Origin of the sequence: Pseudomonas sp. 3JA, from assembly GCF_036961705.1 — a bacterium.
GTDB classification, from domain to species: domain Bacteria; phylum Pseudomonadota; class Gammaproteobacteria; order Pseudomonadales; family Pseudomonadaceae; genus Aquipseudomonas; species Aquipseudomonas fluorescens_Q.
This window is the reverse complement of record NZ_JBAMDJ010000018.1, coordinates 1-56377: the sequence shown is the minus strand read 5'-3', so window position 1 is coordinate 56377 and position 56377 is coordinate 1. Positions and strand designations below refer to the sequence as shown.

General features: G+C 60.7%; 56 protein-coding genes (1 of these 56 cut by a window edge). 38 read left to right on the top strand and 18 right to left on the bottom strand.

Annotated elements, in window-relative coordinates; translation table 11 throughout:
* The 5 genes from pyk to V7773_RS15785 form a co-directional block, all read left to right on the top strand.
* Positions 1-1016, top strand: the 3' portion of a protein-coding gene (gene pyk, locus V7773_RS15805) for a pyruvate kinase (RefSeq protein ID WP_336074104.1). 400 nt of this gene lie to the left of the window's left edge; only the last 1016 of its 1416 coding nucleotides appear in the window; the start codon falls outside the window, past its left edge; its stop codon occupies positions 1014-1016.
* Between the two features lie 124 nt (positions 1017-1140).
* Complete coding sequence (locus tag V7773_RS15800; protein WP_336074103.1) at positions 1141-2055, top strand: urea transporter; 915 nt, start codon at positions 1141-1143, stop codon at positions 2053-2055.
* A 20-nt stretch (positions 2056-2075) separates the two neighbouring features.
* Positions 2076-2900: an ion transporter gene (locus V7773_RS15795; RefSeq protein WP_063324829.1), complete on the top strand. Its 825-nt coding sequence runs from the start codon at positions 2076-2078 to the stop codon at positions 2898-2900.
* Between the two features lie 93 nt (positions 2901-2993).
* Positions 2994-3992 carry a sulfate ABC transporter substrate-binding protein gene (locus tag V7773_RS15790; protein WP_092224672.1) on the top strand — a complete coding sequence of 333 codons (999 nt, stop codon included), beginning with the start codon at positions 2994-2996 and terminating at the stop codon, positions 3990-3992.
* 294 nt (positions 3993-4286) lie between these two features.
* Positions 4287-5489 carry an MFS transporter gene (locus V7773_RS15785; protein ID WP_063325244.1) on the top strand — a complete coding sequence of 401 codons (1203 nt, stop codon included), beginning with the start codon at positions 4287-4289 and terminating at the stop codon, positions 5487-5489.
* 60 nt (positions 5490-5549) lie between these two features.
* Here the strand turns inward: V7773_RS15785 and V7773_RS15780 are convergent, their stop codons facing one another.
* The 4 genes from V7773_RS15780 to V7773_RS15765 form a co-directional block, all read right to left on the bottom strand.
* Positions 5550-5741: a PLDc N-terminal domain-containing protein gene (locus V7773_RS15780; RefSeq protein WP_003204476.1), complete on the bottom strand. Its 192-nt coding sequence runs from the start codon at positions 5739-5741 to the stop codon at positions 5550-5552.
* Between the two features lie 71 nt (positions 5742-5812).
* A complete protein-coding gene (locus V7773_RS15775; protein ID WP_063324827.1) occupies positions 5813-6343 on the bottom strand; it encodes a hypothetical protein in 531 nt (176 codons plus the stop codon).
* Between the two features lie 230 nt (positions 6344-6573).
* Positions 6574-7092 (bottom strand): ankyrin repeat domain-containing protein, encoded by a 519-nt coding sequence (locus tag V7773_RS15770; protein WP_092147782.1) that lies wholly within the window; start codon positions 7090-7092, stop codon positions 6574-6576.
* Positions 7093-7186: 94 nt separating this feature from the next.
* On the bottom strand, positions 7187-9025 hold the full coding sequence (locus tag V7773_RS15765) for a long-chain-acyl-CoA synthetase (protein WP_336074101.1): 1839 nt from the start codon (positions 9023-9025) through the stop codon (positions 7187-7189).
* A 354-nt stretch (positions 9026-9379) separates the two neighbouring features.
* On the opposite strand from V7773_RS15765, the gene V7773_RS15760 reads away from it, so the two are divergent.
* Complete coding sequence (locus V7773_RS15760; protein ID WP_003204481.1) at positions 9380-9658, top strand: DUF3509 domain-containing protein; 279 nt, start codon at positions 9380-9382, stop codon at positions 9656-9658.
* A gap of 203 nt (positions 9659-9861) precedes the next feature.
* On the opposite strand, the gene V7773_RS15755 is transcribed toward V7773_RS15760, so the two are convergent.
* The 3 genes from V7773_RS15755 to aroC are packed head-to-tail and all read right to left on the bottom strand — an operon-like array spanning position 9862 to position 12701.
* Positions 9862-10395 (bottom strand): acireductone dioxygenase, encoded by a 534-nt coding sequence (locus V7773_RS15755; RefSeq protein ID WP_336074100.1) that lies wholly within the window; start codon positions 10393-10395, stop codon positions 9862-9864.
* Positions 10396-10429: 34 nt separating this feature from the next.
* Positions 10430-11575: an MFS transporter gene (locus tag V7773_RS15750; RefSeq protein WP_336074099.1), complete on the bottom strand. Its 1146-nt coding sequence runs from the start codon at positions 11573-11575 to the stop codon at positions 10430-10432.
* A gap of 34 nt (positions 11576-11609) precedes the next feature.
* Positions 11610-12701 (bottom strand): chorismate synthase, encoded by a 1092-nt coding sequence (aroC, locus tag V7773_RS15745; protein WP_336074098.1) that lies wholly within the window; start codon positions 12699-12701, stop codon positions 11610-11612.
* Between the two features lie 142 nt (positions 12702-12843).
* Here aroC and V7773_RS15740 point away from each other — a divergent pair, with 142 nt between their 5' ends.
* Positions 12844-13809, top strand: coding sequence for an alpha/beta hydrolase (locus V7773_RS15740; protein WP_336074132.1), 966 nt, complete (start codon positions 12844-12846; stop codon positions 13807-13809).
* A 107-nt stretch (positions 13810-13916) separates the two neighbouring features.
* Positions 13917-14705, top strand: coding sequence for a hypothetical protein (locus tag V7773_RS15735; protein WP_063324822.1), 789 nt, complete (start codon positions 13917-13919; stop codon positions 14703-14705).
* 183 nt (positions 14706-14888) lie between these two features.
* Here V7773_RS15735 and prmB read toward each other — a convergent pair whose 3' ends face one another.
* Complete coding sequence (prmB, locus tag V7773_RS15730) at positions 14889-15797, bottom strand: 50S ribosomal protein L3 N(5)-glutamine methyltransferase (RefSeq protein WP_003204491.1); 909 nt, start codon at positions 15795-15797, stop codon at positions 14889-14891.
* Between the two features lie 254 nt (positions 15798-16051).
* Here prmB and V7773_RS15725 point away from each other — a divergent pair, with 254 nt between their 5' ends.
* From V7773_RS15725 to V7773_RS15705, 5 genes are all read left to right on the top strand, one after another.
* A complete protein-coding gene (locus V7773_RS15725) occupies positions 16052-16642 on the top strand; it encodes a cysteine hydrolase family protein (RefSeq protein WP_003204493.1) in 591 nt (196 codons plus the stop codon).
* Between the two features lie 130 nt (positions 16643-16772).
* Positions 16773-17093, top strand: coding sequence for a hypothetical protein (locus V7773_RS15720; protein ID WP_063324821.1), 321 nt, complete (start codon positions 16773-16775; stop codon positions 17091-17093).
* 73 nt (positions 17094-17166) lie between these two features.
* Complete coding sequence (locus V7773_RS15715; protein WP_025214971.1) at positions 17167-17724, top strand: Smr/MutS family protein; 558 nt, start codon at positions 17167-17169, stop codon at positions 17722-17724.
* A gap of 77 nt (positions 17725-17801) precedes the next feature.
* Positions 17802-18347: a GTP cyclohydrolase I FolE gene (gene folE, locus V7773_RS15710; protein ID WP_003204506.1), complete on the top strand. Its 546-nt coding sequence runs from the start codon at positions 17802-17804 to the stop codon at positions 18345-18347.
* A 104-nt stretch (positions 18348-18451) separates the two neighbouring features.
* Positions 18452-18823 carry a glutathione S-transferase N-terminal domain-containing protein gene (locus tag V7773_RS15705; RefSeq protein ID WP_092147896.1) on the top strand — a complete coding sequence of 124 codons (372 nt, stop codon included), beginning with the start codon at positions 18452-18454 and terminating at the stop codon, positions 18821-18823.
* Between the two features lie 79 nt (positions 18824-18902).
* Here the strand turns inward: V7773_RS15705 and V7773_RS15700 are convergent, their stop codons facing one another.
* On the bottom strand, positions 18903-20069 hold the full coding sequence (locus V7773_RS15700; protein WP_336074097.1) for an aminotransferase-like domain-containing protein: 1167 nt from the start codon (positions 20067-20069) through the stop codon (positions 18903-18905).
* Between the two features lie 81 nt (positions 20070-20150).
* Between V7773_RS15700 and V7773_RS15695 the strand changes: the two genes are divergently transcribed.
* From V7773_RS15695 to V7773_RS15675, 5 genes are all read left to right on the top strand, one after another.
* A complete protein-coding gene (locus V7773_RS15695; RefSeq protein ID WP_336074096.1) occupies positions 20151-20588 on the top strand; it encodes a MarR family winged helix-turn-helix transcriptional regulator in 438 nt (145 codons plus the stop codon).
* 240 nt (positions 20589-20828) lie between these two features.
* Positions 20829-22178, top strand: a complete 1350-nt coding sequence (locus V7773_RS15690; RefSeq protein ID WP_336074095.1) for an NCS2 family permease — start codon at positions 20829-20831, stop codon at positions 22176-22178.
* Between the two features lie 63 nt (positions 22179-22241).
* Positions 22242-22868 carry a LysE family translocator gene (locus V7773_RS15685; protein ID WP_336074094.1) on the top strand — a complete coding sequence of 209 codons (627 nt, stop codon included), beginning with the start codon at positions 22242-22244 and terminating at the stop codon, positions 22866-22868.
* Positions 22869-22989: 121 nt separating this feature from the next.
* The gene (locus tag V7773_RS15680; protein WP_336074093.1) at positions 22990-26706 is read left to right on the top strand and encodes a calcium-binding protein; all 3717 of its coding nucleotides are present in this window, start codon (positions 22990-22992) and stop codon (positions 26704-26706) included.
* Between the two features lie 174 nt (positions 26707-26880).
* Positions 26881-28470 carry a hypothetical protein gene (locus V7773_RS15675; RefSeq protein WP_336074092.1) on the top strand — a complete coding sequence of 530 codons (1590 nt, stop codon included), beginning with the start codon at positions 26881-26883 and terminating at the stop codon, positions 28468-28470.
* Between the two features lie 96 nt (positions 28471-28566).
* Here the strand turns inward: V7773_RS15675 and uraH are convergent, their stop codons facing one another.
* Positions 28567-28920, bottom strand: coding sequence for a hydroxyisourate hydrolase (uraH, locus tag V7773_RS15670; RefSeq protein WP_063324814.1), 354 nt, complete (start codon positions 28918-28920; stop codon positions 28567-28569).
* A 412-nt stretch (positions 28921-29332) separates the two neighbouring features.
* On the opposite strand from uraH, the gene puuE reads away from it, so the two are divergent.
* From puuE to V7773_RS15640, 6 genes are all read left to right on the top strand, one after another.
* Positions 29333-30274 (top strand): allantoinase PuuE, encoded by a 942-nt coding sequence (gene puuE, locus V7773_RS15665; protein ID WP_063324813.1) that lies wholly within the window; start codon positions 29333-29335, stop codon positions 30272-30274.
* Positions 30271-30786 (top strand): 2-oxo-4-hydroxy-4-carboxy-5-ureidoimidazoline decarboxylase, encoded by a 516-nt coding sequence (gene uraD, locus V7773_RS15660; RefSeq protein ID WP_336074090.1) that lies wholly within the window; start codon positions 30271-30273, stop codon positions 30784-30786. The genes puuE and uraD overlap by 4 nt, the downstream gene beginning before the upstream one ends.
* A 54-nt stretch (positions 30787-30840) precedes the next feature.
* Entirely contained in the window at positions 30841-31836 is a 996-nt protein-coding gene (gene alc / locus V7773_RS15655; protein ID WP_336074089.1) for an allantoicase, read from the top strand.
* A gap of 147 nt (positions 31837-31983) precedes the next feature.
* Complete coding sequence (locus V7773_RS15650; RefSeq protein WP_063324810.1) at positions 31984-32487, top strand: ureidoglycolate lyase; 504 nt, start codon at positions 31984-31986, stop codon at positions 32485-32487.
* Between the two features lie 52 nt (positions 32488-32539).
* Positions 32540-33841, top strand: coding sequence for a urate hydroxylase PuuD (locus V7773_RS15645; RefSeq protein WP_092413238.1), 1302 nt, complete (start codon positions 32540-32542; stop codon positions 33839-33841).
* A 363-nt stretch (positions 33842-34204) separates the two neighbouring features.
* Positions 34205-34990 (top strand): outer membrane protein OmpK, encoded by a 786-nt coding sequence (locus V7773_RS15640; protein WP_092147742.1) that lies wholly within the window; start codon positions 34205-34207, stop codon positions 34988-34990.
* Positions 34991-35121: 131 nt separating this feature from the next.
* On the opposite strand, the gene V7773_RS15635 is transcribed toward V7773_RS15640, so the two are convergent.
* Both V7773_RS15635 and V7773_RS15630 read right to left on the bottom strand, forming a co-directional pair.
* A complete protein-coding gene (locus V7773_RS15635) occupies positions 35122-36276 on the bottom strand; it encodes a patatin-like phospholipase family protein (protein ID WP_336074088.1) in 1155 nt (384 codons plus the stop codon).
* A 43-nt stretch (positions 36277-36319) separates the two neighbouring features.
* Entirely contained in the window at positions 36320-37252 is a 933-nt protein-coding gene (locus tag V7773_RS15630; protein ID WP_336074087.1) for a lipid A biosynthesis lauroyl acyltransferase, read from the bottom strand.
* A gap of 118 nt (positions 37253-37370) precedes the next feature.
* Between V7773_RS15630 and minC the strand changes: the two genes are divergently transcribed.
* The 6 genes from minC (at position 37371) to V7773_RS15600 (ending at position 42071) form a co-directional block, all read left to right on the top strand.
* On the top strand, positions 37371-38108 hold the full coding sequence (gene minC, locus V7773_RS15625; RefSeq protein WP_063324805.1) for a septum site-determining protein MinC: 738 nt from the start codon (positions 37371-37373) through the stop codon (positions 38106-38108).
* 200 nt (positions 38109-38308) lie between these two features.
* Positions 38309-39121: a septum site-determining protein MinD gene (minD, locus tag V7773_RS15620; protein WP_058542331.1), complete on the top strand. Its 813-nt coding sequence runs from the start codon at positions 38309-38311 to the stop codon at positions 39119-39121.
* Positions 39121-39375, top strand: a complete 255-nt coding sequence (minE, locus tag V7773_RS15615; protein ID WP_003179111.1) for a cell division topological specificity factor MinE — start codon at positions 39121-39123, stop codon at positions 39373-39375. The genes minD and minE overlap by 1 nt, the downstream gene beginning before the upstream one ends.
* 102 nt (positions 39376-39477) lie before the next feature.
* Positions 39478-40113, top strand: a complete 636-nt coding sequence (locus V7773_RS15610; protein WP_003204542.1) for an RluA family pseudouridine synthase — start codon at positions 39478-39480, stop codon at positions 40111-40113.
* A 243-nt stretch (positions 40114-40356) separates the two neighbouring features.
* Positions 40357-41646: a M18 family aminopeptidase gene (locus V7773_RS15605; protein ID WP_336074086.1), complete on the top strand. Its 1290-nt coding sequence runs from the start codon at positions 40357-40359 to the stop codon at positions 41644-41646.
* Between the two features lie 242 nt (positions 41647-41888).
* Positions 41889-42071 carry a hypothetical protein gene (locus V7773_RS15600; protein ID WP_063324804.1) on the top strand — a complete coding sequence of 61 codons (183 nt, stop codon included), beginning with the start codon at positions 41889-41891 and terminating at the stop codon, positions 42069-42071.
* Between the two features lie 7 nt (positions 42072-42078).
* On the opposite strand, the gene V7773_RS15595 is transcribed toward V7773_RS15600, so the two are convergent.
* The gene (locus V7773_RS15595) at positions 42079-42825 is read right to left on the bottom strand and encodes a UTRA domain-containing protein (protein ID WP_063324803.1); all 747 of its coding nucleotides are present in this window, start codon (positions 42823-42825) and stop codon (positions 42079-42081) included.
* 349 nt (positions 42826-43174) lie between these two features.
* Here V7773_RS15595 and V7773_RS15590 point away from each other — a divergent pair, with 349 nt between their 5' ends.
* The 6 genes from V7773_RS15590 to V7773_RS15565 all read left to right on the top strand — a co-directional run bounded on the left by V7773_RS15590 (position 43175) and on the right by V7773_RS15565 (position 48485).
* On the top strand, positions 43175-44242 hold the full coding sequence (locus tag V7773_RS15590; protein WP_063324802.1) for an ABC transporter substrate-binding protein: 1068 nt from the start codon (positions 43175-43177) through the stop codon (positions 44240-44242).
* A gap of 121 nt (positions 44243-44363) precedes the next feature.
* The gene (locus tag V7773_RS15585) at positions 44364-45170 is read left to right on the top strand and encodes an alkaline phosphatase family protein (protein WP_063324801.1); all 807 of its coding nucleotides are present in this window, start codon (positions 44364-44366) and stop codon (positions 45168-45170) included.
* A gap of 5 nt (positions 45171-45175) precedes the next feature.
* A complete protein-coding gene (locus tag V7773_RS15580; RefSeq protein ID WP_161951765.1) occupies positions 45176-46012 on the top strand; it encodes an ABC transporter permease in 837 nt (278 codons plus the stop codon).
* Positions 45999-46799, top strand: coding sequence for an ABC transporter permease (locus tag V7773_RS15575; protein WP_092201692.1), 801 nt, complete (start codon positions 45999-46001; stop codon positions 46797-46799). Before V7773_RS15580 ends, V7773_RS15575 begins: the two co-directional genes overlap by 14 nt.
* Positions 46796-47785 carry an ABC transporter ATP-binding protein gene (locus V7773_RS15570; protein ID WP_092147727.1) on the top strand — a complete coding sequence of 330 codons (990 nt, stop codon included), beginning with the start codon at positions 46796-46798 and terminating at the stop codon, positions 47783-47785. The genes V7773_RS15575 and V7773_RS15570 overlap by 4 nt, the downstream gene beginning before the upstream one ends.
* 46 nt (positions 47786-47831) lie before the next feature.
* On the top strand, positions 47832-48485 hold the full coding sequence (locus V7773_RS15565; protein WP_063324797.1) for an HAD family hydrolase: 654 nt from the start codon (positions 47832-47834) through the stop codon (positions 48483-48485).
* Between the two features lie 225 nt (positions 48486-48710).
* On the opposite strand, the gene V7773_RS15560 is transcribed toward V7773_RS15565, so the two are convergent.
* The 5 genes from V7773_RS15560 to V7773_RS15545 form a co-directional block, all read right to left on the bottom strand.
* Positions 48711-49499 (bottom strand): DUF2182 domain-containing protein, encoded by a 789-nt coding sequence (locus V7773_RS15560; protein ID WP_336074084.1) that lies wholly within the window; start codon positions 49497-49499, stop codon positions 48711-48713.
* Positions 49499-50134 (bottom strand): DUF1326 domain-containing protein, encoded by a 636-nt coding sequence (locus V7773_RS15555; RefSeq protein ID WP_092147721.1) that lies wholly within the window; start codon positions 50132-50134, stop codon positions 49499-49501. Before V7773_RS15555 ends, V7773_RS15560 begins: the two co-directional genes overlap by 1 nt.
* A 226-nt stretch (positions 50135-50360) precedes the next feature.
* Positions 50361-50600 (bottom strand): hypothetical protein, encoded by a 240-nt coding sequence (locus tag V7773_RS30495; protein WP_086936740.1) that lies wholly within the window; start codon positions 50598-50600, stop codon positions 50361-50363.
* A gap of 9 nt (positions 50601-50609) precedes the next feature.
* A complete protein-coding gene (locus tag V7773_RS15550) occupies positions 50610-50831 on the bottom strand; it encodes a hypothetical protein (RefSeq protein WP_336074083.1) in 222 nt (73 codons plus the stop codon).
* Positions 50832-51086: 255 nt separating this feature from the next.
* Positions 51087-52049 (bottom strand): zinc-binding dehydrogenase, encoded by a 963-nt coding sequence (locus tag V7773_RS15545; protein WP_063324792.1) that lies wholly within the window; start codon positions 52047-52049, stop codon positions 51087-51089.
* A gap of 139 nt (positions 52050-52188) precedes the next feature.
* Here V7773_RS15545 and V7773_RS15540 point away from each other — a divergent pair, with 139 nt between their 5' ends.
* Both V7773_RS15540 and V7773_RS15535 read left to right on the top strand, forming a co-directional pair.
* Positions 52189-54267, top strand: a complete 2079-nt coding sequence (locus tag V7773_RS15540; protein WP_336074130.1) for a carboxy terminal-processing peptidase — start codon at positions 52189-52191, stop codon at positions 54265-54267.
* A 118-nt stretch (positions 54268-54385) separates the two neighbouring features.
* Complete coding sequence (locus V7773_RS15535) at positions 54386-56173, top strand: bifunctional diguanylate cyclase/phosphodiesterase (protein WP_336074082.1); 1788 nt, start codon at positions 54386-54388, stop codon at positions 56171-56173.
* Positions 56174-56377: the final 204 nt, after the last annotated feature.

The window sequence follows — 56377 nt, the reverse complement described above, 5'->3', positions numbered from 1 at the left end:
GCGTGACCGCCAGGCACAGCGATGCCATCGACACCGAGGTGCTCAATGGCGGCGAGCTGTCGGACCGCAAAGGCGTGAACGTGCCCCAGGCCGTGCTCGACCTGAGCCCGTTGACCGCCAAGGACCGGCGCGACTTGAGTTTCGGCCTGGAGCTGGGCGTGGACTGGGTGGCATTGTCGTTCGTCCAACGCCCCGAGGATATCCGCGAGGCCCGGGCGCTGATCGGCGACAAGGCGTTCCTGATGGCGAAGATCGAGAAGCCGTCGGCGGTGACCCAACTGCGGGAAATCGCCGAATTGAGCGACGCGATCATGGTCGCCCGCGGCGACCTGGGTGTCGAAGTCCCGGCCGAGAGCGTGCCGCAGATCCAGAAAAACATCATCGGCACCTGTCGCGCCCTCGGCAAACCGGTAGTGGTGGCGACCCAGATGCTCGAGTCGATGCGTTTCTCCCCGGCGCCCACCCGCGCCGAAGTCACCGACGTGGCCAACGCCGTAGCCGAGGGGGCCGACGCCGTGATGCTGTCGGCGGAAACCGCTTCAGGGGATTACCCCCTCGAAGCCGTGCAGATGATGAGCAAGATCATCCGCCAAGTGGAAAACGGCCCCGACTATCAGGCGCAATTGGACGTCAGCCGGCCGAAAGCCGAAGCCACGGTGTCGGATGCGATCAGTTGCGCGATCCGCCGTATCAGCAACGTGCTGCCGGTGGCGGTGCTGGTGAACTACAGCGAATCGGGCAGTTCCAGTCTGCGGGCGGCGCGGGAACGGCCGACGGTGCCGATCCTCAACCTCACGCCGAACCTGCAGGCCGCCCGCCGTCTGACGGTGGCCTGGGGCGTGCATTCGGTGGTCAACGATCGGTTGAAGCAAGTGGATGAAGTCTGTTCCACCGCCCTGGAAATCGCCCAGGCCCAAGGCATGGCCCAGCGTGGCGATACCCTGCTGATCACGGCGGGCGTGCCGTTCGGGCAGCCAGGGTCGACCAATTCGCTGCGCATCGAGACGTTGATCTAATTTTCTGTGGCGAGGGAGCTTGCTCCCGCTGGGCTGCGCAGCGGCCCCCTCTTTTTGACGGTTGCGACGCAACCGAGCGGGAGCAAGCTCCCTCGCCACAGTGCTCTCTTATCTGCGATCCATCATGCCCAACCATTTCTCCAACACCCACTGCCCCGACTGGGCCACCGCCCTGCTCAACGGCTTCAGCCAAGTCTTCCTCCAGCGCCATCCGTTGTGCGGCCTGCTGTGCCTGCTAGCGATCCTGCTCACTGCGCCGGCCCTGTTCGGCGGCGCGTTACTGGGCGGGGTGGCCGGATTGCTCACGGCCCAGCGACGCGGTTACGCCAAGGCCGACCGGCAAGCCGGGCTGTTCAGCTACAACGGCATCCTGCTGGGCTTGCTGCTGAGCCTCGCGTTGCCCTGGTCCGTCCTGTTGCCGCCGTTGATCATCGCCGCAGGCGGTCTCAGCGCAATGTTGACCCAGCAGTGGCTCAAGCGCAGCCGAGGCCCTCGATGCCTGCCCGCCTACACTGCGCCTTTTGTAGGGTTGGCTTGGCTGCTGATGAGTTTTACCCTGCCGCCGCCCTCAACCACCTCGATTGAAATGACAGTACCCAACCTGCTGGCCGCGCATTTGAGCGGGCTGGGCCAGGTCATGTTTCTCGGCCATCCAGCGGCCGGTGCGCTGATCGCCGCCGGTCTGCTGCTGGCCAACCGGCGCGCCGGCGCTTGGGCATTGTTCGGTTCCGCCGCCGGCCTGGCCTTCACCTTGTCGCAACATGAAAACGCAACCGCCCTTTGCGGGCTGGGTGGCTACAACCCGGTGTTGGTGGCGCTGGCCCTCAGCCAACAGCGCCGCCAAACCTGGCTGCCACTGGCGGGCATTCTCCTGGCGGTCATGCTTACCCCAGGTTTTATCGCCCTCGGCCTGCCTCCCCTGACGGCACCGTTCATCCTCGCGTGCTGGTTGATCCAGGCCACCGGCCGGGCGTGGCGCCAGGCCAGCCTCGACAGCACGCCTTGCGCTCTGCAGGGCAATCGCCCTAGGCTTCGCTGATTCCGGTTCAGGCGACGATTATGCAAAGCAGCAACAACTGGCGCGAACGCCTCTACGTGATCATTTTCCAGTCCGACACCGTCGCCGGTCGGCGCTTCGATAGCACCTTGCTGTTGATCATCCTCGCCAGCCTGGTGATCGTGATGCTCGACAGCATCGACAGCGTGCATAAAAACTACGCGGCCCTGCTGGCCGGTATCGAGTGGGGCTTCACCTTCGTATTCATCGTCGAGTACGGCCTGCGCCTGTACTGCTCGCCCAAGCCGCTACGCTATGCCTTCAGTTTCTACGGGCTGGTGGACCTGCTGGCGATCGTGCCGGGGATCCTGGCGCTGTACTACAGCGATGCCCAATACCTGTTGATCATTCGGATCATCCGCATGCTACGGATTTTCCGCGTGCTCAAGCTCAGTCCTTACCTCAAGCAAGCCAACTACCTGATGGCGGCGCTGCGCGGGAGCAAACAGAAAATCATCGTGTTCCTGGTCAGCGTCTCGACCCTGGTGACCGTCTTCGGCACGCTGATGTACGTCATCGAAGGCCCCGAGCATGGCTTTACCAGCATTCCCAAGGGCATCTATTGGGCTATCGTGACACTCACCACCGTGGGCTTCGGCGACATCGTGCCCAAGACGCCGCTGGGCCAGGTGGTGTCATCCCTGGTAATGATTACCGGCTATTCGATCATCGCTGTGCCGACGGGTATTTTCACGGCTGAACTGGCCACCGCCATGCGCGGGGACCAGCTCAAGCACGATTGCCCGGTGTGCAGCAAAAACAACCACGAACACGGCGCCGCTTTCTGCTCCCGTTGTGGCAATGCACTGTTTAAGAAATTGGAATAAGCAAAGCACTTTTTGATGCTTGAAGGTCTATAGGCTTGCAGCTAGTGTGCTGGCTAATTGCCCGGAACCCCCGTTGATAAAAAGGAATTCGCAGTGAAGAACTTCTTTGGCGCCTCCCTTCTCGCCGCCGGCCTGACTTTTGGCAGCCTGGCCCACGCCGCCCCGACCCTGCTCAACGTTTCCTACGACGTGATGCGCGATTTCTACAAGGACTACAACACCGCTTTCCAGAAGCACTGGCAGGCCGAGCACAACGAAAACATCACCGTGCAGATGTCGTTCGGTGGCTCCAGCAAGCAGGCGCGCTCGGTGATCGACGGGCTGCCAGCGGATGTCATCACCATGAACATGGCCACCGACATCAATGCGCTGGCGGACAACGGCAAACTGGTGCCCGAGAACTGGGCCACCCGCCTGCCGAACAACAGCGCGCCGTTCACCTCGGCCACGGTGTTCATCGTGCGCAAAGGCAACCCGAAAGCCTTGAAAGACTGGCCCGACCTGCTCAAGGACGGTGTGCAGGTGATCGTGCCCAACCCGAAAACCTCCGGCAACGGTCGCTACACCTACCTGTCGGCCTGGGGGTACGTGCTGAAAAATGGCGGTGACGAGAACAAGGCCAAGGCCTTCGTCGGCAAACTGTTCAAGCAGGCGCCGGTACTGGACACCGGCGGCCGCGCCGCGACGACCACTTTCATGACCAACCAAATCGGCGACGTGCTGGTGACCTTTGAAAACGAAGCGGAAATGATTGCCCGCGAATTCGGCCGCGACCAGTTCGAAGTGATCTACCCGAGCGTTTCCGCCGAGGCCGAGCCGCCGGTCAGCGTGGTCGACAAGGTTGTCGAGAAAAAAGGCTCCCGCGAAGCCGCCGAGGCCTACCTCAAGTACCTGTGGTCGCCCGAAGGCCAGGAAATCGCCGCCGCCAACTATCTGCGCCCACGGGACCCGGCGGTACTGGCCAAATACACCGACCGCTTCCCGAAAGTGGACTTCCTGTCGGTAGAAAAAACCTTCGGCGACTGGCGCACGGTGCAGAAGACTCACTTCAATGACGGTGGGATTTTCGACCAGGTCTACAGCGGGCAATAAAGCGCTGCAGATCCCCTGTGGCGAGGGAGCTTGCTCCCGCTGGGCTGCGAAGCAGACCCAATAAAGCAGAATGCGGTCGGCCTGAAACACCTCGATGGCCGGCCCAAGGGGCTGCTACGCAGCCCAGCGGGAGCAAGCTCCCTCGCCACAAAGGCCACCCTGCCTGCGCTCCAAACAAGGCGCTCGCTGCAACCATTAACGGCAAGCATGACCGCTATCAACCACAAAGCCTGTCGCAACATCCTGCAAGTCTTTAGCCTCACGCCATCCTTTCAATTGATCGACGAGATTGCCATGAGTGCTCATTCACCTACCTCGCCCGGCAGCCCCCTGACCCGCGGCATGGTCCTGCTCTTCGCCTTCTGCTGCGGCGCCATCGTCGCCAACATCTACTACGCCCAACCCATCATCGAACTGATCGCACCCGACGTCGGCTTGAGCAGCACCATGGCCAGCCTGATCGTCTCGCTGACCCAGATCGGTTATGCCTTGGGCCTGTTTTTCCTGGTGCCACTGGGGGACTTGCTGGAAAACCGTCGGCTGATGATCATCACTACCGTGGTGGCGATCGCCAGTTTGTTAGGGGCAGCGTTCACCGATCAACCGAACGTATTCCTGCTGGTTTCGCTGTTGGTGGGGTTCAGCTCGGTGTCGGTGCAAGTCCTGATTCCGCTGGCCGCACACCTGGCGCCGGAGCAGACCCGGGGTCGGGTCGTGGGTGGGATCATGGGTGGCCTGCTGCTGGGAATCCTGCTGGCGCGGCCGGTCTCCAGCATCGTGGCCGATCACTTCGGCTGGCGGGCCATGTTCATCATCGCCGCCGCGTTGATGGCCGCCATCAGCATCGTCCTGGCACTGACCGTGCCCAAGCGCCAGCCCGACCACAGCGCCTCTTATGGCCAACTGCTGGGTTCGCTCGGCACCCTGCTGCGTCAACAACCGCTGTTGCGGCAACGGGCGTTCTACCAGGCCTGCATGTTTGCCACGTTCAGTCTGTTCTGGACCGCCGTGCCGCTGGAACTGTCACGTAACCATGGCCTGTCCCAGACTGAAATCGCCTTGTTCGCCCTGGTCGGTGCCATTGGCGCCATTGCCGCGCCCATCGCCGGTCGCCTGGCGGATGCCGGCCATACTCGCATCGCCTCGCTGCTGGCGATGCTGTTCGCCAGCCTGAGTTTCCTGCCGACATTCATCCATCCGTTCTACAGCGTGATCGGCCTGGCGGTGACCGGCGTGGTCCTGGATTTCTGTGTGCAGATGAACCTGGTCCTGGGCCAGCGCACCATCTATGCCCTCGATGCCAAGAGTCGCAGCCGGCTGAATGCGCTGTACATGACCAGCATCTTCGTCGGTGGCGCCTTCGGCTCATCGATTGCCAGTGCGGTGTACGAACACGGCGGCTGGTTGTGGGTGGTGATCGTCGGCAGTGCCTTCCCGCTGTTGGCCTTGCTGCGCTTCTTGAGCACCTCGCGCAAGCGGTCCCTGGCTACGGCCTGAATACCCCATGCATGAAAAAGCCCGGTCGCCGTCAGCGCCCGGGCTTTTTGGTGGAGCGTGTCAAATCCGCACGTTGCCACGCGGCCCGGCAATCGCCCAGATGATCAGGCCCAGTACCGGCAACAGCAGGATCAGCAACACCCAGAGGATTTTCATCCCGGTTTCCGCGCCACTCTTGAGTACGTTGATAATCGCCCAGATATCGAGCGCCAGGATGATCAGGCCGACCAGGCCGTTGAAAGTGGAACCCATGGTGTCGCTCCCAAATGGTGATGTGCACACTTAGGATAGCGGGCCCCTGGCAAGGGTTCCGTTTTATTGCTTCAGACGTGGACCGCGACCTTGAGGGCTTCCAGGGAGGGCGCCGCGGCTATGCCGACTTCAGCGCACAGTTCCAGCACACGCGGTACATCGTTGCCGTACACCAACACCATTTGCAATTCATCGTCGAGCAATTGGCTGAAGTTCATCAGCACGTAGCCGCCGTTTTCCTTGTTCAGGCTGCTCATCTGGATCTGGATGCGGTTGAGCGCCGTCAGGGCTTCGGTTTTCGCCAGCTGCTTGGGCTTGAGGTTGAACGCCACGCCGGGGCCGAACGAGGCGACGATCTGTTCGAACAGGTCCACGTAGGTGTCGGCCTGGAACAGCACGGTGTCCGGCAGGCTGCCCACCACCACCCACTCACCCAACGGGATCGGAAACGTGTCGTCGTAGTTGATATCGGGGTTGGCCCCCAGGAAAGCCGTCGGATCGGCGTAGGCCTGGGCCGCTTCGTCAGCGATTTTCGCAATGTCCGCCTCGCCGAGGCAGCCGGAGCTGATTTTGCTGATGAGTTCGACGAGTGCGGCTTTCATGGGGTGGATCCTGTGGCGAAGGGTGTCTTGAGGGCGGGCAGGATAGCGCATCACATCGGTCGAGTCAGGCGTGGCGAGGGAGCTTGCTCCCGCTCGGCTGCGAAGCAGTCGTAAACCCGCCAAACAGCGGTAAACCTGACAGGTTGCGGTGGCTGGATTTTGGGCTGCTGCGCAGCCCAGCGGGAGCAAGCTCCCTCGCCACAAAAGCCGTCGGGATCTGCTCGGACCTTTCAGCCCAACATCTTTTCCAACTGCGCCGTGGTGTCCACCGCGCCCATGGTCTTGGCGGCATCCAGAGCCGAGACGCCGTTGGCATCCTTGGCTTTCGGGTCGGCGCCCTTGCCGATCAGGTAGTCGACGATTTCCACGCGGTTGAACATCGCCGCCATCATCAGCGCAGTACGACCATCGAAGGAGGCACCTTCCACTTGCGCGCCGCCATCCACCAACGCCGAAACCACTGCCAGGTCGCCCTTGAACGCCGCACCGGCAATCGGGCTCTGGCCGTTGTCGTTGCGGATTTCCGGATCGGCCTTGTGCTCCAGCAACACTTTCACCGTTTCCACATGCCCGTGGTAAGCGGCCAGCATCAACAAGGTGTCGCCCTTGTGGTTACGCAGATTGGGCGGCAGGCCCTTGCTCAGCAACGCAGCCATCATGGCCGCATCGCCCTGGCGTGCGACGTTGAACACTTGCTCGGCAAACTCCGCAGCCTCTTCCGGGGTCATCTGGCGGCTTGTATCGGACATGGGAAACTCCACTCGGCTCTTCGCAAAGCGGCTAGTTTCCCGAGGGACCCGGGCGCTGTCATCCCTTTTTTCACTGTGCCTGTCATAGCCAGAATCAATAACGCAATTGTCCGCCCTGAATCCGAACTGCCAGTTGCCGATCCACCCGCACGTAAGTATCGGTGCCCGGCAGCCAGGCGTAGACCGGCTCATCCCCGGTAACGCATGGATCGAATGCTTCGGCCTTGAGTCGAGTCTTCTGGTACTTGAAGGTGCCGGTGGTGTCCATTTTCACCTTGATGCGCAGGAACAGCGGCACGGCATAGGCAGGCAGCTTGCCTTGCAAAAACTGCAACAACTCGCTGAAGTCCAGGGTCGCCAGGGATTCGGACGGGGTGATTGCCGCCATGCCGGCACGGCCATTGGTGCCGTTGATCTCCACGCCATAAGCCACCGCCTCGGACACCTGCGGATGCTGCAGCAGCACATTTTCGACTTCCGTGGTGGAGACGTTTTCGCCTTTCCAGCGATAGGTGTCGCCGAGGCGATCAACGAACTGCCCATGCCCGAAACCAATGTTGCGCAACAGGTCTCCGGTATTGAAGTAACGGTCGCCCGGGGCAAAGACATCCCGGCAGATGGTTTTTTCGGTCAAGGCCTGATCGGTGTAGCCATCCAGCGGCGCCTTCTCGTCGATGCGCGCCAGCAACAGGCCCGGTTGGCCCCTGGGCACTTTTTGCATGCGACCTTGCAGGTTGCGCAACGGCAGGCCGCTGGCATGGTCGTACTGCACCAGCTCCCAGCCCATCAGGGAAAACCCGATGGTGTTGTCGAAATTCAGGATGTTGGTGAAACCGATATTGCCGTCGCTGGCGGCATACAGCTCACAGATATGGTCGATGCCAAACCGGGTCTTGAAGGTCGACCAGGCCCCGGGCCGCAGACCGTTGCCGATCATTTTCTTCACACCGTGGTGACGGTCATCGGCAGCGGCAGGCTGGTCGATCAGGTAGCGGCACAACTCACCGACATACCCCAGCGTGGTCGCCCGGTAGCGGCGCACGTCGCTCCAGAACTGACTGGCGCTGAACTTGCGCCGAATCGCGAACCCCGATGCCCCACAGATCGCCGCGCCCCAGCACACGCACAGGCCGGTGGCGTGGTACAGCGGCAACGTGCAATACACGACGTCGTCGGGCTGCATGTCCAAGGCGATCAGGCCGAAGCTGGTGGACGTGCGCATCCAGCGACCATGGCGAAACACCCCAGCCTTGGGCAGGCCGGTGGTACCCGAGGTGTAGAGATAAAAACACGGGTCGTTGCAGAAAACCTGTTGGCTGCATGCCGGGTTATCGCTTGGGTAATCCTCGCTGCCCGCCATCAGGTCGATGAAACCGGACGGTGCATGGGACGGGGTATCGGCGCAGTCCTGATCCGCCAGCCACCAGGTCCTGCTGCTCGACAGAGTGGTTCGCGCTCGTATGTCGTTGAAGGCCGCGCCCCGTTCATCCCCGACCACCACCGCGACCGGGTTGACCAAGGCCAGGCTGTGCACCAGCGCATCGCCGGTTTGCGAGGTGTTGAGCATGGCACTGACCGCGCCAACCTTGGCCATCGCCAGCACGCTGATCAGCAGCTGCGGCCGGTTCTCGATGAATATCGCCACGCAATCGCCCTTGCCGATGCCTTGGGCCAGCAGGTAATGGGCGATGCGATTGGCCTGCGCGTTGACCTGTGCATAACTCAACACCGTCTCGCCATACAGCAGTGCCGGGCCCTGGGGATTGCGTTGCGTGGCCTGTTCGAAGCACCAGCCCAGGCCGCAAGGCTGGGTCGGGTCCTGGACGTTGGCCTGCTTCATGCCTTTGACGATCCGGGGGACGGCTTTGGCAATGGCAGGCAGCTTGCGCAGCATCATGCCCCAGGTAATCGCGTCGCTGGGTGTACGACTCATGGTGATCTTCCCCGTTCGACCTCGTGGTCTCGGTTCTTGTTATCGGGCAGCAGATGATTTGGCTCGAAAGTACGCCGGCGATTGCGGCGCTGTACACGCGGTTTTTGCAATGTTTTGTATCCGCTGCCCGAGACAGGCGAAGCGTGAGCGCCGCAAAACGATTTGGTTCCAAAAATCATTGCCCGACCACGCAAAATGCAGGATGCACGATGGCTATTCATGCAAGATGCACGAAATCAAAAATGCAGTAAAAATATAACTACTTGTTTTTAAAGGACTTTATATAAAGCCGAATGCTGGCACAGACAGTGCAACTTCCCCTCCACGGTTTGCCATACCATGGAGCAGTCAACTATGAACATGATTCAAGAAAAGTTTGCGTCCCTGTTTTCCAACTACGAAGTGACCACCCAGCCCCGCCCCGATGGCGGCATTTTGCTGACCTTGCGTAATAGCGACGGCAAGCTGTTCAAACGCACGATTTCCTATGCTCAATTGCACGCTGGGGATCAGTTGTCCTGGGCGATCAGCGCGATTCGTCGTGACCTGGCTGAACAGGCTAGCGAGTTGCCACAGATCACCTTGTTGCAGAGCCAGCATCGGTTTGCTTTGCCGACTTACCATAGCGCTTGAGCCTGCTGGCAAAACGCGATGCTGCTTGCTTGAAAAAACGGCGCTTCTTTCAGAAATGGGAAGCGCCGTTTTTTTGGGGCTTCTTTTGGGCGAGTCCGCTTTTGGTTCTGGTCTGTATATCCGTTTCTTCGGTAATGGCTGCTGACGGTTGCGCAGCAACGGATATACACACCCAAAAAACCTCACGGCACCACCCGCGCAGGTCAGTCTTCCAGGCGAGGAAACCGGCGAGCAATATCATCCCCTGTAACCTCAGCAACCAACCCCTGCAAATCACCAGACAAGCGAATCGTAACGAAATGCGGCCGCTCCCCCATGTCAAACCAATGCGGCATACCAGCCGGCACCGTTATCAAGTCGCTCCTTTCACACAGCACCGCATAGACATAATCCCCAACGTGCAGGTTAAACAAGCCACGACCAGCAACGAAAAATCGCACTTCATCCTGGCTATGGCGATACTCATCGAGCTCCCCAGCCTGTTCCGGCTGATCACTGCTGACACTGACAACATCGACCTCAACATAACCCCGCTCAGTCATCAACCCATCGATCTGAGCCTGGTAAGCCGCAATGATGTCCTCCTCACTGGCACCCGACTGGATTTTCACCGCCGCTTCCCAACGGGCAAAGTGAATACCTTGTTCAGCCAGGGTCGCGGCAATGTCCTCGACGTGGGTCAACACTTTGTTCGGGATGTCAGGGCTCGAAACGTGATAGACGGACAGGCTGCTCATGACAAAGGCTCCAGCAAATTAACGGTTCGAAGGCTCATGGCCGGTCCTCTTGCATACGTGTGGCAATGATAACGGCTGCCGCGAAAGCCGCGAGGCTGGCGAGACTGAACGTCCAACTGGCCCCCAAGGCGTTCCAGCTATAGCCGGAATACAATGCGCCCAGGGCCCCGCCCGTACCGGCCAACGCCGCATACAGCGCCTGCCCCTGACCTTGCTGGCGAGGCCCGAAACTGCGTTGCACGAAATGGATGGCAGCGGCGTGAAAGCTGCCGAAGGTCGCCGCGTGCAGCACCTGGGCGAACAACAATACCCAGAGAAACTCGGCCAGCGAGCCCAGCAACAGCCAGCGCAACGCCGCCAGCAGGAAGCTCGCCAGCAGCACCCGGCGCACGGAAAACCGCGTCAGGATCCGGCTCATCAGCAGGAAGACCAGAACTTCCGCCACCACGCCGAGGGCCCAGAGCAGGCCGATCAACCCGCGACTGTAGCCCAGGTGTTCGAGGTGCAAGGTCAGGAAGGTGTAATACGGCCCGTGACTCACCTGCATCAGGCCCACACAGGTATAGAACGCCAACACGCCAGGGTTGCGCAGTTGCCGTAGGAACCCCTCCCCCGCGATGCGCGGCCCCTGCAATGGCTGCGCGTTGGGCACCCAGAAGCTGGCGAGCACGATGCCGGCCATGATCAGCACCAGCGCCACCGGATAGACGTCCAGGCTCAGCCATTCGAACAAGCGGCCGAGCACGACCACTGTGATGATGAAACCGATGGAACCCCACAGGCGGATCTGGCTGTAGCGCGAGGCCTGCCCGCCCAGATGGGCCAGGGTGATGACTTCGAACTGCGGCAACACCGCGTGCCAGAAGAACGCATGCAGCGCCATGACCATCGCCAGCCAGGCGTAGCTTTTATCGATGAAGATCAGCGAGAAAGCCAGCAGCGTGCAGATCGCGCCAAAACGCACAATCGCCAGGCGCCGGCCGGTGTAATCCCCCAGCCAGCCCCAGATGTTCGGCGCCACACAGCGCATCAGCATGGGAATCGCCACCAGCTCGCCGATGCGCGCCGCATTGAACCCCAGGTGATCGAAATACAGCGCCAGGAACGGCGCCGTCGAACCGAGCAGCGCGAAATAGAACAGATAGAAACTGGAGAGCCGCCAGTACGGCAGTGCCGCCATGGTCGTCAGGCCACGGCGGTCGGCAGGCCAACCATCAAAGCTGCCCCAGCACCGGGGTGCTGACGCGGACGTCGGCGTTCTGGCCGCGATGACGCAGCAGGTGATCCATCAGCACGATCGCCATCATCGCCTCGGCGATGGGCGTGGCACGGATGCCGACACACGGGTCATGACGGCCCTTGGTGATGACGTCCACCGGGTTGCCATGGATGTCGATGGAGCGGCCCGGCGTGGTGATGCTGGACGTCGGTTTCAAGGCCAGGTGCGCCACGATTGGCTGGCCCGAGGAAATGCCGCCGAGGATACCGCCGGCATTGTTGCTCAGGAAACCTTGCGGAGTCAGTTCGTCACGGTGCTCGGTGCCGCGCTGGGCGACACAGGCGAAACCGGCGCCGATCTCCACGCCCTTCACCGCGTTGATGCTCATCAGCGCGTGGGCCAGCTCGGCGTCGAGGCGGTCGAAGATCGGCTCGCCAAGGCCCGGCATCACCCCTTCGGCGACCACGGTGATCTTCGCGCCGACCGAATCCTGGTCCCGGCGCAGTTGGTCCATGTAGGCCTCGAGTTCCGGCACCTTGTCCGGGGCGGGGCAGAAGAAGGCGTTCTGTTCCACCGAGTCCCAGGTCTTGAACGGGATTTCGATGGGGCCCAACTGGCTCATGTAGCCACGGATGACGATGCCCTGGCTGGCCAGGTACTTCTTGGCAATCGCCCCGGCCGCCACGCGCATGGCGGTTTCCCGCGCCGAACTGCGACCGCCGCCACGGTAATCGCGCTCACCGTATTTGTGATGGTAGGTGTAGTCGGCGTGGGCCGGGCGGAACAGATCCTTGATGGCCGAGTAGTCCTTGGACTTCTGGTCGGTGTTGCGGATCAACAGGCCGATGGCGCAGCCGGTGGTGCGCCCTTCGAACACGCCAGAGAGGATTTCGACTTCATCGGCTTCCTGGCGCTGGGTGGTGTGGCGGCTGGTGCCGGGCTTGCGGCGGTCCAGGTCACGCTGCAGGTCGTCCAGGGAAATCTCCAGGCCCGGCGGGCAGCCGTCGACAATGGCGACCAACGCCGGGCCATGGCTTTCGCCCGCGGTGGTGACAGTGAACAGCTTGCCGTAGGTATTGCCGGACATGCAGGGTGCTCCGTGAAATCGCTGAGAGACTCAACCTTGGATTCGTAATGGGCGCCAGTATACGCAGGCTCCCCGCGTAGTTCATCCTCGAACCTTATCGGTGCCCGCCAGTCCAACCGGCACCTTCGCAACTAATGGCGTGATGATGTTAAAGCTGCTTGCTCTAAGCCTTACCTTGTTCACCGGCCTGCTTTCCGGCGTGGCCCAGGCCACGGTGCTGCAACGCCCCATCAGCCTCGATACAGGCAGCGGTGAGCTTTTCGGTACCTTGTTGCTGCCCAAGTCCGACACGCCGGTGCCGGTTGTTCTGATCATCTCCGGGTCAGGTCCTACGGATCGCGACGGAAACAACCCCGACGGCGGACGCAACGACAGCCTCAAGCGCCTGGCCTGGGTGCTGGCCAGGCACAACATCGCCAGCGTGCGCTATGACAAGCGTGGGGTGGCCGCCAGCCTCGCGGCGACCCCGGACGAGCGCAACCTGAGCGTCGAAGCCTATGTGGCCGATGCCGTGGCCTGGAGCCACAAGCTCGCCGCCGATCCGCGCCTGGGCCCATTGATCCTGCTGGGCCACAGCGAAGGCGCGTTGATCGCCAGCCTCGCCGCGCCCCAGGCCAACGCGGCGGCGGTGATTTCACTGTCTGGCAGCGCCAGGCCGATCGACCAGGTGCTGCGTCAACAATTGAGCAACCGCTTGCCACCGCCGCTGATGTTGCGCAGCAACGAGCTGCTCGACAGCCTCAAGGCCGGTCGGCCCGACGATAACGTGCCGGCACAACTGCTGGTCATTTTCCGCCCCAGCGTACAGCCCTACCTGATCTCGTTGTTCCGCCAGGACCCGGCTCGGGCCTTTGCGGCATTGAAGATGCCAGCCTTGATCATCCAGGGCAGCAACGATATCCAGGTCAGCGTCGATGACGCCAGGCAGTTGAAAGCCGCCAAGCCCGACGCTGAATTGGCGCTGATCGAGGGCATGAACCACGTGATGCGCATCGTGCCCAACGACGTGAAACGGCAACTGGCCTCCTACAAGGATCCCAACCTGCCCCTGGCGGCCGAGCTGGGTACGCGGCTTTTGCGTTTTATTGACTCGTTAGCCGCCCGTTAGGCGGTTTTAGTCGATTTAGCTTCAGTACTGGCAAAAACAGCCGATAACCCGGTGTCGGATAGCGCAATGGCTACCGACCCGCCGGCCTGGACAGGATTTTTGCCGTTATGACTGAAACTCAAGCTTCCCCCGACACCGCTGCCGAAGCCCCCGCCTCGTCTGCGGTGGAACTGCCGTGGGCCGACGTGCATACCGAGCATCACAAGATGCTCCGCCTGGCGCCGCTCAAGACCGACCGCGCCACCGGTGCGCGGCCATTGCGGTTTGTCGAGTTCAGCTATGCCGAGCGCCACAGCAAGGAACGCAGTCTGCTGCGCATGAGCATCCAGTTGCCGAACCAGCGTGTGCGCAAGGAACAGAATCACTTGGACGTCTGGGCGGACCACGTCGAGAAACGCCTGTTTTTTTCCCCGGACAACCTGCAAGTCGAGCCGTCCAACCGTGGTATCGGCCGTTTCCTGGCGGCCCAGGGCATTACCTGGGCCAAGAAACGCTGGTCGGCCTACCAGGTGCACGGCACCGACCTGGATAACAAGGACGCCCTGAACGAAGACACTCGCCTGCGCCGCGACCGCTTTCTCAAAGCCCAGGGTTTCGAGGTGGTCTACGCCGACGCCCAGCACCTCAAGGGCAGCGTCAAGCCAACCCACGTTGGTGATCTGCTCGGGGATTGGAACACCGAGAAGCTGCAGTTCGTGGAAATCCTTGAAGCGGCGCAGATGCTGCAACAGGCCGAGCAGAACCTGGCGGAACAGGAAGTCAAACTCAAGCAGCAGGAAGAAAAGGTCACCAAGTTCAAGCGCGAAGACGCCGGCCTGCGCTTCACCATCACCTGCCTGGTGGCCTTCGCCATGTTCCAGGCGGGGTTGCTGATCTGGATTGCGACGCGGCACTGATTGCCAGCGGCTTGCCCACACACCCCTGTGGCGAGGGAGCTTGCTCCCGCTCGGCTGCGCAGCAGCCGTAAATCCGCCGGATGCGACGGGCCTGAAAAATCACGATGCACGGGTTTCGGGGCTGCTGCGCAGCCCAGCGGGAGCAAGCTCCCTCGCCACAAAAGCCGCTCACCATCGATCGGGTCAAACCCGCGAAGCAAACAACCCCTGGTGCTGGCGGCACTGCTCGGCGCTGAGCATGAACACGCCATGGCCACCGCGTTCGAAGTCGAGCCAGGCGAAATCGACTTCCGGGTACAACGCCTCGACGTGCACCTGGCTGTTGCCCACCTCGACAATCAATAATCCCTTCTCGGTCAGATGATCGGCCGCCTCGGCCAGCATCCGGCGAACCAGGTTCAAGCCATCATCGCCACAGGCCAGGCCCAGCTCCGGTTCGTGCTGGTACTCCTGCGGCATGTCGGCGAAATCTTCCGCATCGACGTAAGGCGGGTTCGACACGATCAAGTCGAAACGTTGCCCCGGCAGACCGTCGAAGCCATCGCCCTGGACCGTGAACACGCGCTCGTCGACGCCATGGCGCTCGATGTTCTGGTTGGCCACTTCCAGCGCTTCGAACGACAGGTCGGCCAGCACCACCTCGGCCTCCGGGAACTCATAGGCACAGGCAATGCCGATGCAGCCGGAACCGGTGCACAGATCAAGAATTCGTGCCGGTTCCTGGCCCAGCCACGGCTCGAAATGCTTTTCGATCAGTTCGCCGATGGGCGAGCGCGGAATGAGCACGCGCTCGTCGACGATGAACGACATCCCGCAGAACCAGGCCTCACCCAACAAATAGGCGGTTGGCACACGCTCTGTGATACGCCGGCGCAGCAGGCGCTGCACATGAACCAATTCTTCGTCTTCAAGACGGCAGTCCAGGTAGCTGTCGGCAATTTCCCATGGCAGGTGCAATGCGCCCAACACCAGTTGCCGGGCTTCATCCCACGCATTGTCGGTGCCATGGCCGAAAAACAGATCCTCCCCATGGAAACGGCTGACGGCCCAACGGATATGGTCGCGCAGGGTACGGAGACGAGAAGTGATCACGGCGGCAAACTCCAGAAAAATCGACGGGCGAGTCTACCAGTCAAACGCGACCCCACCCAAACACGCCCCGATGACGAACGAAAAACCCCGGACCAATCGTAGGAATTATCCGTTTTTTGATCAGCCTATTGAACAAGATGAGCATCTTGACAAGGCTGTAGGCCAGCAACGGCGGCCCTTGCGATGGAAGCGATTCACAGAACCGCTCAGCCAGAGGACAATGTCGCAAAAGCCCCACTCGAAGGAGCCCCAGAATGTCCGTTCCAAAAACGATGTTTCAACTCAGCGGCCGTGGTTATGCAGCGGCCAATCTGAGTCAAGCGACCCTGATCATCATCGATGCCCAGAAAGAATACCTCGCCGGCCCCCTGGCCCTGAGCGGCATGGATGCAGCCGTCGCGAACATCAAGCAATTGCTCGGCGCGGCCCGTGCAGCCGGTCGGCCGATCGTGCATGTGCGCCACCTGGGCACCCATGGCGGGCTGTTCGATCCACAGGGCGAGCGCGGGGAGTTCATTCCCGGCCTCGAACCCCAGGCCGACGAAACCGTGATCGAAAAGCTACTGCCCAGCGCCTTCCACGGCACCGAGTTGAAAAAACGCCTGGAAGACTTCGGCCCCCTGGACCTGATCGTATGCGGGTTCATGAGCCACTCCAGCGTCAGCACCACCGTGCGCGCCGCCAAGAACCTGGGCTTTCGCTGTACCCTGGTGGAAGACGCCTGCGCCACTCGCGACCTGCCGTACAAGGGCGGCGTCCTCAGCGCCGAACACGTTCAGCAGACCGAAATGGCGATCATGGCGGACAACTTCGCCACCCTGGCGTTGACCCGTGACTTCATCTGATTCGCCTTGATGAGCGGCCACTTTCGCCGCTCATCCGCAAAAGCCTCGCATTTGCCGCAATTGCCCTACCTTCAGGAACAACCCGAACATCTTCCGGTCGAAGGGCCGATACCCATTGAGGAAGGTCGGAATGAAGTTATCCGATGGTTTTGACGCACGTCGCTTGCGGCCCAAGGGCCCGAGCAACTGGCGGTTTCGTTTTGGCGCGGCAATCGCCGCGCTACTGGCAACACTCGGTGTGTTGCTGGCCATGGCCGGTGCGGCCAGCCTGCTGGGCCGCCCGCCCGCTCTGGGCGAATTGAATGCCACCCCACTGGGTTCGGCGATCATCCTGGCGATCGGTCTTTTCGTGTTGTTGCTGGGCGTCTGGCTCTGGCGCCGCTGCCGCCGTCGCGCCCGCCAATCCCTGGAGCTGGCCATGGCTCCGCACCTGATGAAAAAGCACGACTGACCCGCCATCCGACGTTTTGTCGCGCCTGATCCCGCCAGAGTTGGGTAAACTGGTCGGCTTCGCGGAGGCTGACATGCAAGACGACGACTTTTCCCTGTTCAAAAGTGCGATCCAGGGCGTAAAACCGATCAAGCACGACCGCGCCGAGACCGGCAAGCCCAAGGCCGATCGCGCACAAATCGCCAAGCTGCGCCAGGCCGCTACCGTGCGCACCGACGCCACGACCGTGGATGGCTTGTCCGATCAGTTCGTGATCGACGTCGGGCCGGAAGACGAGTTGATGTGGGCACGCGACGGTGTCCAGGAAAGCCAGATGCGCAAGCTGAAGGTCGGCCAGATCCCCTTCGAAGGCAGCCTCGACCTGCACGGCATGACCGTGGAAAAGGCCCGGGAAACTCTTTGGGCGTTCCTGGCCGAAGCCACGAAATTCGAAATCCGCTGCGTGCGCGTCACCCATGGCAAAGCCGTGCGCCTGGACGGTAAGCGACCGATGATCAAGAGCCACGTCAACACCTGGCTGCGCCAGCACCCGCAAGTGCTGGGCTTCACCTCCTGCCAGGCAAAACACGGCGGCGCCGGAGCGGTGTACGTGATGCTCAAGCGCACCATGATGGAAGGTCGCGACGAATAGCCCTCGATTGCCGAGCTTGCAGCGCCGTGTCCGCCACCGTACCCTTGCCCTTTGCGTAAAATCCCACAGGTAGTTTCATGTCTCTGGAACAGAATTACACCGCGATTCTCGGCCAATTGGGCGAGGACGTTTCCCGCGAGGGCCTGCTCGACACGCCCAAGCGTGCTGCCAAGGCCATGCAGTACCTCTGCCGCGGTTATGAACAGACCCTTGAAGAAGTCACCAACGGTGCCTTGTTCAGCTCCGACAACAGCGAGATGGTGCTGGTCAAGGACATCGAGTTGTACTCGTTGTGCGAACATCACCTGCTGCCTTTCATCGGCAAGGCTCACGTGGCCTACATCCCGAGCGGCAAGGTACTGGGGCTGTCGAAGGTCGCGCGCATCGTCGACATGTATGCCCGTCGCCTGCAGATCCAGGAGAACCTCAGCCGCCAGATCGCCGACGCGGTCCAGCAAGTGACCGGTGCCTTGGGCGTGGCGGTGGTGATCGAGGCCAAGCACATGTGCATGATGATGCGCGGCGTGGAAAAGCAGAACTCCTCGATGATCACCTCGGTGATGCTCGGCGAGTTCCGGGAAAACGCCGCCACTCGCAGCGAATTCCTCAGCCTCATCAAGTAATCCGCCGCATGAAGAAAACCGGCATTGATCGCCGGTTTTTTTTCGCCTGTGAAAAATCAGGTAAGCTGCGCGCCCTCTTCTTCCCTGCCGCGAGGCTTAATACCGTGATCGTCAAAGCGCTTCGGGTTGGCTTGGGCCAGCTCATCATCTTCATCGACTTCATCACCCGCCCGGGCAAGAAAAAGCGCCCGGCCGAGGCCCAGGCGCAGGTCGAGCAGGCCGCTCGCAGCCTGACGCTGTATCAGTTCCACGCCTGCCCGTTCTGCGTGAAAACCCGCCGCACCCTGCGCCGCCTCAACGTACCGGTGGCCCTGCGCGATGCGAAAAACAACGCGCAGGATCGCCAGACACTGCTGGAGCAAGGCGGCCGGATCAAGGTGCCGTGCCTGCGGATTGAAGAAAATGGCGAGACCACCTGGATGTATGAGTCCAAGGTGATCATTGAGTATCTGGACAAGCGGTTCTCGGCAGCCTGACTATTTTCTACTGTGACGACTGGCCTCATCGCGAGCAAGCTCGCGATGGAGCCCGGACAGCCACCGCAGAATCCTGATATCAAGCCGCTTTTGCCGCCAACGCCTCCCGCACCACCCCCGCCAACCGCTTGAGCCCTTCATCCAGCCGCGCCGGGTCGATGTGGCTGAAATTCAAACGCAGGTGCCCTGGATGCTGGTCCGGCTCCGGGAAGAACAGCTCCCCCGGCATGAACGCCACGTCGGCAGCCAGTGCGGCGGCGAGCAAGGTTCGGGTGTCCAGCGGTTGCTTGAGGGTCAGCCAGAAGAACAGCCCGCCCTCGGGCACGTTCCAGTCCGCGAGGTCGGTGAAATGCTTCTCCAGCGCGGCCTGGAACCGATCACGGCGGTCCCGGTAAAAATCCCTCAGCTCACTCAAATGGCGACGGTACTGCTCGGTGCCGATCCATTGCAGCGCTTGCCATTGGCCGATGCGATTGGTGTGCAGGTCCGCTGACTGCTTGAGTCGCAGCAGATGCGGGAACAGATCCGGGCTGGCAATCAAATAGCCTACCCGTAGCCCCGGCAACAGGGTTTTCGACACGGTGCCGGTGTAGATCCAACTGGCCTTCTTCAAGCGACTGACGATCGGCGTGGCGCTGCCGCCATCGAACGTCAGCTCGCGGTAGGGTTCGTCCTCGATCAGGGTCACGCCAAACTCATCCAGCAGCGCCGCCACGGCATCGCGCTTGGCCTCGCTGTAGCGCACCGCCGAGGGGTTCTGGAAGGTCGGAATCAGGTAGATGAACGCCGGCCGATGCCGCTCCAGCCGAGCCCGTAACGCTTTCAGGTCCGGACCGTCGGCTTCCAGGGGCACCGTGATGCAATCGGCGCCAAACAGCTGGAAAATCTGCAACGCCGCCAGGTAGGTGGGCGCTTCCAACATCACTTCAGTTCCGACGTCGATGTGCAGCTTGGCCGCCAGGTCAAGGGTTTGCTGGGAGCCGCTGACCACCAGCACCTGACTCGCCTCACAGGCCACACCCAGCGCCCGCGCCTGGGCCGCCAGGGCTTCGCGCAGGGCGGGTTCGCCTTCGCTCATGCCGTACTGGCCCATGGACAAGGGCATGGCCGCCCATTCCACTTTCGGCAGCATGGCTTCGGCCGGCAGGCCGCCGGCGAACGACATCACTTCAGGGCGCTGCGCCGCCGCGAGGATTTCTCGAATCAAAGAACTTTTGAGGCGCGAGACACGTTCGGAAAAAGCCATGGAGTCACCTGTAGCGGGGCACGGGAGGAATGAGTCAAACTGGTTGACTAAAATTACGCCGACCTGCGTGGATACGTCAATATGCTTGACCTTAAAAACCCAACTTCCCAACAAATGGCCATGGAAGCGTTCTTCTTCGGTTACCAGGCATTCACCGCCAAGGCCGATGAAATGCTCGAGCGCCGTGGGTTGAGCCGGGTGCACCAGCGCATCGTTTTTTTCATCGCCCGCTACCCGTCCCTGAGCGTGAAGGAGTTGCTGGCGGTTCTTGGCGTGAGCAAGCAAGCGCTGAACATGCCGTTGCGGCAACTGATGGAAATGCACCTGGTGAACAGCGTCGCGTCCGAGACCGACAAGCGTAAACGGCTGCTGGAACTGACGGCCGAGGGCGAGCGGTTCGAACAGGCGTTGCGGCGTGAACAGGTGAAATTGCTGGAGCGGGTGTTTGCCGAGGCTGGGGAGGCGGCGGTGAATGGGTGGCTGGCGGTGAACCTGGCGCTGGGGAAATCCAGTGACTGAAGGCGTCTGCTCGCGATAGCGCCCTCAAGATCGATATATCCCTATTGCCCGACATTTCGTCGACAACACAGAAAACATTATTTGCATTATTTGTATACAAAAGCATAATTCGCTTCGTGCGAGTTCCTGACCAACAGGTCAACATACTTCGCCAGCCTTACCTGCCTCAGCGCATCGCAACCACCCCCAGGGCGTATGCGGTGCAGGAAATAACAATAAGACTCTTGAGGAGTACTCGCTGTGGAAAGCCGCAAACCCGAAGCCCGAACGCTGGACCTCTCGCCGCCACTACGCAGTGGCTGGCTGGAGCGCATCTTCAAACTCAGCTTGCATGGCACCACGGTGAAGACCGAGCTGATTGCCGGCCTGACGACCTTCATCACCATGGCCTACATCATCTTCGTCAACCCCAACATCATGGCCGACGCCGGCATCGATCACGGCGCCGCCTTCGTCGCCACCTGCATCGCCGCGGCCCTGGGTTGCCTGCTGATGGGACTGTACGCCAACTGGCCGGTGGGCCTGGCGCCAGGCATGGGCCTGAACGCGTTCTTCACCTACACCGTGGTCGGGACCATGGGCTACAACTGGGAAACCGCGTTGGGCGCGGTGTTCATTTCCGGTGTGCTGTTCATGGTCCTGACCTTGTCACGAGTGCGCGAGTGGCTGCTCAACAGCATTCCAGTGAGCCTGCGGTTCGCCATGGGCGCGGGGGTCGGCTTGTTCCTCGGGCTGATCGGCCTGAAAACCGCCGGGATCATCGTCGACAGCCCCGCGACCTTGATCAAGCTCGGCTCGTTGCGTGAGCCCGGTCCATTGTTGGCCGCGGTGTGCTTCTTGATGATCGCCGTGCTCAGTTATCACCGCGTGTTCGGCGCGATCCTGATCAGCATCATCGCGGTGACCCTGGCCGGTTGGGGCCTGGGATTGGTGCAGTACAACGGCGTCATGTCGACACCACCGAGCCTGGCCCCCACCTGGATGGCGATGGACGTAGCCGGTGTGTTCAACGTCAGCATGATCAGCGTGGTGCTGGCCTTCCTGTTCGTGCACATGTTCGACACCGCCGGCACCCTGATGGGCGTTGCCCAGCGCGCCGGCCTGGTGAAAGCCGACGGCAAGATCGAAAACCTGTCCCGTGCCTTGAAAGCCGACAGCGCCTCCAGTGTATTCGGCGCCATGGTTGGCGTGCCGCCGGTGACCAGCTACGTGGAAAGCGCCGCCGGTGTAGCGGCGGGTGGCCGGACGGGGCTTACCGCCGTGACCGTCGGTGTGCTATTTATTGCCGCCATGTTCTTCGCACCGCTGGCCGGGATGATCCCGGCCTACGCCACGGCCGGCGCGTTGATCTACGTCGCCATGCTGATGATGGGCGGCATGGCCCATATCGAATGGGACGAGGCGACCGACAGTATCCCGGCCATCGTCACGGCCATCATGATGCCCCTGACGTTTTCGGTTGCCGACGGTATCGCCCTGGGTTTCATCACCTATGTGGTGCTCAAGGCCGGCACCGGTAAACACAAGGAAATCTCCGTCAGCCTGTGGGTGCTCTGTGCGATCTTCATCGCCAAGTTCATCTTCTTGTAAGCGATACACCTAGCCACCCGCCTCATTCCTTGGATGAGGCTTTTGCACCTAAGGACCCACGCAATGAATCTGGAAACCTGGCTGTTGTTCAGCGGCGCTGCCTTGGTGGTGATCCTCATCCCCGGCCCGTTGTCGCTGTTGATGATCGGCAACAGCCTGAACTACGGCCTGCGCCGCTCGTACCCGGCGTTCCTCGGCGGCGTAATCGCCTCGATCTGCCTGTTGAGCGCATCGGCGCTGGGGCTCGGTGCGTTGTTGATGGCCTCGGAGCAACTGTTCAGCGCCCTGAAGATCGTTGGTGCGCTGTACCTTTTTTATCTAGCCTGGCAGAGCTGGCAGCAGTCGCGCCAACCCGCCCAAGGCGCCGAAGTGCCCCAGGCCGCAGCCGTCCCACGCTTTGGCGCCCTCTTCGGCCGGGCGTTCATGCTGGGCGCCAGCAACCCGAAGGACATCCTGTTCTTCGCCGCGTTCCTGCCGCAATTCTTGGCCGAGCAAGCGTTCCTGCCGCAACTGTTGATCATGATCGCCACCTGGACCGTGCTCGACCTGCTGTGCAAGCTGGCCTACGGTCTCGGCGCTCACGGCGCGGCGCGGTATTTGCGTACGGGGAAAGGCCAGAGCTGGTTCAACCGCATCAGCGCAGGATTATTTGGCGGCGCGGGCGCAGCCTCTTTACTGTCCAGCCACTGAACCCGTCGTTTTTCATGTCGGGCTTTCGCAAAACACCGCAACAACCAATCGATGTACACCCTTCAGGAAAACACCTTAGATAGAGGGCCATTCACATCATCGTTGAACAAGGACGTTCACAATGACCAAGGTTTTCTATCCCTCCCCTGTTTCTGACGAGCACGCCGTAGTCATTACGGACCTGGGCTTTCATGCCAATGAGCACACCGTCGAAACACTCGATTTCAGGGTGGCCGATGAGACGCCGCTCAGCGCCGAACACAAGCATCGGCAGGCCCAACTCGATGTCGTGGATAAACTTTATGGCCCACTCTCTATCGGCACCGTGAAGGTGACCCGTTCAGCCCTGGATGCGTTGGGCGCCACGACCGATGGACAACCGCTGACAGGGGACAATACTTTTTTCCGCACCCCCAATCGCTTTTTCTTGAACTCGCTGCAGTTCAGCGCCGTTGACATCGAAACGCGTATGACGATCACCAGCGATGTGGACGACTATCGGTTACCCACTTTGCTTTTCGAAATGGCGAGTCAACGTTCGCCCACGGCGCGCCCCTTGTTGAAAGAAAGTCCTGATACACAGGCTGAACCAACCGGGTATCGAAGCACGCTTGAAAAGCTTTTGAACGCCGCCCAGAGACTCAACCTCCATGCGCTCTCGCAAACCATGAGTTGGGTGAGCCAAGCGAAGAGCAACCTCCTCATCCCAACGGGCCTTGGCCTCCAGGCCTTCGGCATCTACAGCGGTCTGCGAGGCCTGCAGGACGCCATCCAGAACAAGGACGCTTACCAGACGGTCTTCAACGGGGCCGGCGTGGCGGCCGAGATGGCCTCGATCGGTGTCGAGGCAGCGGTGACCCGACAAGCCACTCAGATGATCAAGGCCGGCCAGAGCGCCCTCAGGGATTTCGCCAAAACAGGCTTCGCCATAAGGCTCGCCCGTGGAAGCAGCTTGATCGCCAGCGTACTGACACTGCCTTTCGATATCATCGCCGCTGTCGACTCTTTCAAGGCCGCCGCCCGCGCCACCGGCAAGGAAGCCACCGACCACTACGTCAGCGCCGCCCTGAGCGTCACCAGTGCGGCCATGAGCTTGACCCTCGGCATCGCGGCACTGGCAGGCTTCAGTTCAGCAGGTCCCGTGGGCCTTGCCGCGGGGCTTATCCTGGTGGTGGGATCACAAATCTGGGGCGCGATTCGTCAAGTCGATGAAATCGACGACTATATCGAACTCACCGCGCACGAGCGCCTGCGCACCGGTTGGCTCGCTTTCTGGGCAATCAGCCCTGATAAAGACATCCAGGATCGCTACACCCTCGCCAAGGCGACCGCCGAACATACCAAGCGGCTGCGGGCCAATGCCTTGTACTTGCTCAAGGGCCCATTGAAAGACAGCACTGAGGCGATCGTAAACGGAGCATTCACCGTAGAACTCGAACCGGTGACCTACACCACTTGGAATTGGTGGACGGGAGAACAATACCAGGCGACCACAGTACGTCCCAGGATCAAGGACAGCGACGACTGGATCGACGCGCGAAGTGGCGTTACTGCTCAGACGCCCGGCGCAGTCATTGAAACGTCGGCGGAAGATAAAGGCATCCATTGGTATATCGGCGGTGGCGACGACACGATTCTAGGCGTTGAAAACCAGCCAAATGTCTTCCATTACGGGGCGGGCGTTAAAAAACTGACCGGCGGCGTGAAAGATGACGTTTTCATCTTCGAGGGCTCGGCAGAGCCTCTCAGTGGAGGACAAACAACGAATACCCTGATGGGAGGCCTGGGCAACGACACGCTCATCTTATCGGGTCGCACCCGCAATAGTCAGGAGCCGCGCCTGGGCTATCAGGTCGACCTGGAGGCCGGGCACGTATCCGTCATCACTCAAGCCAGTCATCAAACAGAGAGCGAACACACTCCCCATGCGCGCCTTGAAGGCATTGAAAATGTCGAAATCCCTGAGGGCGGTGCCAACGTCATCAAGGGCAGCGCCGGCCCGAACATCATTAAATCCCGCGGCAATGACTCAATCGAGGCCGGTGCGGGAAATGACCGGATTTTTCTCCTGAATGGAAACAACCGTAATGCAGACGGTGGACCTGGCGATGATGTCTATGCCATTGCACATAAACCCGGTTGTGTCTCCATCAGCGAAGATGGCGTAGGCAACAGCGTCATCGCTCTGGACTGGAGAGCGGACCTGATTGAAAGCTGGCGAATAGAAGAAGGTCACTTGGTTATGACGTCCTGCTTCGACGCAAACGACTGGGCGCTTCGAAAAGTCATCATCAGGAACGTCTATGAAGACACCGATTATCCAAGCCCCCTACAAAACAATAAGCTGACGTTCATCACCCAGGATGGCTACCATTTGGTGCCCGACCTGCCTGACACGATCGAGCACCGCGGTCCGCTGGACATTGAAGCCATCGTGGTGCAGGCAGGAACACCACGAAACCCGGCCATCCTCAATGGACGAAGCGAGCAGCAGATCGCCCATGACAAAGACACGAGTTTTTATGTTTCGCGCATCAATGAACTCACCCGGCTCAAGGTCAAGCAAAAAAGCAAATTCTCCACCACCCTCCATCTGGACTATAGCGACGCTGAACTGACCCGTATCGAAGCCCATTACAGCGCCCACGCCACTCAGGACGCCGAAGGGGATACCGTGAAATACGGCGAATGTGGCCTGACATTACACTTTGGCATTCGCCGAGTCGTCTTGAAGAACCTGGCAAGTTCCGATGAACGTTATAGCGCGCAAAACCCGCAGACAGGGCGGCGTGCATTTTCCGCCTTGGGTTCGCATCACACGTTCATTCTGGTCATGAACGACGGCTCATCCTACCGTCTGGTCCAACCCTCGCCTGACTATGATCTGTTGCTGGACAAAACATTCATCGGTAAAGAGCCGGTCGAGTGGAAAACAGAAGCGCCACGGGCACTCACACCGACGAGAAAGCACTACGCCTACCTACAGCCCTTGGACAAGCATCCCCACTACATGCGCAGTTGGGCAGCCTGCGCCCTGCTCACATCCCCTACCGAACAGACAGGCATCGAAGTGCTGATTGGCGAAGGCGCCACCTACCTTGTTCACTTGAGCCCGGACATGACGCTACGCCTGTCCACGCCGGGCGCGCTGGCTGGCGCCAACCCCCGACTCCCCCGGGCCTCGCTATGGGAACTCGACGCCCGGCACCTCGGGCCAGTTGAGATCACATTTTCCTCCAACCTACTGCGGATCGGCACAGCAATCATTCATCTTCCAGTCCATGAAGCTGGAGACCTTGTCGACCAGATACGCGTCATCACCGCACGAGGCGTTGTCCATGCTGTCGACAGTCTGTTCGAGCGAGTTTATGTAGAAGCGCTCGATGGCCGGTACTTTGTCCCACTCGCCGATCCCAGCGCAGTGTTGCCCAGCGAACTGTCCAGCCTGGCATCCGATGAACTGAAGGTCCTTCACATTGCTGTCAAGGATGGGTCTCCCGGCAACTTGAGCTATAACCTCAAGACCCGCCAATGGATCCTCGACACCGATAAGTCCCGAGTCATTGAGACGGCGGACCTGAGAAAAACAGACCTGTGTGAACACGCCCTCCAGATCTATCAGGACCTGGCCCGCGATGGCCTCAGCCAGACCCCACCCATGGGGGATGAAGCCCTGCGTTCGTTGCGTGGCAAGTGCGTGGAATTGATGGAGAGCGTCACATTGGCACACTCGGTGATGTTTGCCCGGGCGCTAGCCCTGAGCGCGGTCTTCGGCATCAGGCTTTCGCAAATGGGCTGGCTCCTCTCATTGGCTGAGCCCTCTCCCGAACAGATATAGGCTTCAGGCATCTTTTCGAAGCTTTTTCCAGACGCCATACATATGTACCGCACCTGCCTGTTGGTTTTCCACGAACATTCTCAAGCCCTGGGCCTGCTCGCTATGCGACAGGCCGCTCGCTTCATGGCCGCATGAATCAACACTATTTTTCAAACTCAAGAACAGGCATTTTCAATGAGTCCAAGACAAAACACCCGGCCCAAGCCGCCAAAGTCGCCCCCCGATACACCTCACTCCAGCCGCGATACGACAGCGGAAACAGCGCTCGCAAACCCAGTGAGGGGAGAGGGAATCGATCCACCATCCGTCTCGCCAACCGAGCACGCGATCGAAACGCCTGAATCTTTGCTCTCGACCATTCAGATATCCGAAATGGCATCACCGGCCACCATCCGTGAAGCCCCTGCCTCGGTATCGCTGGACGACTACTACCTTTCACCCGAGCTGGTGCCCATGTTATCGGAGCCGGACGCAACGTCTGGGATCCGGACGTTCAGGACACGCACTTACGTCGAGCTTTCAGAGGGTGGGACGGTGCTGCTTGGACGCGATTCCGAACAGAACTACAGGGCCCGATCAGGCATCGAACTCGTCGCCTCCGGACCACGCCTGGAGCAAGTGGAAGGCAGCCACCTATGGCGTCAGATTCCGCACCGAGAGGCGATGCACGACGATGATTCCGATCTTGCTTCCACGCCCCATAGGCCATCGGATGATGAGGCGTCGCCAGTGACCGCGCCTAAGCGTCAGCGCGCGACGACCTCACAAAGCGAAACACCTGGGCAAAGCGCCCCGGTATTCAGTAAGAATTGGGGGATCGACCCAAGATTCATGGTGTCCGAGTTCATCACCCTGGACAACGTCCACTACAAGGTGGTGACACGCAGCGACGCGCGAGAACATCCGATCGCCTACGTTCAGCCGCCCACTCATCCCACCTATGATTTTGACCTGTTGGAAGCCACCCTCCGGCATACGCCTGACGAGCAGCCCCGAGGCGCAATGCAAATCCCACCGGATAACCAGTGGGAAATTGACGCCCGGCTTCCCTTTGAAAAACCACTGACGGCTTACGTCAGGGATTGTTTTCCAGAAGTCACGACAGTCACCTTGGAAAACATCGCAAGAAAGCAATTCGAACTCGCCAATAACGGACCGTTCGCCGATGCCGCGGGCTTGACCGCCCTGCGCCAGATTTTCAACGGCTGGAAAAACGCCAACCTCGCGCCGCATCCGCAATGGTCCGATCCGCTCTTGATGCTGCCAACGCTTGCGACCACGGCCTCCTCCAGAGGGGCTGCCCGCTCGATAACCCTGCCCGCCCCATTTTCGACGGGGACGCTGGAGCGGCTGGATTTTGATCCCATGCGGTTCCAGCGACAGTGGCTTTCTTTCCAGTCGACGTACACACCCGTGGAGTTCAAACGCTTTATGGCCGCCCTTCTGACCCGCAACGGCTACACGGTCATGGAGCCAAGCTCCTACAATAGTTTCCCGGCATTGGTATTCCAACGCGCCGAGCATGACCATGTATTTTTCATGAGCCTGCATCGCACCAGGATCCCAAAGATTTCCCTGCCAACGTACCTGGACCCCAATACAGCCGGCGTCCTCCTGGAAAACCAGCTCGGCGAAGCCGCGGCGAAAGTCGTCAGGGACGCCCACGCTGCCAACAAAATCATCTGGCTCAAAGGCGGTACTGAAATCCGTCCAGGCATTGCCGACACGGTCTTCATCATCCGGGATGACAATTCCAGGCTGTAAATACGCCGCGCAAAAAAAGCCCGCAGTGTGAGCGGGCGAAAAACCAAAGAAGCTTTATGCGCAGTGGCTTCCAGGACCAGGCAGTTGCTTGGGGGCTCAACTGCCTCGATAGGTTGAATAGGCGTAAGGCGAAATCAGCAGGGGCACATGGTAATGCTCCTGCTCGGCCGAAATGCCGAAGCGCAGTACCACCACATCCAGGAACGCCGGCTCGGACAACTGGACACCACGGGCGCGGTAGTAATCGCCGGCATGGAATTGAATCTGATAGACGCCCGAACGGTAGTTATCCCCTTGCAGCAGCGGCGCGTCGCAGCGACCGTCGCTGTTAGTCAGCGCGCTGGCGACCAGCTGCAGTTGCGAACCTTCCACGCGGTACAACTCGACCTTGATCGAGCTGCCCGGGCAGCCGTGTGCAGCATCCAAAACGTGAGTAGTCAAACGTCCCATTGATTGTGCGTGCCTCGCTGCTGGGCAGTCCGGCGCGACGCCTCCTGAATCAGTTGAAAGACAGGCCGCACCGTTTCGGAGCACGAAACACTACGGCGATGAGCGAATTAAGACACTTTAAAAGAAAATTGTACACAATAAAAAACAGATACTCAGTCGGCACTCGTTCCGACAAAGGTTCCTGCCCAATCTTAAGCCAAACCAACGGATACGCCATTCTTCCAGCCATTAATTGACCAGATGGGCAGGTTTCTTGCAGTGTAGACAAACCTGGGACAGCGGTGAAAAATGCAAAAAACCGGGCTTACAAATCGCACATAAAGTTGTATACAATCATCCCATCGTCGTGACGCCAGCCTATGATCCATCGCCGGGCGCCACCCACATGGTTCGAACAAGAAGGAAAACTGCAGTGAGCGCTGACTACCCACGCGACCTGATCGGTTACGGCAATAACCCTCCCCATCCCCAGTGGCCGGGCAATGCCCGCATCGCCCTGTCCTTCGTGCTCAATTACGAAGAAGGCGGCGAGCGCAACATCCTGCATGGCGACAAGGAATCCGAGGCGTTCCTCTCGGAGATGGTCGCGGCACAACCGCTGCAGGGCGAACGCAACATGAGCATGGAATCGCTGTACGAGTATGGCAGCCGTGCCGGGGTCTGGCGGGTCCTCAAGCTGTTCAAGGCATTCGATATCCCGCTGACCATTTTCGCCGTGGCCATGGCCGCCCAGCGCCATCCGGAGGTGATCCGCGCCATGGTCGCCGCCGGTCACGAAATCTGCAGCCACGGCTATCGCTGGATCGACTACCAATACATGGATGAGGCCCAGGAGCGCGAGCACATGCTCGAAGCGATCCGCATCCTCACCGAAATCACTGGCGAGCGCCCGCTGGGTTGGTACACCGGTCGCACCGGCCCCAATACCCGCCGGCTGGTCATGGAGGAAGGCGGTTTTCTCTATGACAGCGACACCTACGACGACGACCTGCCCTACTGGGAACCGAACACACCCAACGGCAAACCGCATCTAGTGATCCCCTACACCCTCGACACCAACGACATGCGCTTCACCCAGGTGCAGGGTTTCAACAAGGGCGATGATTTCTTCCAATACCTCAAGGACGCCTTCGACGTGCTGTATGCCGAAGGCGCCGAAGCCCCCAAGATGCTCTCGATCGGCTTGCATTGCCGCCTGATCGGCCGCCCTGCCCGCCTGGCGTCCCTCAAGCGCTTCCTCGAATACGTCAAAGGCCATGAACACGTCTGGTTCAGTCGTCGTGTCGACATTGCGCGTCACTGGCAGCAGACCCATCCGTATCAAGGGGCTTCGAAACCAGGAGCGTCGAAATGAGCGCCTTCCAGACCCTCAAGCCCTCGACCTTGAGCCGTGAAGCCTTCATCCGGGCTTTTGCCGACATCTACGAACATTCGCCATGGGTCGCCGAAAAGGCTTTCGACCTGGGCCAGGACCCGTCGATCGACCAGATCGAAACCCTGCACCAGCGCATGAGCGACATCCTGTTGAGTGCCGATCACGCCAGCCAGCTGGCACTGATCAACGCTCACCCGGACCTGGCAGGCTTTGCTGCCGTCCAGGGCCAACTGACCGAAGCCAGCACGAACGAACAGGCCGGCGCCGGTATTCACCAATGCACGGCCGAAGAGTTTCAGCGCTTCACCGAGCTGAACGACGCCTACAAGGCCAAGTTCAAGTTTCCCTTCATCATGGCGGTAAAAGGCAGCAACCGGCACCAGATCCTCGCGGCGTTCGAAACGCGCATCCATCACTCGATAGACACCGAATTCAAATGCGCGCTGGCAGAGATCAACAAGATCGCGTTGTTCCGACTACTGACCCTTTAGCGAGCAGCCTCCTGCAAGCATCCCCAGCCAACTTATTAAAGGCAGACAAGAAGAATGAAAACTTACGCCGTACCTTTCGAGAAGTTCGTCAACCTGGCCGACGCCCGCCTCGGCACCAAGATCATCTCGGTCACCGATGACTGGTTCGCCGACGCCAACCGTTTGTTCCAGCCGACCCCGGCCGTATGGAAGGAGGGCGTGTTCGATGACAACGGCAAGTGGATGGACGGCTGGGAATCGCGGCGCAAGCGCTTCGAAGGCTACGACAGCGCGGTGATCCGCCTGGGCGTGGCCGGCTCGATCAAAGGCGTGGACATCGACACCTCATTCTTCACCGGTAACTACCCGCCATCGGCCTCTTTGGAAGCCTGCTTCCTGAGCGAAGGTGAGCCAGACGAAAACACCCAATGGACGGAAGTGCTCTCGGCCGTCGAGTTGCAAGGCAACAGCCACCACTATCACGAAATCAACAACGACCAGGCCTTCAGCCATCTGCGTTTCAATATTTACCCCGATGGCGGCGTGGCTCGGTTGCGGGTCTACGGCATTCCGTACCGCGACTGGTCGGCCGTGGGCGACAACGAACAGATCGACCTGGCCGCAGCCCTCAACGGAGGCCGTGCCCTGGCCTGCTCCGATGAACACTTCGGCCGCATGAGCAACATCCTCAACCCGGGTCGTGGCGTCAACATGGGTGATGGCTGGGAAACCGCCCGTCGTCGCACCCCGGGCAATGACTGGGTCATCGTCGCCCTGGGCCATGCCGGCATCGTTGAGCAAGTCATCGTCGACACCCTGCACTTCAAGGGCAACTACCCCGACAGTTGCTCGATCCAGGGCGCGTTCGTCAAGGGCGGCACCGACAGCCAGATCGAAACCCAATCGCTGTTCTGGCGTGAGCTGTTGCCCAGCCAGAAACTGGAAATGCACGCCGAACACACCTTCGCCGAGCAGATCAAGGCCCTGGGACCGATCACCCACATTCGCCTGAACGTGTTCCCGGATGGTGGCGTGAGTCGTCTGCGGGTGCTGGGCAAGATAGCGAAGTAAACACCGCACCTGTGGCGAGGGAGCTTGCTCCCGCTGGACTGCGCAGCAGTCCCATTTCGAGGGCCGCTTCGCGACCCAGCGGGAGCAAGCTCCCTCGCCACAAAAGCTGAACAAACGACACAGAATTTTTTGGATAAGAAGACCAGCATGCGCACACTCAAGATCGAACCGTTGACCAAAGAAGCCTTCGCCCCGTTCGGTGACGTGATCGAAACCGATGGCAGCGATCACTTCATGATCAACAACGGCTCGACCATGCGCTTCCATCGTCTGGCAACGGTGCAAACCGCCACGCCGGACGATCAGGCGATCATCAGCATCTTCCGCGCCGACGCGTTGGAGATGCCGTTGACCGTGCGCATGCTGGAGCGCCATCCGCTGGGCAGCCAGGCGTTCATTCCGCTGCTCGGCAACCCCTTTCTGATCGTGGTCGCGCCACTTGGCGATGCACCTGTATCAGGCTTGGTCCGCGCCTTCGTCACCAACGGCAGGCAGGGCATTAATTACCATCGCGGCGTCTGGCACCACCCGGTGCTGACGATCGAAAAGCGGGATGACTTCCTGGTGGTTGATCGCAGTGGCACAGGCAATAACTGCGATGAGCATTTTTTCCAAGAGGATGAGTTACTGATCCTCGCCCCCCACCAATAAGAGAAGCGTCCGATCACGCGCAGACAAGCGTGACGGGCGAGAGGTAAAGACTGTGGAAGCACATATGCTGGAATGGCTGAACCTGAGCGTACGCTGGGTTCATATGATCACTGGCGTGGCCTGGATCGGCGCGTCGTTCTACTTCGTCTGGCTGGAAAACAACCTCAATCGCGTCAATCCAAAAAGTGGTCTGGCTGGTGACTTGTGGGCCATCCACGGTGGCGGCATCTACCACCTGGAAAAATACAAACTCGCGCCACCGTCCATGCCGGACAACCTGCACTGGTTCAAGTGGGAAGCGTATTTCACCTGGATGTCGGGTGTCGCGCTGCTGTGCGTGGTGTTCTATTGGAACCCGACCCTATACCTGCTGGCCCCCGGCAGCAGCCTCAGCGGCCCCGAAGGCGTGGCGCTGGGTATCGGCTCGTTGTTCGTCGGCTGGTTCGTCTATTCCTTTCTCTGCGACTCGGCCCTGGGCAAGCGCCCCGCCCTACTCGGTTTGATCCTGTTTGTGCTGTTGATCGCCGCCGCCTACGGGTTCAGCAAGGTGTTCAGCGGTCGCGGTGCCTACCTGCACGTCGGGGCGGTCATCGGCACGATCATGGTCGGCAACGTGTTCCGCATCATCATGCCAGCCCAACGTGCGCTGGTGGCGGCCATCGCCGAGAACCGCACGCCCGATCCGGCGTTGCCGGCCAAGGGTTTGCTGCGTTCGCGCCACAACAACTACTTCACCCTGCCAGTGCTGTTCATCATGATCAGCAACCATTTCCCGAGCACCTACGGCAGCCAGTACAACTGGCTGATCCTGGCCGGGATCGCCGTGGCGGCGGTGTTGGTGCGGCATTACTTCAACACCCGCCATGACAGCAACCGGTTTGCCTGGACGCTGCCGGTCGGCGCCCTGGCGATGATCTGCCTGGCGTATGTCACCGGCCCCAAGCCAGTCTCCAACGCACCGGACGTGGCCAAGACGCCAGCCGCCATCGAATACCAGCCGCTGCCGGAAACGGCGGTGGGCGGTGGCGCAAAACCAGCGACTGCCCCGGCCGCACCGGCACCGGCGCCCACCCAGGCGACCAACGCCCAGGGCCCGTCGTTCGAGAAGGTCCACAGCGTGATCCAGGAGCGCTGTTCGGTCTGCCATTCAGCCAAGCCCACTAGCCCGTTGTTCAGCGCCGCGCCAGGTGGGGTGATGTTCGATACGCCAGAGCAAATCCAGCAACAGGCTGCGCGCATCCAGGCCCAGGCCGTGGCCACCCAGATCATGCCCTTGGGCAACATCACCCAGATGACCCAGCAGGAACGCGACCTGATCGGCGCGTGGATCAACCAGGGCGCGCGGACCAACTGAGCCGCGCCCCAAATTCGCCGCGAATGCGCCGTTGCAGGGCACTTGATCCCACCAGGACAAGCCCGTACCCTGCGCGGCCGTTCACACCCGGGCAGCGTAAAAAAATCATCGAATCCTGACCGAAACGCCAGCTTATCCCGGCATCACGGGGGATATCGGACGTCCCCGGAAAACATCTTTTTCGACTGTTCCAAATAGCTGGACGAGCTTTTTTCGGGTTTGGCTCAGCTCTTGCTATCAGCATCTGCCACGAGCAAAAAGCTGACCGAACGGATGTTTTTATCCGTAGAAAAAAGCGCCACATCAAGAGCGCTGATCTGAAAAAAAAAATGGCGGTACCACTTACCTTTGGGAGCAAACCGAATGAAACGTACATGCACCAGCCTGACACTCGCAGGCGCCTTGTTGGTCGCAGGCCAAGCGATGGCCGATGACCTGTTCCAATGGCAGAACAATAGTCTGACCTACCTGTACGGCAAGGATTTCCAGGTCAACCCGCGCATCCAGCAGACCGTAACCTTCGAACACGCCGATGCCTGGAAATACGGGGATAACTTCTTCTTCCTCGACCGGATCTTCTACAACGGCCAGGACGACAGCCAGTCCGGCCCGAACACCTACTACGGTGAGTTCAGCCCACGCCTGTCGTTCGGCAAGATCTTCGACCAGAAGCTGGAACTGGGTCCGATCAAGGACGTGCTGCTGGCCATGACGTATGAATTCGGCGAAGGCGACAACGAGTCCTACCTGATCGGCCCGGGTTTCGACCTGGCGATTCCCGGCTTCGACTACTTCCAGCTGAACTTCTACAACCGCCAGACCGAAGGTCCACGCGCCGGTGACAACGTCTGGCAGATCACTCCGACCTGGGCCTACACCATCCCCATGGGCTCATCCGACCTCCTGATCGACGGTTTCATCGACTGGGTGGTGGACAATGACACCAACTCCAAGGGCACCTACCACGCCAACCTGCACATCAACCCGCAGATCAAATATGACCTGGGCAAGGCGTTGAAGCTCGGTGCCAAGCAGTTGTATGTGGGCGTGGAGTACGACTACTGGAAGAACAAGTACGGGATCGAAGACAGCGACGGGTTCAAGACCAACCAGAGCAATACCAGCTTCTTGCTCAAGTACCATTTCTAATCGCACCACCCAGGTGAGAGCGAGCAAGCTCGCTCCCACATTGGTTTCGTGAAAGCCAGGATTTAGCGCCCACCGCAAATCCCTTGTGGGAGCGAACTTGCTCGCGATAGCGGGGGACCTGCTTGCATCCGTCAGGACAACCCCAAAAACCGACTCAACGCCTCACGCTGCGCCAGTGCATCCTGGCGTCCCAGCTCGATCAGTTCGCTGCAATAGCCCGACTCGAACAACAGATAACTCAGCACCCCCGCGCCGCTGGTCTTGGTCGCGCCCGGCCCGCGCAAGAATAACCGCAGCGCACGGGGCAGTTCCTGCCGATGGCGGGCGGCGATTTCATCAATGGGCTGGCTGGGCGAAATCACCAGCACGTCCACCGGCGCCGCGCCGAGGGCGTGGGCCGGCACGTCGGCGGGCAGCAGGTGACTGAACCCGTTCAGGCGCTCAAGCAACTCGATGTCGCTTTCCAGGCTGTCAATGAACGTGCTGTTGAGCATATGGCCGCCGATCTGCGCCAGGGTCGGTTGCAGGCCGGTGTAGCTGCGCTCGGCGGGATCCTGACCACCCGCGCCACGGGGATTGCCGCTGACGCCGATCACCAGCACCCGATTGGCCCCCAGGTGCAAGGCCGGGCTGATGGGCGCCGATTGCCGTACCGCGCCGTCACCGAAGTATTGCGGGCCGATCCTGACCGGCGCGAACAACAAGGGAATCGCCGAGCTGGCCAGCAGGTGCTCCACCGATAACTGCGTCGGCACCCCGATACGTCGATGTCGCAGCCAGGCATCGATGGTCCCGCGCCCTTGGTAGAAGGTGACGGCCTGGCCGGATTCATAACCGAACGCCGTCACTGCCACCGCGCGCAGTTGCTGCTCGACGATGGCCTGCTCGATACCCGAGGCGTGGAATTGGGCCTGGAGCAGTTCGCGCAACGGCGAACTGTCGATCAGTGCCACGGGCAACTTGGACCCCAGGCCCAACAGGCTGTGGGTAATGAAACGCGTCGCCTGGGCGATCACGCCTCGCCAGTCGCTGCGCATGACCTGATGGCTGCGCACCGCTTGCCAGAACGCCGTCAGCCGCTCGATGGCGGTCTTGAAGTCCATCGCCCCGCTCGCCAGGCTGACGGCGTTGATTGCCCCGGCCGACGTACCGACGATCACCGGGAACGGGTTGTCCGCACCGTCTGGCAACAATTCGGCGATGGCCGCCAGCACGCCTACCTGATACGCCGCTCGAGCCCCACCGCCGGAAAGAATCAAACCTGTAACCGGTTCAGCTGGGGTCATCGCAATGCTCCGTGCTCAAGGTGCTGAAATGGCGGATATTGGCTCAACCGCGTTTGTCGTACAGCTTCGGCTCGCCCGGTGGACGGCTTTTGAAGCGCCGGTGGGCCCAGAGGTATTGCTCAGGACAATCACACACCGACTGCTCGACCCACTGGTTGATGCGGATGCAATCGACTTCCTCGGTCTCGCCCGGAAAATCCGTCAGCGGGGCCTGGATCACCAGGCGATAACCGCTGCCGTCGGCCAGGCGTTCCTGGATGAAGGGCACCACCAGCGCCTTGCCCAAGCGGGCGAACTTGCTGGTGGCGGTGACCGTCGCGGCCTGGATGCCGAACAGCGGCACGAACACGCTCTGCTTGGCGCCGTAATCCTGGTCCGGCGCATACCAGATCGCCCGCCCGGCCCGCAGCAGCTTGAGCATGCCGCGCACGTCGTCACGCTCCACGGCCAGGGAGTCGAGGTTGTGCCGCTCGCGGCCGCGGCGCTGGATGAAGTCGAACAGCGGGTTCTTGTGCTCGCGGTACATGCCATCGATGGTGTGCTGCTGGCCGAGCAACGCCGCGCCGATTTCCAGGGTGGTGAAATGCAGCGCCATCAGGATCACGCCCTTGCCCTCGCGCTGGGCCTGCTTGAGATGCTCCAGCCCTTCGACATGGGCCAGTTTCGCCAAACGCGAACGCGACCACCACCAGCTCATGGCCATTTCGAAAAAAGCGATGCCGGTGGAGGCAAAGTTTTCCTTGAGCAGACGCTTGCGCTCGACGGCGGACTTTTGCGGGAAACACAGTTCCAGATTGCGCCGCGCGATGCGCCGTCGGTCGCCGGCTACTCGATACATCAGCGCGCCCAGTGCGCGACCGACCCGCAGCAACAACGGATAAGGCAATTGAACGATCAGCCACAGCAGGCCCAGGCCGCACCACAGCAGCCAGAAACGCGGATGAAAAAATGCAGCTCGAAAACGCGGGCGATCCATTACAACTTCCATTAAGACATGGGCCGCGCATTCTACATTGTTCGACCCGGGTTGCGGCTGGCGGACGATCTCGTTATAAGTCTCGGCACTTTTAGTGACAAGCCGTTGTACGCCGACCATGAGCCAAACCGAACCGCTAGACCAAGATCCCGTGTTCCAGTTGAAGGGCAGCATGCTCGCCATTACGGTGCTGGAGCTGGCCCGCAACGACCTGGAAGGCCTTGACCGGCAGTTGGCGGCCAAAGTCGCCCAGGCGCCGAACTTCTTCAGCAATGCACCGCTGGTGCTGGCCCTGGACAAGCTGCCGGCCGGCGAAGGCGCGGTGGACCTGCCAGGCCTGATGCGCGTTTGCCGCCAGCACGGCCTGCGCACCCTGGCGATCCGCGCCAGCCGCATCGAAGACATCGCCGCGGCCATCGCCGTGGACATTCCGGTGCTGCCGCCGTCCGGCGCCCGGGAGCGCGTGCTGGAACTGAGCCCGGTCGAAGCCAGGAAAGTCCCGGAAAAACCACCAGAACCCACCATCAAGCCGACGCGCGTCATCACCTCGCCAGTACGCGGCGGGCAGCAGATCTATGCCCAGGGTGGCGATCTGGTCGTGGTGTCCTCGGTCAGCCCGGGCGCGGAACTTCTGGCCGATGGCAACATCCATGTATACGGCCCGATGCGCGGCCGCGCGCTGGCCGGCGTCAAGGGAGATACGAAAGCCAGGATCTTCTGTCAGCAATTGAGCGCTGAACTGGTCTCCATCGCCGGGCAGTACAAGGTTTCCGAGGATTTGCGCCGCGATCCGTTGTGGGGGGCGGGCGTTCAGATCAGCCTGTCGGGCGACGTGTTGAACATCATTCGGCTTTAACGGATACTGCCGCATTTTCCAAGCATCTCTAAAACGAGCGAAAACGGCTTAAACGACGTAGGAAAAAGGATCAGGCAGTGTTTACCGGAGGTAGACCCCGTCCGACATCCGATTCCAGCCAAGCCTGTCCAATTGCAGCCGTTTTCCAGAGATGTTTTTCAGGGGCTGAAAAAGTCCTTTTTCCTTAGGGGTGAAACACCTTGGCCAAGATTCTCGTGGTTACATCCGGCAAGGGTGGTGTGGGTAAGACCACCACCAGCGCCGCTATCGGTACCGGTCTCGCTCTGCGCGGCCACAAGACAGTCATCGTCGACTTCGACGTCGGCCTGCGTAACCTGGACCTGATCATGGGTTGCGAGCGTCGCGTGGTCTATGACTTCGTCAACGTCGTCAACGGTGAAGCGAACCTGCAACAAGCCCTGATCAAGGACAAGCGCCTTGAGAACCTCTACGTGCTGGCCGCCAGCCAGACCCGCGACAAAGACGCGCTGACCCAGGAAGGCGTGGAAAAAGTCCTGATGCAACTCAAGGAAGACTTCGAGTTCGTGGTCTGCGACTCCCCGGCCGGTATCGAGAAAGGTGCCCACCTGGCCATGTACTTCGCCGATGAGGCGATTGTCGTGACCAACCCGGAAGTGTCGTCGGTCCGCGACTCCGACCGCATGCTGGGCCTGCTGGCAAGCAAATCCCGCCGCGCCGAAAAGGGCGAAGAGCCGATCAAGGAACACCTGCTGCTGACTCGCTATAACCCACAACGGGTCAGCGACGGCGAAATGCTCGGCGTCGAAGACGTCAAGGAAATCCTCGCGGTCACCCTGCTGGGCGTCATTCCCGAATCCCAAGCGGTACTCAAGGCCTCCAACTCCGGCGTGCCGGTGATTCTCGACGATCAGAGCGACGCCGGCCAGGCATACAGCGATGCCGTCGATCGCCTGCTGGGCAAAACCGTAGCGCATCGTTTCCTCGATGTAACGAAGAAAGGTTTCTTCGAGCGCCTGTTTGGAGGTAGGTAATGAACCTTTTTGACTTCTTTCGTGCCAACAAAAAGCCCAGTACCGCCTCGGTCGCGAAAGAGCGTCTACAGATCATCGTGGCGCACGAACGCGGCCAACGCAGCACCCCTGACTACCTGCCGGCCTTACAGAAGGAACTGGTGGAAGTGATCCGCAAATACGTCAACATCGGTAGCGATGACGTGCACGTGGCACTGGAAAGCCAGGGCAGCTGCTCGATCCTGGAACTCAACATCACCCTGCCGGATCGCTGATCGCGCCGGCGGGAGCCACGGCGGCTCGGGTCCTTCTCCTCCCATTCGTGGGCTTGAGAAGGGCCCGCGCCGCCGTTGGCGTTTGTAACGAGACTGTTTTCAATGCCCCTGTCCAACATCCGCATCATTCATCAGGACGCCGCTGTCCTGGTGGTCGACAAGCCGACCCTGTTGCTCTCCGTGCCCGGCCGGGCCGACGACAACAAGGACTGCCTGATCACCCGCCTGCAGGAAAACGGCTATCCGGAAGCCCGAATCGTGCACCGACTGGACTGGGAAACCTCCGGCATCATCCTGTTGGCCCGCGACCCGGACACTCATCGCGAACTGTCCCGGCAATTTCATGATCGCGAAACCGAAAAAGCCTACACGGCGTTGTGCTGGGGCCAACCGGAACTGGACAGCGGCAGCATCGACCTGCCCTTGCGCTACGACCCGCCGACCAAACCCCGGCATGTGGTGGACCATGAGCACGGCAAACACGCCCTGACCTTCTGGCGCGTACTGGAACGTTGCGGCGATTGGTGCCGGGTCGAACTCACGCCGATTACCGGGCGCTCGCACCAGTTGCGCGTGCACATGCTGTCCATCGGTCATCCGCTGCTGGGCGACGGACTCTACGCCCACCCGCAGGCCCTCGCTGCCTGGCCACGCCTGTGCCTGCACGCCAGCATGCTGAGCTTCACTCATCCGCAAAGCGGCGAGCGCCTGCGCTTCGAGTGCCCGGCACCGTTCTAAGAGACACCACCGATCCCTGTGGTGAGGGGATTTATCCCCGCTGGGCCGCGAAGCGACCCTAAAGACTGACACCTCGGAAAGTCTGCTTGATTGGGGTTGCTGCTGTTGGGGCTGCTGCGCAGCCCAGCGGGAGCAAGCTCCCTCGCCACAGGCCCACCCCGAGTCACTCACATATCCACGCCGCACCCTCCCCAGCGACCACCAATACGGTAAACTGCCGCCCATTGCTGTCTGGAGTTTCTTATGCGCGCAGAGTTGAACCAGGGCCTGATCGACTTTCTCAAGGCCTCCCCTACCCCGTTCCATGCCACCGCCAGCCTTGCCAAGCGCCTGGAAGCGGCTGGCTATCAGCGTCTTGACGAACGCGAGACCTGGGCCACCGAGGCCAACGGTCGCTATTACGTCACGCGCAACGACTCCTCGATCATCGCCTTCAAGCTCGGCCGCAACTCACCGTTGCACGATGGCATCCGCCTGGTCGGTGCCCACACCGACAGCCCCTGCCTGCGGGTCAAACCGCAGCCGGAACTGCAACGCCACGGGTTCTGGCAACTGGGCGTGGAAGTCTACGGTGGCGCGTTGCTGGCGCCGTGGTTCGACCGCGACCTGTCACTGGCCGGGCGCGTGACTTTCCGCCGTGATGGCAAGGTCGAAAGCCAGTTGATCGACTTCAAGGCGCCGATCGCCACGATTCCGAACCTGGCCATCCACCTCAATCGCGAAGCCAACCAGGGTTGGGCCATCAACCCACAGAATGAACTGCCGCCGATCCTTGCCCAGTTCGCCGGGGACGAGCGCGTCGATTTCCGTGCCGTGCTCACCGATCAACTGGCCCGCGAACATGGCCTGAACGCCGACGTGGTACTCGACTACGAGTTGAGTTTCTACGACACACAAAGCGCTGCGGTCATTGGCCTGCACGGCGATTTCATCGCCGGTGCGCGCCTGGACAACCTGCTGTCGTGCTACGCCGGCCTGCATGCGTTGCTGAACGCCGATACCGAAGAAACCTGCGTGCTGGTATGCAACGATCACGAGGAGGTCGGTTCGTGCTCGGCCTGTGGTGCCGACGGCCCGATGCTGGAGCAAACCCTGCGTCGCCTGCTGCCTGAAGGTGAAGAGTTCGTCCGCACCATTCAGAAATCCTTGCTGGTGTCGGCGGACAACGCCCACGGCGTGCATCCCAACTATGCCGACAAGCACGACGCCAACCACGGTCCCAAGCTCAACGCCGGCCCGGTGATCAAGGTCAACAGCAACCAGCGCTACGCCACCAACAGCGAAACCGCCGGGTTCTTCCGCCACCTGTGCATGGCTGAAGAAGTGCCGGTGCAGAGCTTCGTAGTGCGCAGCGACATGGGCTGCGGTTCGACCATCGGCCCGATCACCGCCAGCCAACTGGGCGTGCGCACCGTGGACATCGGTCTACCGACCTTCGCCATGCATTCGATCCGCGAACTGTGCGGCAGCCATGACCTGGCGCATCTGGTGAAGGTGTTGAGCGCGTTTTATGCGTCGCGCGAGTTGCCATAACCGCCGCGCCCCCTCTGTGTGAATGGCCCCATGTGGCGAGGGAGCTTGCTCCCGCTGGGCTGCGCAGCAGCCCCAAAACTGCGGTTGAATGCAGATTTGCCAGTGCTGCGCACTGGAGCGGGAGCAAGCTCCCTCGCCACAAGAGTGTTCACCTCGGGATCGCGGGGGATGTGACTTACATCATCACATCCTGGGAAAACCCCAACTAGACTGACCTTATCCCCCCCGACAAGGCTGTCTCCATGGTTTCCATATCTTCGTTCAACGCCATGCTGGTGCCCATCATCGCCGGCATGATCCTGCTGGCCATCGGCTTCAACTTCCGTGACAAGAGCGTCGGGGTCTTTGCCATGTGGATCGGCATGTTGCTGATCCTCGCCACGGTGGTGATCAAGATCCTGAGCAAGCTCAACGAGTCGCTCTGAGCCTGCCTCAGGCTGCGGGCGATTGTTCCGGTACAGGTTGCTCCGGCACATCCACGCCGACATGGATCGCATCGTGTCGCCAGAATTCCAGGTCGCAATCGATCAGCCGCTGGTGCTGGTCATAGTTGACCCGTGCGATGCGAAGCCCGGGGCTGCCCACCGAAACCTTCAACGCCGCTGCCGCTTCCGGCTGTAACGAGGTGGGCACGATTTCAAACTTCACCCGGCCGTAGTGCAGGTCGTAATGGCGTGCGTACAGTTCGGTGATGGATTGGTTGAGGTCGAACCCCAGGATGTCCGGAAAATACTGCGGGTTCAGGTAGTGCTCGACGTACAGCACCAGCCGCTCGTCGATACGCCGCACGCGGCAGATCTGGATCACGCTGGACAACGCCGGCAGTTGCAACCAGGCACATACCGCCGCCGAGGCCGGTTGCAGGCGCGCCGAGATCACTTGGGTAGAAGGCACACGCCCTTGGGCTGCGACCATGGCGTGGAAATGGCTGCGTTGCATCAGGTTGTAGGCCAGGCGCGGCGGCGAAACGAACCAGCCCCGGCGCTCCTCCCGATAAATCTGCCCCTGGGCTTCGAGCTGCAACAACGCCTCACGCACGGTAATCCGCGTGGTCCCGAACAACTCACTGAGCTTGCGCTCGGCCGGCAATTTGCTGCCGGGCGCCAGCAACCCGTGGTCGAGCTGCTCTTGCAGGACCTGTCCGATGGCTGTCACCGCTTTGGTTGCATCGATGCGCATCAACGTTACCTATCTGGACTAGACCAGCACTGTTTCGGGGCAAGATCGACTGTCCATCGATCCGCTTCTTGGTCCAGCAAGCCTAGGCACTGCACATGACTGGCAGATGACAGAGCCGCCGAACGGTCGTTTTGCAAGCGTGCAAATTAACGGCCAAGTCCTTTCAGATCAGCTGTTTAACCATGGTCTACGCTTAATTCGCAGCCAACCTCCACGAGCCGGGCATTTCCTGAAGCCTCCACCACCGACATCAAAATGTCACAGGGCTCGCCTACATTGGCTCAGGTATTGCTGACCTAGACCAACACAACCGCAATCGCAGCGTTGAAAACGCCCATAGGAGCTTCGGATGAAACAGCTTTTCCTGGCATCACTGTTAGGCTCGACCATTGCCATGTGCACCGCCGCCATGGCCGCTGACACCGATCTGAAAACATTGGAAGCCGCTGCGAAAGCGGAAGGCGCCGTGAACAGCGTCGGCATGCCCGATGACTGGGCAAACTGGAAAGGCACCTGGGACGACCTGGCCAAGGTCTACGGCCTGAAACACATCGACACCGACATGAGCTCGGCCCAGGAAATCGCCAAGTTCGCCGCCGAGAAAGACAACGCCAGCGCCGACATCGGCGACGTCGGTGCAGCTTTCGGCCCGATCGCGGTCAAGCAGGGCGTGGTGCAACCCTACAAGCCAAGCACCTGGGAACAAGTACCTGCCTGGGCCAAGGACAAGGACGGCAACTGGGCACTGGCCTACACCGGTACCATCGCGTTCATCGTCAACAAGAAGCTGCTGCACGGTTCCGAAGTGCCGACCAAATGGGCTGACCTGAAAACCGGTAAGTACAAAGTCTCCATTGGTGACGTGAGCACCGCGGCCCAGGCGGCCAACGGCGTGCTGGCTGCCGCCCTGGCCAACGGCGGCGACGAGAAAAACCTGCAACCGGCGCTGTTGATGTTCGCCGAGATCGCCAAGCAAGGGCGCCTATCCATGGCCAACCCGACCATCGCCACGATGGAGAAAGGTGAAGTCGAAGTCGGCGTGGTCTGGGACTTCAACGGCCTGAGCTACAAGGCCAAGATGGCCAACCCGGATGACTACGTCGTGCTGATTCCGTCCGACGGCTCGGTCATCTCCGGCTACACCACCATCATCAACAAATACGCCAAGCACCCGAACGCCGCCAAGCTGGCTCGCGAGTACATCTTCAGCGACGCCGGCCAGATCAACCTGGCCAAGGGCAACGCCCGGCCCATCCGCGCCGAGCACCTGACACTGCCGGAAGAGGTCAAGGCCAAGCTGCTGCCGAATGAGCAGTACAAAGGCGTGACGCCGATCAAGGATGCCGATGCGTGGGAAAAAACCTCCAAGGCTCTGCCGCAGAAATGGCAGGAAGAAGTGATCATCAATATGCAGTGAGGCGCTAGCTCTCGCTCGGATATCCAATGGAAATCCAATTGTGGGAGTGAGCAATCTCGCTCCCACATTGGACCTGCGGTGAATCCGAGTTTTCTGGTGTCCATCCGGAGTCTTGGTATCCATGAAGCACAACGTCATCCTGGTGGTGCTCGACGGCCTCAACCATGAGGTCGCCCGGCATGCCATGGGGCATTTGCAGGCTTACGTCGGCGCAGGACGCGCGGCCCTCTACAAACTGGAATGTGAGTTGCCCGCCCTGTCCCGCCCGCTCTATGAATGCATCCTCACCGGCGTCGTGCCCATCGACAGCGGGATCGTGCACAACAACGTCTCGCGCCTGTCGAATCAGCGCAGCATTTTCCACTACGCCACCCAAGCCGGCTTGAGTACGGCGGCCGCGGCGTATCACTGGGTCAGCGAGCTCTACAACGTCTCACCCTTCGTGGCCGGTCGAGATCGTCACACCGACAACCCCGATTTGCCGATCCAGTACGGGCATTTCTATTGGAATGACCACTACCCCGATTCCCATCTGTTCGCCGACGCCGAACACCTGCGCCAGCGCTACTTGCCGAACTTCCTGCTGGTGCACCCGATGAACATCGACGACGCCGGCCACAAGCACGGCCTCGACACCCCGCAATACCGCAACAGCGCCCGCTCGGCCGACATCAACCTGGCGGTCTACCTGCAAGGCTGGCTCGACGCCGGTTACCAGGTGCTGGTGACGTCCGACCACGGCATGAACAACGATCGCTCCCATAACGGCCTGCTGGCCGAAGAACGGGAAGTGCCGCTGTTTGTCCTGGGTGACGGCTTCAGTCTCGATCCCGCGGCCGCGCCCCGGCAGACCGAACTGTGCGGCACCATTTGCCAATTGCTCGGCGTCGACCACGACAAACCCTATTGCCAGGAGTTACTCAAGTGAACGCCATGACGCGCGGCAAATGGCTGGCAGCGTTGTGCCTGGTGCCCTTCGCGATTTTCTTCATCGTGTTCCAGATCGCCCCGCTGCTGTGGGTGCTGGTCAACAGCCTGGAATCGGAAGAGTTCGGCTGGGGCCTGGCCAACTTCAGCAAGATCTTCAGTTCCAAGTTCTACCTGCAAGCGATCCAGCACAGCCTGGAGATCAGCTTCTGGTCCAGTGTGTTCGGCATCGTCATCGCCGTACTCGGCAGCTACTCCCTGCGCCGGGTGGATTCGCGGTTGCGCAACTTCGTCAACGCGTTCGCCAACATGACCAGCAACTTCGCTGGCGTGCCCCTGGCCTTCGCCTTCATCATTTTGCTCGGGTTCAACGGCAGCATCACGATCATGCTCAAACAGGCGGGAATCATCGAGGACTTCAACCTGTACTCGAAAACCGGGCTGATCATCCTCTACACCTACTTCCAGATTCCCCTGGGTGTGCTGCTGCTCTATCCGGCCTTCGACGCCCTGCGCGAAGACTGGCGCGAATCCGCCGAACTGCTGGGGGCCAGCGGTTGGCAGTTCTGGCGGCACATCGGCTTGCCGGTGCTGACCCCGGCGCTGCTGGGCACCTTCGTGATCCTGCTGGCCAACGCCCTCGGCGCCTACGCCACGGTCTATGCACTGACCACCGGCAACTTCAACGTGCTGCCGATTCGCATCGCCGCCATGGTTTCCGGCGACATTTCCCTCGACCCGAACCTGGCCAGCGCCCTGGCCGTGGTGTTGGTGGCGTTGATGACCGTGGTGACCATCGTCCACCAGTTGCTGCTCAAGAGGAGCTACCATGTCTCGCGCTGAACCGGGCTCCGCCGGGCTCTATCATCGGGCGGTGGTGTACCTGCTGTTCGCCATCCTGCTGCTGCCCCTGGCGGGCACGCTCGTCTACTCCATCGCCAGCAGTTGGTCGGCCACCGTGCTGCCCAGCGGCTTCACCTTCAAATGGTATGTGCAGTTGTGGAGCGATCCGCGCTTTCTCCACGCCTTCGGCCAATCGCTGTTGGTCTGCGTTGGTGCGCTGGTGCTCTCGGTGGTGTTGATCCTGCCACTGCTGTTCGTGGTGCATTACCACTTTCCGAAACTCGACGCGCTGATGAACATCCTCATCCTGCTGCCCTTCGCGGTGCCGCCGGTGGTGTCATCGGTGGGGCTGTTGCAACTCTACGGCTCCGGACCGCTGGCGATGGTCGGCACGCCGTGGATCCTGATCGGCTGCTACTTCACCGTCGCCCTGCCGTTCATGTACCGGGCGATCACCAACAACCTGCAAGCCATCAACCTGCGCGACCTGATGGACGCCGCCCAACTGCTCGGCGCCAGCACCTTTCAGGCCGCGTTCCTGGTCGTCCTGCCGAACCTGCGCAAGGGCTTGATGGTGGCGTTGCTGCTGTCCTTCTCGTTCCTGTTCGGCGAATTCGTGTTTGCCAACATCCTCGTCGGCACGCGCTATGAAACCCTGCAGGTCTACCTGAACAACATGCGCAACAGCAGCGGCCACTTCACCAGTGCCCTGGTGATTTCCTACTTCTTCTTCGTACTGGTCCTGACCTGGGCGGCCAACATCTTGAACAAGGACAAAAGCCAATGAGCTACGTCAGCGTCCAACACCTGCAAAAAAGCTACGCCGGCACGCCGGTGTTCAGCGACATCAATTGCGAGATCAGCAAAGGCGAGTTCGTCACCCTCCTCGGCCCTTCCGGTTGCGGCAAGTCCACACTGCTGCGCTGCATTGCCGGCCTGACCGCAGTGGATGCTGGCCAGATCATCCTGGACGGGCAAGACATCGTCCCGTTGAGCCCGCAGAAACGCGGCATCGGCATGGTCTTCCAGAGCTACGCCTTGTTCCCCAACATGACCGTGGAACAGAACGTCGCCTTCGGCCTGCGCATGCAAAAAGTCGACGCCTCGGACAGCCACAAGCGTGTGCTGGAGATCCTGCGCCTGGTGGAGCTGCATGATTTTGCCGGCCGCTATCCCCATCAACTCTCCGGCGGCCAATGCCAGCGCGTCGCCCTCGCCCGCTCCCTGGTGACCCGGCCGCGCCTGTTGCTGCTGGACGAGCCGCTGTCGGCCCTGGATGCGCGGATTCGCAAACACCTACGCGAACAGATCCGTCAGATCCAGCGCGAACTGGGCCTGACCACGATCTTCGTCACACACGACCAGGAAGAAGCCCTGACGATGTCTGATCGGATTTTCCTGATGAACCAGGGAAAGATCGTACAAAGCGGCGATGCCGAAACCCTTTACACTGCGCCGGTCGATGTCTTTGCCGCCGGGTTCATCGGCAACTACAACCTGCTGGACGCCGACAGTGCCAGCCGGCTGCTGCAACGCCCGGTGAACGGCCGCATCGCCATTCGCCCGGAAGCCATCGAGCTGAGTCGCGGTGGCGAAGCCGATGCGCTGATCCGCAGCCACAGCCTGTTGGGCAACGTGATTCGCTACCGGGTCGAGGCCCGTGGCGTGGAACTGGTGGTGGATGTACTCAATCGCTCGGCCGCCGACCTGCACCCCGATGGCGCACGGTTGTCACTTGCCATCGATCCGTCGGCGCTGTGTGAGGTAGCCTGATGGCTTTATCGATTTTGAAGTTGATCTTGAAGAGGAAAACGCGCTGATGGCCCTGGCAATTTTTGATCTGGACGAAACCCTGATCCACGGCGACTGCGCCACCCTCTGGAGCGAACAGATGGGACGCCTGGGCTGGGTCGATCCCGAGTCGTTCATGCAACGCAACAACGCGCTGATGGACGCCTACAGCCACGGCAAACTGAGCATGGAAGAGTACATGGACTTCAGCCTGGAACCGATGATCGGCCGCACACCGGAAGAAATCGAACACCTGGTAGGGCCTTGGGTGGAAGACTTCATCGAACCGATCATCTTCAGCGACGCCACCAAGACCATCGCCGAACACCGCAAGGCCGGCGACCGGATCCTGGTGATCTCGGCCTCCGGCACGCACCTGGTCAAGCCGATTGCCGAACGCCTGGGCATCGATGAGATCCTGGCGATAAACCTTGAAGTGGCCCATGGCGTCTACAGCGGCAAGACCGTAGGCACCCTGACCTACCGCGAAGGCAAGATCGCGCGGTTGCTGGACTGGCTGGATGCCGAGGAAGAAAACCTGGAGGGCGCCAGTTTCTATTCCGACTCGCGCAATGACCTGCCGTTGTTGCTGCGGGTGGATTTCCCCCACGTGGTCAACCCGGATCCCGTGCTGAAGGCCCATGCCGAATCGGCCGGGTGGCCAATCCATACCTGGAAATGAACACTGAACAGCCCCAGGAAGAACACCCAGGCTTGTGTGGCGAGGGAGCTTGCTCCCGCTCGGCTGCGAAGCAGTCGTAAAAACGGTTGACGCGATCTGCCTGGGCAATTGCGTCGTCTCGATTGGGGTGGCTACGCCACCCAGCGGGAGCAAGCTCCCTCGCCACGGGGCACGAGTGCGTCGGTAAGTTCCTGGCAATAAGAAGGCACGCTCGCTCCCACAGGTTCAGCCCAGCAGCAGCCACAGGCTCCAGCCGAGCAACAACACACCGCAGAGACGGCTGAACCAGAGTCCCTGCGGCAGGTTTTTCTCCAGCAAAATGAAGGCACCGATCACTGCCACCCAGAGCAGGTTCATCACGCCGACCACGAACAGCAGGCCCATCAGGGCCCAGCAGCAGCCCAAGCAGTAAGCGCCATGGGCCAGCCCCATGCGCCAGCCCCCGAGTACGTCGGGGCGCCAGTAGCTGAGCAGAAAATGCAGCGGCCCGCGACAATGCTCAAGGCAGACCGCCTTGCTTGGCAGCCACTGATAGACGCCTGCGACCAACAGCAGGCCCGCGCCCAGCGCGGTACTGGTGCTACGCATCCCCGGACTGAGCAGGGCGAGCTGCTCGAGCGCCCATTGCAGCGCCGTGGCGCCCAGGGCAAAACCTGCCCAGACCAGGACATAGGCGCTGCCGAACAGCAGCAGGGCCAGGTGTCGCCGCGGTGCCGGCATGCGCTTGCGCAGCATCTGCTGGTAGATCAACAGCATGGGCAAGGTGCTGGGCAGCATCATGCCGACCATCATCACTACCCACATGGCGAACATCAGCAGCGCATCGGCCAGGCTCCAAGGCATGACCATGCCACCCATCGCCGCATCAGCCATGCCGCCCGGCGCACTCATGTCGCGGGCCATGCGCAACAGCAGCAGCCAGGCCAGGGCGGTCAGCGCGAACAGGCAGAGCAGGAGCAGCAACTGCTCGCCTGTCAGTCGCTTGCTCGGCGTCGCCGCCTGAGGTTCTGCCATTACGGCTCTATGCCATGGCCGGTAAAGTGCACGTGGGCGAGGTGGCTATGACTGCCCTGGGATTGTAGTTTGAGGGCTGAATGCGTCTGGTAGCTGCCGCTCGCCACTTCAGCCTCACGGAACTCGAAGCCGTTGGGCAGGGACAGGCGGGCTCGATGAGGTGAGCCGTCGATCGGGCTGCGGATCGGCTCGCCGCTGGCCTGCAGCACGCCTGGAATGTCCAGGTGCGCCAAGCGCTGATCGACATCGATGGAGAGGGTGATGGGCACGAACAGCGGTTCGAACGCTTCACTCATGGTGCTGCTGAACACCTGAAACACGTTGGCCCCAGGGTCGCTCTCCAAGCCAGAAAGAATGGTCAACAGGGCCTGGCGTTGCGCCTCGTCGGCGCGTTCATCGATGAACACCTGGCAACTGCCGCTGCCCTCATGGATGGCACCCGGCCAAGCGAAGGTGGCGGCCCAGCACAAACCGTCCAGCGCGACCTGATTGAAATATCCGTGTTCCACTCGCATCGACGCCACCGCCTGGCAGTGACCATGGGTCGGTGGTGCATTGAATTGACAGGGGCAGCCCCAATTGCAGTTGCAGGCAATGAATTCGACGCCCTGCATACGCCATTCGGCGATGGCCATGATCAACCTCTTCACCTGACGGGTGAAATGAAAGCTGCGGTTACCCCATCCCCCATTAGTTAACGCTAGCAGGGCCCGCGCATCGGATACGGGCTGCCGACCGAAGGTCGGCTTGCCCGTGGTCGCCGGTCAAAGGTGAAAGCCACCGTCGATATCACCTTGTCGCTGCCACGGGCCGCACCTGCACTGTGCTGGTGAGTCTGCGAAACGGCAACAGGCACTAGAGCTAGAGCCCGCAATACACCTGCATCGCATTCAGGGCCGTATCATCCCCATTGCCCTGATCGGGTTCACTTTTGAGTCGGAATCCCCAGACATATTGTCCCTGAGGGCAGTATGCAGCCGCGCCCCAATCTCCCCATGGCCCTTGTTCTGACGTGTCTGAAGGCACTTGTGCTTGGGCAGCTTCAACGAGTACCCATGAAAGTGCACAAACCAGCGCGTGTAGAACGACATGATCAGACATGCCAGTGCCCTACTTGAACTTGGAAAAGGCTTTTGCCAGATCCAGAATTGCTTTTTCGTCTTGCCTGTCCATGTCGCCGTCGCCATCAACGTCGGTTTTGACATTGACGGTATCGTAGGGGCCGTTCTTTTTCGACGCAGAGACAAAAGTCGCGAACTGCAACTTCTTGCCCTTATAGATCTCCAGGACAACGTCGGGCGATCTGTTGTCGTCAACATATTCCTGGGTCATGCGGAGCTCTTTCGTAGCCATCACAGCACCTCTTCTGTCAGTGGACACTAAACAGAGAGACATCTATTACTCTCGAACCCACTCTAGAGTGACTTTCTTCAGGGTGTCTACTGTCAGACTTGACAGGGTGTATGCCTATCTAGCCCTTTGCAAATTCCAGCGAGCGCGGGAGCGAGCACTTACTACAGGACACTCAAATTCCTGTGTCGAGCAAGCTTGCTCGACACAGGAACCGCAGCTGTACTGCTTGCGCGACTAGCTCAGACTCTCGTCGATCACCAACACCAACTTCCCTGACACCTGGTTGGTCGCCAACTCCGCGAACGCCGCTTCGGCATCCTTGATCGCGAAGGTCTTGGCCAGTTGCGGGCTCAGGCGCTTGTCGGCAAACAGCGGCCACACCTGTTGGCCCAGCTCGCTGATCAGGTCGGCCTTGAACTGCTCGTCACGGCTGCGCAAGGTCGAACCGAGCAATTGGATACGTTTGCCCAGCACCTGTGCCAAATCCAGTTCGGTCGAGCGCCCCCCCATCAGGCCGATCAACACCCAGCGGCCGTCAACTGACAAAAGTTTCACGTTGAGTTTGGCGTAGCTGCCGCCCACCGGATCGAGGATCACGTCGAACGGACCGAGATCGTTCAAACTCTCCAGGCCATCGGTGCGTACCACGCCGCCCTGGGCGCCCAGGGCCTCGCAATAGGCCAGCCGCTCGGTCGAACCGACACTGACCCAGCATGGGTTGCCGAACGCCTTGCACAGCTGGATCGCGGCCGAGCCGACGCCGCTGGCCCCGGCGTGCAACAGTACTTTTTCACCCGGCTTGAGCGCCGCCAGCTGGAACAGGTTCAGCCACGCAGTGCCGTAGACCTCCGGCAGCGCGGCCGCCTCAGTCAATGACAGGCCCTCCGGCACCGGCAATACATGCCGGCCATCGACCACCACCTCCTCGGCCATCCCACCGCCGGCCAGCAACGCGCAAACGCGGTCGCCCACCTGCCAGGACGAGCCCGGCCCGACCTCGCTGATCACCCCGGCGCACTCCAGCCCCAACACCTGGCTGGCGCCGGGCGGCGGCGGGTAAAGTCCGGCTTTTTGCAGCAAATCGGCCCGATTCAGGCCGGCGGCTGCCACACGAATACGAACTTGCCCGACATCACACGCCGGGCTCGGCTCATCTGCCCATACCACTTGGCCTTCAACGCCTTGCAATGCTTTCACGGTGCCTCCATAGTGAGTCTCGACTGGGCCCGCTGCTTCAACGCCGGGCTTTCTTGCATTATGCGCCCGGGCCACATGGAACCGGCGACTTCAAAGACGGCCTAATATGCGTTATCAATTGTCCCTGCGTCGAATCAGCATGAAGCATCTGTTCCCCAGTACCGCCCTCGCGCTAGTCATTGGCCTCGGCCTGTTACCGCTGTCGAACGATACGTTCGCAGCCAACAGCTGGGACAAGCTTCAGCCCGATCGTGACGAGGTGATTGCCAGCCTTAACGTGGTCGAGTTGCTCAAGCGCCATCACTACAGCAAGCCGCCGCTCGATGATGCGCGCTCGATCATCATCTACGACAGCTACCTGAAGCTGCTCGATCCGTCGCGCAGTTATTTCCTGGCCAGCGACATCGCTGAATTCGACAAGTGGAAAACCCAGTTCGACGACTTCCTCAAGAGCGGCGACCTGAACGCCGGGTTCACCATCTACAAGCGCTACCTGGACCGCGTGAAGGCGCGTCTGGACTACGCCCTGGCCGAGCTGAACAAAGGCGTCGACAAAATCGATTTCAATACCAAGGAAACCTTGCTGGTCGACCGCAAGGACGCCCCCTGGCTCAAAAGCACAGCCGAACTCGATGACCTGTGGCGCAAGCGCGTCAAGGACGAAGTGCTGCGCATGAAGATCGCCGGCAAGGATTCCAAGCAGATCCAGGAAACCCTGGCCAAGCGCTACAAGAACCAATTGGCTCGCCTGGACCAGACTCGCGCCGAAGACGTTTTCCAGGCGTACATCAACACCTTCGCCATGTCCTACGACCCGCACACCAATTATCTGTCGCCGGATAACGCGGAAAACTTCGACATCAACATGAGCCTGTCCCTGGAAGGCATCGGTGCGGTGCTGCAGAGCGACAACGACCAGGTGAAAATCGTGCGCCTGGTCCCGGCGGGCCCGGCGGACAAGACCAAACAGGTCAGCCCGGCGGACAAGATCATCGGCGTTGCCCAAGGCAACAAGGAAATGGTCGACGTGGTCGGCTGGCGCCTGGACGAAGTGGTCAAGCTGATCCGTGGTCCGAAAGGCTCGGTGGTGCGCCTGGAAGTCATCCCGGCCAGCAATGCGCCGAACGACCAGACCAGCAAGATCGTGCCCATCACCCGTGAAGCGGTGAAGCTGGAAGAACAGGCAGCGAAGAAATCGGTCCTCAACCTCAAGCAGGACGGCAAGGATTACAAGCTCGGCATCATTGAGATCCCGGCCTTCTACCTGGACTTCAAGGCCTTCCGCGCCGGGGATCCGGACTACAAGAGCACCACGCGCGACGTCAAGAAACTGCTGACCGAGCTGCAGAAGGAAAAAGTCGACGGCGTGGTCATCGACTTGCGCAACAACGGCGGCGGCTCCCTGCAGGAAGCCACCGAGCTGACCAGCCTGTTCATCGACAAGGGCCCGACCGTGCTCGTGCGTAACGCCGATGGTCGAGTGGATGTGCTGGAAGACGAAAACCCCGGTGCGTTCTACAAGGGGCCAATGGCCTTGTTGGTCAATCGCCTGTCCGCTTCTGCCTCGGAGATTTTCGCCGGCGCCATGCAGGACTATCACCGTGCGCTGATCATCGGCGGCCAGACCTTCGGCAAAGGCACCGTGCAGACCATCCAGCCGCTCAACCATGGCGAACTGAAGCTGACCCTGGCGAAGTTCTACCGGGTTTCCGGCCAGAGCACCCAGCATCAGGGCGTGCTGCCTGACATCGATTACCCGTCGATCATCGACACCAAGGAAATCGGTGAAAGCGCCCTGCCCGAAGCGATGCCGTGGGACACCATCCGCCCGGCGATCAAGCCAGCGGTGGATCCGTTCAAGCCGTTCCTGGCCCAGCTCAAGTCCGAGCATGACACCCGCACGGCCCAGGATGCAGAGTTTGTCTTCATCCGCGACAAGCTGGCCCTGGCGCAGAAGTTGATGATGGAGAAAACCGTCACCCTCAACGAAGCCGACCGTCGCGCGCAGCATGCCGACATCGAGGCCAAGCAACTGACCATGGAAAACCTGCGTCGCAAGGCCAAGGGCGAAGAACCGCTCAAAGAGCTGAAGAAAGAGGACGAAGACCTGATCACCGAGCCGGAGAAAACCAAGCCGGAAGACGATGCCTACCTGAGCGAGACCGGGCGGATCCTGCTGGATTACCTGAAACTCAACACAGCGATCGCCAAGCACTAGAATGATGGCCATTTAATGGCGATGCTCGTCGGAGTGTCATCAAACTGACATCAGTCTGTCGTGAAATACAGGACTGGGTGCCACGCACCCGGTCCTTTTTTTATCGCCAGAGATTGCCATGACCACGACAGAACAGCTGAGTGCCTTGAGTTCGATCCTGGCTCAAAGCGGTTTGCACAGCCTGTTCCAACCGATCATCTGCCTTTCCGAACGGCGCATCGTGGGTTATGAAGCCTTGACCCGCGGCCCCTCCAACAGCCCGTTGCACTCCCCCATCGCGCTACTCTCCGTGGCGCGCCAGGCCGGACGCCTCAGCGAACTGGAGTTGGCCTGCCGCCGCAGCGCCTGCCAGCGCTTCAATGAGCAAAAGCTCCCGGGCAAGCTGTTTCTCAACGTCTCGCCCGAGTCGCTGCTGGAATCCGCGCACCAGACCGGGCGCACCCTGCAACTGCTGCAGGATCTCGGCATTGCCCCCAGCCAAGTCGTGATCGAACTGACTGAACAAACCCCTATCGATGACTTCCAGCTCCTGCAAACCGCGTTGCATCATTATCGTGCGATGGGTTTCTCGATTGCCCTGGACGACCTGGGCGCCGGCTATTCGAGCCTGCGGCTGTGGTCTGAATTGCGGCCCGATTATGTGAAGATCGACCGGCATTTCATCGACGGCATCCACCAGGACGCCCTCAAGCGCGAGTTCGTGGGCTCGATCCTGAAAATCGCCCGGGCCTCCCGCGCCCAGGTGATTGCCGAGGGAATCGAACTGCCGGAAGAACTGGCGGTGCTGATCGAAATGGGCGTCGACCTGGTCCAGGGCTATCTGCTGGCCCGGCCTCAGGAACAACCGTCACGCGATGCCAGGGCGCTGATGCCCAAGCAGGACAGCGGCGTGGCGGCGTTGAGCGATGAGGTCAACGACCTCAGTGCGCTACTCAACGAACAACCGGCAGTGGCCCACAACACGCCGACAGCTACCGTGCTGGAAGCGTTTCGTCGCCAGGCCAACCTCAACTCCCTGGCGGTGCTGGATGATCAAGGGCAGCCCTGCGGCATCGTTCATCGCCATTCGCTCTCGGATGCCTTGCTCAAACCCTTCGCCACCGACCTGTTCGCCCGCAAACCCATCAGCCGCTTGATGAGCGACGACTTTCTCGCAGTGGAGTTGAACCAGTCGTTGCAACAAGTCAGCCGCCTGATCACCAGCCGCGCCCGACAACGCATCGAAGAGGACTTCATCATCACCCTCAACGGCGGCTACATGGGCCTGGGCCGGGTGATCGATGTGCTCAAGCTCATCACTGAACTGAAAATCCAACAGGCCCGCTACGCTAACCCACTGACGCTGCTACCGGGCAACGTACCGATCCAGCAATGCCTCACGCGCCTGCTGCAGCAGCGGCAGGAGTCGGTGATCTGCTACGTGGACATCGACAGCTTCAAACCCTTCAACGACATCTACGGCTACGGTCGCGGCGACGAAGTCCTGCTGTGCCTGGCCCAATGCCTGAACGAACGCATCGACCCCAGCCGCGACTTCGTCGGCCATATCGGCGGCGACGACTTCCTGCTGGTCCTCGGCCCGGAAGACTGGCGCAGACGCCTGGACCAGCTCCTCAGCGACTTCCAGACCCACTGCCGCCGCTTCTACCGCCCCGAACACCTGGAGGTTGGATGCTTTACGGCGTTGAACCGACAGGGCGTTAGACAGGAGTTCGCGTTGTTGTCGCTGTCGATTGGCGTGGTGCACCTGCGCGCCGAGGCCTGTGAGGAATTGGACGCCAGCCAGTTGGCGGAACTGGCTTCCCAGGCCAAGCATCATGCCAAGGAAATTTTGGGAGGAAGTGTGTATTTGGTGGAGGGTTTGGCGGAGCGGGAGTCTGGGGTAACGTTGGGTTTGTCGGTGTAAGCGGATTCCCCACTCCCCACAGCCCGAACGCCTGTGGCGAGGGAGCTTGCTCCCGCTGGGCTGCGTAGCAGCCCCTCTCTTCTGACCAACACCACGGTGTATCTGGCTGACCGAGTTAGTTGTTTTTAGGGCTGCTGCGCAACCCAGCGGGAGCAAGCTCCCTCGCCACGAAAAGCGGTTTGGTGGTGCAGCAGGGGGCGTTTC

Bases quoted from the DNA above. Each gene is read 5' to 3' on its own strand.
- minE (WP_003179111.1), top strand. From the start codon at position 39,121: ATGAACCTTTTTGACTTCTTTCGTGCCAACAAAAAGCCCAGTACCGCC.
- minC (WP_063324805.1), top strand. From the start codon at position 37,371: ATGAGCCAAACCGAACCGCTAGACCAAGATCCCGTGTTCCAGTTGAAG.
- folE (WP_003204506.1), top strand. From the start codon at position 17,802: ATGTCTCTGGAACAGAATTACACCGCGATTCTCGGCCAATTGGGCGAG.
- V7773_RS15580 (WP_161951765.1), top strand. From the start codon at position 45,176: ATGACGCGCGGCAAATGGCTGGCAGCGTTGTGCCTGGTGCCCTTCGCG.
- V7773_RS15535 (WP_336074082.1), top strand. From the start codon at position 54,386: ATGACCACGACAGAACAGCTGAGTGCCTTGAGTTCGATCCTGGCTCAA.
- V7773_RS15780 (WP_003204476.1), bottom strand. From the start codon at position 5,741: ATGGGTTCCACTTTCAACGGCCTGGTCGGCCTGATCATCCTGGCGCTC.
- V7773_RS15600 (WP_063324804.1), top strand. From the start codon at position 41,889: ATGGTTTCCATATCTTCGTTCAACGCCATGCTGGTGCCCATCATCGCC.
- V7773_RS15740 (WP_336074132.1), top strand. From the start codon at position 12,844: ATGATGTTAAAGCTGCTTGCTCTAAGCCTTACCTTGTTCACCGGCCTG.
- V7773_RS15800 (WP_336074103.1), top strand. From the start codon at position 1,141: ATGCCCAACCATTTCTCCAACACCCACTGCCCCGACTGGGCCACCGCC.
- V7773_RS15760 (WP_003204481.1), top strand. From the start codon at position 9,380: ATGAACATGATTCAAGAAAAGTTTGCGTCCCTGTTTTCCAACTACGAA.
- V7773_RS15630 (WP_336074087.1), bottom strand. From the start codon at position 37,252: ATGGATCGCCCGCGTTTTCGAGCTGCATTTTTTCATCCGCGTTTCTGG.
- V7773_RS15675 (WP_336074092.1), top strand. From the start codon at position 26,881: ATGAGTCCAAGACAAAACACCCGGCCCAAGCCGCCAAAGTCGCCCCCC.
- V7773_RS15590 (WP_063324802.1), top strand. From the start codon at position 43,175: ATGAAACAGCTTTTCCTGGCATCACTGTTAGGCTCGACCATTGCCATG.
- V7773_RS15595 (WP_063324803.1), bottom strand. From the start codon at position 42,825: ATGCGCATCGATGCAACCAAAGCGGTGACAGCCATCGGACAGGTCCTG.
- V7773_RS15640 (WP_092147742.1), top strand. From the start codon at position 34,205: ATGAAACGTACATGCACCAGCCTGACACTCGCAGGCGCCTTGTTGGTC.
- aroC (WP_336074098.1), bottom strand. From the start codon at position 12,701: ATGTCCGGCAATACCTACGGCAAGCTGTTCACTGTCACCACCGCGGGC.
- V7773_RS15555 (WP_092147721.1), bottom strand. From the start codon at position 50,134: ATGGCCATCGCCGAATGGCGTATGCAGGGCGTCGAATTCATTGCCTGC.
- V7773_RS30495 (WP_086936740.1), bottom strand. From the start codon at position 50,600: ATGTCTGATCATGTCGTTCTACACGCGCTGGTTTGTGCACTTTCATGG.
- V7773_RS15785 (WP_063325244.1), top strand. From the start codon at position 4,287: ATGAGTGCTCATTCACCTACCTCGCCCGGCAGCCCCCTGACCCGCGGC.
- V7773_RS15685 (WP_336074094.1), top strand. From the start codon at position 22,242: ATGAATCTGGAAACCTGGCTGTTGTTCAGCGGCGCTGCCTTGGTGGTG.
- V7773_RS15750 (WP_336074099.1), bottom strand. From the start codon at position 11,575: ATGGCGGCACTGCCGTACTGGCGGCTCTCCAGTTTCTATCTGTTCTAT.
- V7773_RS15570 (WP_092147727.1), top strand. From the start codon at position 46,796: ATGAGCTACGTCAGCGTCCAACACCTGCAAAAAAGCTACGCCGGCACG.
- V7773_RS15550 (WP_336074083.1), bottom strand. From the start codon at position 50,831: ATGACCCAGGAATATGTTGACGACAACAGATCGCCCGACGTTGTCCTG.
- alc (WP_336074089.1), top strand. From the start codon at position 30,841: ATGAAAACTTACGCCGTACCTTTCGAGAAGTTCGTCAACCTGGCCGAC.
- V7773_RS15585 (WP_063324801.1), top strand. From the start codon at position 44,364: ATGAAGCACAACGTCATCCTGGTGGTGCTCGACGGCCTCAACCATGAG.
- V7773_RS15700 (WP_336074097.1), bottom strand. From the start codon at position 20,069: ATGGCTTTTTCCGAACGTGTCTCGCGCCTCAAAAGTTCTTTGATTCGA.
- V7773_RS15605 (WP_336074086.1), top strand. From the start codon at position 40,357: ATGCGCGCAGAGTTGAACCAGGGCCTGATCGACTTTCTCAAGGCCTCC.
- uraH (WP_063324814.1), bottom strand. From the start codon at position 28,920: ATGGGACGTTTGACTACTCACGTTTTGGATGCTGCACACGGCTGCCCG.
- V7773_RS15540 (WP_336074130.1), top strand. From the start codon at position 52,189: ATGAAGCATCTGTTCCCCAGTACCGCCCTCGCGCTAGTCATTGGCCTC.
- V7773_RS15795 (WP_063324829.1), top strand. From the start codon at position 2,076: ATGCAAAGCAGCAACAACTGGCGCGAACGCCTCTACGTGATCATTTTC.
- V7773_RS15575 (WP_092201692.1), top strand. From the start codon at position 45,999: ATGTCTCGCGCTGAACCGGGCTCCGCCGGGCTCTATCATCGGGCGGTG.
- V7773_RS15650 (WP_063324810.1), top strand. From the start codon at position 31,984: ATGCGCACACTCAAGATCGAACCGTTGACCAAAGAAGCCTTCGCCCCG.
- V7773_RS15765 (WP_336074101.1), bottom strand. From the start codon at position 9,025: ATGAGTCGTACACCCAGCGACGCGATTACCTGGGGCATGATGCTGCGC.
- V7773_RS15610 (WP_003204542.1), top strand. From the start codon at position 39,478: ATGCCCCTGTCCAACATCCGCATCATTCATCAGGACGCCGCTGTCCTG.
- V7773_RS15770 (WP_092147782.1), bottom strand. From the start codon at position 7,092: ATGTCCGATACAAGCCGCCAGATGACCCCGGAAGAGGCTGCGGAGTTT.
- V7773_RS15735 (WP_063324822.1), top strand. From the start codon at position 13,917: ATGACTGAAACTCAAGCTTCCCCCGACACCGCTGCCGAAGCCCCCGCC.
- V7773_RS15775 (WP_063324827.1), bottom strand. From the start codon at position 6,343: ATGAAAGCCGCACTCGTCGAACTCATCAGCAAAATCAGCTCCGGCTGC.
- V7773_RS15755 (WP_336074100.1), bottom strand. From the start codon at position 10,395: ATGAGCAGCCTGTCCGTCTATCACGTTTCGAGCCCTGACATCCCGAAC.
- V7773_RS15565 (WP_063324797.1), top strand. From the start codon at position 47,832: ATGGCCCTGGCAATTTTTGATCTGGACGAAACCCTGATCCACGGCGAC.
- V7773_RS15720 (WP_063324821.1), top strand. From the start codon at position 16,773: ATGAAGTTATCCGATGGTTTTGACGCACGTCGCTTGCGGCCCAAGGGC.
- V7773_RS15715 (WP_025214971.1), top strand. From the start codon at position 17,167: ATGCAAGACGACGACTTTTCCCTGTTCAAAAGTGCGATCCAGGGCGTA.
- V7773_RS15560 (WP_336074084.1), bottom strand. From the start codon at position 49,499: ATGGCAGAACCTCAGGCGGCGACGCCGAGCAAGCGACTGACAGGCGAG.
- V7773_RS15725 (WP_003204493.1), top strand. From the start codon at position 16,052: ATGTCCGTTCCAAAAACGATGTTTCAACTCAGCGGCCGTGGTTATGCA.
- V7773_RS15680 (WP_336074093.1), top strand. From the start codon at position 22,990: ATGACCAAGGTTTTCTATCCCTCCCCTGTTTCTGACGAGCACGCCGTA.
- V7773_RS15635 (WP_336074088.1), bottom strand. From the start codon at position 36,276: ATGACCCCAGCTGAACCGGTTACAGGTTTGATTCTTTCCGGCGGTGGG.
- uraD (WP_336074090.1), top strand. From the start codon at position 30,271: ATGAGCGCCTTCCAGACCCTCAAGCCCTCGACCTTGAGCCGTGAAGCC.
- V7773_RS15695 (WP_336074096.1), top strand. From the start codon at position 20,151: ATGCTTGACCTTAAAAACCCAACTTCCCAACAAATGGCCATGGAAGCG.